At 72.1% G+C, this 55,969-nt stretch carries 49 protein-coding genes and 2 pseudogenes (1 of these 51 only partly in view); 26 read left to right on the top strand and 25 right to left on the bottom strand.

What is annotated here, in order from left to right; translation table 11 throughout:
* Positions 1–7, bottom strand: partial view of a dodecin gene (locus AQI94_RS14085; protein ID WP_031040916.1) — the 5' end (the start) only. 209 nt of this gene lie to the left of the window's left edge; the window shows 7 of its 216 coding nt (coding positions 1–7); its start codon is at positions 5–7; its stop codon lies off the left edge, out of view.
* Between the two features lie 91 nt (positions 8–98).
* Between AQI94_RS14085 and AQI94_RS14080 the strand changes: the two genes are divergently transcribed.
* Positions 99–1,280 carry a MalY/PatB family protein gene (locus tag AQI94_RS14080; protein ID WP_031040913.1) on the top strand — a complete coding sequence of 394 codons (1,182 nt, stop codon included), beginning with the start codon at positions 99–101 and terminating at the stop codon, positions 1,278–1,280.
* 39 nt (positions 1,281–1,319) lie between these two features.
* Here the strand turns inward: AQI94_RS14080 and egtD are convergent, their stop codons facing one another.
* From egtD to egtA, 4 genes are read right to left on the bottom strand one after another with little or no spacing between them, the layout of a single operon-like run.
* A complete protein-coding gene (gene egtD / locus AQI94_RS14075) occupies positions 1,320–2,282 on the bottom strand; it encodes an L-histidine N(alpha)-methyltransferase (protein WP_031040910.1) in 963 nt (320 codons plus the stop codon).
* A complete protein-coding gene (gene egtC, locus AQI94_RS14070; RefSeq protein WP_031040909.1) occupies positions 2,279–3,052 on the bottom strand; it encodes an ergothioneine biosynthesis protein EgtC in 774 nt (257 codons plus the stop codon). The genes egtD and egtC overlap by 4 nt, the downstream gene beginning before the upstream one ends.
* Positions 3,052–4,395, bottom strand: a complete 1,344-nt coding sequence (gene egtB / locus AQI94_RS14065; protein ID WP_031040906.1) for an ergothioneine biosynthesis protein EgtB — start codon at positions 4,393–4,395, stop codon at positions 3,052–3,054. The genes egtC and egtB overlap by 1 nt, the downstream gene beginning before the upstream one ends.
* Positions 4,392–5,696 (bottom strand): ergothioneine biosynthesis glutamate--cysteine ligase EgtA, encoded by a 1,305-nt coding sequence (gene egtA / locus AQI94_RS14060; protein WP_031040905.1) that lies wholly within the window; start codon positions 5,694–5,696, stop codon positions 4,392–4,394. The genes egtB and egtA overlap by 4 nt, the downstream gene beginning before the upstream one ends.
* A gap of 290 nt (positions 5,697–5,986) precedes the next feature.
* Here egtA and AQI94_RS14055 point away from each other — a divergent pair, with 290 nt between their 5' ends.
* Positions 5,987–6,817 (top strand): TIGR02452 family protein, encoded by an 831-nt coding sequence (locus tag AQI94_RS14055; protein ID WP_031040902.1) that lies wholly within the window; start codon positions 5,987–5,989, stop codon positions 6,815–6,817.
* Between the two features lie 189 nt (positions 6,818–7,006).
* Here AQI94_RS14055 and AQI94_RS14050 read toward each other — a convergent pair whose 3' ends face one another.
* A complete protein-coding gene (locus tag AQI94_RS14050; RefSeq protein WP_031058547.1) occupies positions 7,007–7,453 on the bottom strand; it encodes a type II toxin-antitoxin system PemK/MazF family toxin in 447 nt (148 codons plus the stop codon).
* Between the two features lie 50 nt (positions 7,454–7,503).
* On the opposite strand from AQI94_RS14050, the gene AQI94_RS14045 reads away from it, so the two are divergent.
* Positions 7,504–7,920 (top strand): hypothetical protein, encoded by a 417-nt coding sequence (locus AQI94_RS14045; protein WP_031058551.1) that lies wholly within the window; start codon positions 7,504–7,506, stop codon positions 7,918–7,920.
* A gap of 54 nt (positions 7,921–7,974) precedes the next feature.
* On the opposite strand, the gene AQI94_RS14040 is transcribed toward AQI94_RS14045, so the two are convergent.
* From AQI94_RS14040 to AQI94_RS14030, 3 genes are all read right to left on the bottom strand, one after another.
* Positions 7,975–9,453 carry an SPFH domain-containing protein gene (locus AQI94_RS14040; protein WP_031058553.1) on the bottom strand — a complete coding sequence of 493 codons (1,479 nt, stop codon included), beginning with the start codon at positions 9,451–9,453 and terminating at the stop codon, positions 7,975–7,977.
* Positions 9,454–9,586: 133 nt separating this feature from the next.
* The gene (locus AQI94_RS14035) at positions 9,587–9,805 is read right to left on the bottom strand and encodes a hypothetical protein (RefSeq protein WP_031058556.1); all 219 of its coding nucleotides are present in this window, start codon (positions 9,803–9,805) and stop codon (positions 9,587–9,589) included.
* A gap of 26 nt (positions 9,806–9,831) precedes the next feature.
* On the bottom strand, positions 9,832–11,256 hold the full coding sequence (locus AQI94_RS14030) for an amidase (RefSeq protein WP_031058559.1): 1,425 nt from the start codon (positions 11,254–11,256) through the stop codon (positions 9,832–9,834).
* Between the two features lie 273 nt (positions 11,257–11,529).
* On the opposite strand from AQI94_RS14030, the gene AQI94_RS14025 reads away from it, so the two are divergent.
* On the top strand, positions 11,530–12,909 hold the full coding sequence (locus AQI94_RS14025; protein ID WP_031058561.1) for a glycoside hydrolase family 43 protein: 1,380 nt from the start codon (positions 11,530–11,532) through the stop codon (positions 12,907–12,909).
* A 53-nt stretch (positions 12,910–12,962) separates the two neighbouring features.
* Here the strand turns inward: AQI94_RS14025 and AQI94_RS14020 are convergent, their stop codons facing one another.
* Positions 12,963–13,724, bottom strand: coding sequence for a ZIP family metal transporter (locus AQI94_RS14020; protein ID WP_031058565.1), 762 nt, complete (start codon positions 13,722–13,724; stop codon positions 12,963–12,965).
* A 159-nt stretch (positions 13,725–13,883) separates the two neighbouring features.
* Between AQI94_RS14020 and AQI94_RS14015 the strand changes: the two genes are divergently transcribed.
* Positions 13,884–15,062 (top strand): PP2C family protein-serine/threonine phosphatase, encoded by a 1,179-nt coding sequence (locus AQI94_RS14015; RefSeq protein ID WP_031058568.1) that lies wholly within the window; start codon positions 13,884–13,886, stop codon positions 15,060–15,062.
* A gap of 159 nt (positions 15,063–15,221) precedes the next feature.
* On the opposite strand, the gene AQI94_RS14010 is transcribed toward AQI94_RS14015, so the two are convergent.
* Positions 15,222–15,596, bottom strand: coding sequence for an STAS domain-containing protein (locus AQI94_RS14010; protein WP_031058571.1), 375 nt, complete (start codon positions 15,594–15,596; stop codon positions 15,222–15,224).
* Positions 15,597–15,760: 164 nt separating this feature from the next.
* On the opposite strand from AQI94_RS14010, the gene AQI94_RS14005 reads away from it, so the two are divergent.
* Positions 15,761–16,261 (top strand): ATP-binding protein, encoded by a 501-nt coding sequence (locus AQI94_RS14005; protein ID WP_031058574.1) that lies wholly within the window; start codon positions 15,761–15,763, stop codon positions 16,259–16,261.
* 78 nt (positions 16,262–16,339) lie between these two features.
* Here the strand turns inward: AQI94_RS14005 and AQI94_RS14000 are convergent, their stop codons facing one another.
* Positions 16,340–16,606 carry a hypothetical protein gene (locus AQI94_RS14000; protein ID WP_225890188.1) on the bottom strand — a complete coding sequence of 89 codons (267 nt, stop codon included), beginning with the start codon at positions 16,604–16,606 and terminating at the stop codon, positions 16,340–16,342.
* Positions 16,607–17,024: 418 nt separating this feature from the next.
* Between AQI94_RS14000 and pgm the strand changes: the two genes are divergently transcribed.
* From pgm to AQI94_RS13980, 4 genes are all read left to right on the top strand, one after another.
* Positions 17,025–18,665: a phosphoglucomutase (alpha-D-glucose-1,6-bisphosphate-dependent) gene (pgm, locus tag AQI94_RS13995; protein ID WP_031058580.1), complete on the top strand. Its 1,641-nt coding sequence runs from the start codon at positions 17,025–17,027 to the stop codon at positions 18,663–18,665.
* 196 nt (positions 18,666–18,861) lie between these two features.
* Positions 18,862–19,761: an amidohydrolase family protein gene (locus AQI94_RS13990; protein WP_031058583.1), complete on the top strand. Its 900-nt coding sequence runs from the start codon at positions 18,862–18,864 to the stop codon at positions 19,759–19,761.
* A gap of 28 nt (positions 19,762–19,789) precedes the next feature.
* Complete coding sequence (locus AQI94_RS13985) at positions 19,790–20,230, top strand: VOC family protein (protein ID WP_031058586.1); 441 nt, start codon at positions 19,790–19,792, stop codon at positions 20,228–20,230.
* 224 nt (positions 20,231–20,454) lie between these two features.
* Complete coding sequence (locus tag AQI94_RS13980) at positions 20,455–21,576, top strand: SGNH/GDSL hydrolase family protein (RefSeq protein WP_199814397.1); 1,122 nt, start codon at positions 20,455–20,457, stop codon at positions 21,574–21,576.
* A 20-nt stretch (positions 21,577–21,596) separates the two neighbouring features.
* Here the strand turns inward: AQI94_RS13980 and AQI94_RS44590 are convergent, their stop codons facing one another.
* Positions 21,597–22,469, bottom strand: a complete 873-nt coding sequence (locus tag AQI94_RS44590; RefSeq protein ID WP_031058590.1) for an SCO2400 family protein — start codon at positions 22,467–22,469, stop codon at positions 21,597–21,599.
* A gap of 319 nt (positions 22,470–22,788) precedes the next feature.
* Positions 22,789–23,511: a TetR/AcrR family transcriptional regulator gene (locus tag AQI94_RS13970; RefSeq protein ID WP_031058592.1), complete on the bottom strand. Its 723-nt coding sequence runs from the start codon at positions 23,509–23,511 to the stop codon at positions 22,789–22,791.
* Between the two features lie 150 nt (positions 23,512–23,661).
* Between AQI94_RS13970 and AQI94_RS13965 the strand changes: the two genes are divergently transcribed.
* The 9 genes from AQI94_RS13965 (at position 23,662) to AQI94_RS13925 (ending at position 35,298) form a co-directional block, all read left to right on the top strand.
* On the top strand, positions 23,662–25,176 hold the full coding sequence (locus AQI94_RS13965) for an APC family permease (protein ID WP_031058597.1): 1,515 nt from the start codon (positions 23,662–23,664) through the stop codon (positions 25,174–25,176).
* A gap of 21 nt (positions 25,177–25,197) precedes the next feature.
* The gene (locus AQI94_RS13960) at positions 25,198–26,850 is read left to right on the top strand and encodes an amidohydrolase (RefSeq protein ID WP_031058599.1); all 1,653 of its coding nucleotides are present in this window, start codon (positions 25,198–25,200) and stop codon (positions 26,848–26,850) included.
* 94 nt (positions 26,851–26,944) lie between these two features.
* A complete protein-coding gene (locus tag AQI94_RS13955) occupies positions 26,945–28,603 on the top strand; it encodes an NAD-dependent malic enzyme (RefSeq protein WP_031058602.1) in 1,659 nt (552 codons plus the stop codon).
* Between the two features lie 96 nt (positions 28,604–28,699).
* On the top strand, positions 28,700–29,716 hold the full coding sequence (locus AQI94_RS13950) for a LacI family DNA-binding transcriptional regulator (protein ID WP_031058606.1): 1,017 nt from the start codon (positions 28,700–28,702) through the stop codon (positions 29,714–29,716).
* A gap of 190 nt (positions 29,717–29,906) precedes the next feature.
* Entirely contained in the window at positions 29,907–31,340 is a 1,434-nt protein-coding gene (locus AQI94_RS13945) for a GH1 family beta-glucosidase (protein WP_031058609.1), read from the top strand.
* Between the two features lie 90 nt (positions 31,341–31,430).
* Positions 31,431–31,934 (top strand): MarR family winged helix-turn-helix transcriptional regulator, encoded by a 504-nt coding sequence (locus AQI94_RS13940; protein ID WP_051832900.1) that lies wholly within the window; start codon positions 31,431–31,433, stop codon positions 31,932–31,934.
* A 610-nt stretch (positions 31,935–32,544) separates the two neighbouring features.
* Entirely contained in the window at positions 32,545–33,654 is a 1,110-nt protein-coding gene (locus AQI94_RS13935) for an LLM class flavin-dependent oxidoreductase (protein WP_062229747.1), read from the top strand.
* A gap of 65 nt (positions 33,655–33,719) precedes the next feature.
* Entirely contained in the window at positions 33,720–34,151 is a 432-nt protein-coding gene (locus AQI94_RS13930) for a tetratricopeptide repeat protein (RefSeq protein ID WP_031046759.1), read from the top strand.
* Positions 34,152–34,206: 55 nt separating this feature from the next.
* Positions 34,207–35,298, top strand: coding sequence for an ABC transporter substrate-binding protein (locus AQI94_RS13925; RefSeq protein ID WP_031046761.1), 1,092 nt, complete (start codon positions 34,207–34,209; stop codon positions 35,296–35,298).
* Positions 35,299–35,355: 57 nt separating this feature from the next.
* Here AQI94_RS13925 and AQI94_RS13920 read toward each other — a convergent pair whose 3' ends face one another.
* The 7 genes from AQI94_RS13920 to AQI94_RS13890 all read right to left on the bottom strand — a co-directional run bounded on the left by AQI94_RS13920 (position 35,356) and on the right by AQI94_RS13890 (position 41,604).
* A complete protein-coding gene (locus AQI94_RS13920; protein WP_031046763.1) occupies positions 35,356–35,712 on the bottom strand; it encodes a VOC family protein in 357 nt (118 codons plus the stop codon).
* A 116-nt stretch (positions 35,713–35,828) separates the two neighbouring features.
* Positions 35,829–36,239 (bottom strand): nuclear transport factor 2 family protein, encoded by a 411-nt coding sequence (locus AQI94_RS13915; RefSeq protein WP_031046766.1) that lies wholly within the window; start codon positions 36,237–36,239, stop codon positions 35,829–35,831.
* Positions 36,240–36,241: 2 nt separating this feature from the next.
* A complete protein-coding gene (locus AQI94_RS13910) occupies positions 36,242–37,048 on the bottom strand; it encodes an MBL fold metallo-hydrolase (RefSeq protein WP_031046768.1) in 807 nt (268 codons plus the stop codon).
* A 49-nt stretch (positions 37,049–37,097) separates the two neighbouring features.
* Positions 37,098–37,709: a DsbA family protein gene (locus tag AQI94_RS13905; protein WP_031046771.1), complete on the bottom strand. Its 612-nt coding sequence runs from the start codon at positions 37,707–37,709 to the stop codon at positions 37,098–37,100.
* Between the two features lie 148 nt (positions 37,710–37,857).
* The gene (locus tag AQI94_RS13900) at positions 37,858–38,361 is read right to left on the bottom strand and encodes a MarR family winged helix-turn-helix transcriptional regulator (protein WP_031046774.1); all 504 of its coding nucleotides are present in this window, start codon (positions 38,359–38,361) and stop codon (positions 37,858–37,860) included.
* 64 nt (positions 38,362–38,425) lie between these two features.
* Complete coding sequence (locus tag AQI94_RS13895) at positions 38,426–39,406, bottom strand: aldo/keto reductase (protein WP_031046778.1); 981 nt, start codon at positions 39,404–39,406, stop codon at positions 38,426–38,428.
* 89 nt (positions 39,407–39,495) lie between these two features.
* A complete protein-coding gene (locus AQI94_RS13890) occupies positions 39,496–41,604 on the bottom strand; it encodes a sensor histidine kinase (protein ID WP_037942630.1) in 2,109 nt (702 codons plus the stop codon).
* Between the two features lie 178 nt (positions 41,605–41,782).
* Here AQI94_RS13890 and AQI94_RS13885 point away from each other — a divergent pair, with 178 nt between their 5' ends.
* Positions 41,783–42,523 (top strand): SDR family oxidoreductase, encoded by a 741-nt coding sequence (locus AQI94_RS13885; protein ID WP_031046785.1) that lies wholly within the window; start codon positions 41,783–41,785, stop codon positions 42,521–42,523.
* 140 nt (positions 42,524–42,663) lie between these two features.
* Here the strand turns inward: AQI94_RS13885 and sigJ are convergent, their stop codons facing one another.
* Positions 42,664–43,581: an RNA polymerase sigma factor SigJ gene (gene sigJ, locus AQI94_RS13880; protein WP_031046790.1), complete on the bottom strand. Its 918-nt coding sequence runs from the start codon at positions 43,579–43,581 to the stop codon at positions 42,664–42,666.
* A gap of 219 nt (positions 43,582–43,800) precedes the next feature.
* Here sigJ and AQI94_RS45575 point away from each other — a divergent pair.
* A pseudogene (locus AQI94_RS45575) lies at positions 43,801–44,251 on the top strand (LLM class flavin-dependent oxidoreductase); the annotation flags it as partial.
* 42 nt (positions 44,252–44,293) lie between these two features.
* On the opposite strand, the gene AQI94_RS13875 reads toward AQI94_RS45575, so the two are convergent.
* Positions 44,294–45,415, bottom strand: a complete 1,122-nt coding sequence (locus tag AQI94_RS13875) for a PP2C family protein-serine/threonine phosphatase (protein WP_031046792.1) — start codon at positions 45,413–45,415, stop codon at positions 44,294–44,296.
* Between the two features lie 310 nt (positions 45,416–45,725).
* Here AQI94_RS13875 and AQI94_RS13870 point away from each other — a divergent pair, with 310 nt between their 5' ends.
* Positions 45,726–46,628: a LysR family transcriptional regulator gene (locus tag AQI94_RS13870; protein WP_031046794.1), complete on the top strand. Its 903-nt coding sequence runs from the start codon at positions 45,726–45,728 to the stop codon at positions 46,626–46,628.
* A 61-nt stretch (positions 46,629–46,689) separates the two neighbouring features.
* On the opposite strand, the pseudogene AQI94_RS13865 reads toward AQI94_RS13870, so the two are convergent.
* Together AQI94_RS13865 and AQI94_RS13860 are read right to left on the bottom strand one after the other, a co-directional pair.
* Positions 46,690–47,948 (bottom strand): annotated as a pseudogene (locus tag AQI94_RS13865) (MFS transporter).
* Between the two features lie 169 nt (positions 47,949–48,117).
* Complete coding sequence (locus tag AQI94_RS13860) at positions 48,118–49,830, bottom strand: helix-turn-helix domain-containing protein (protein WP_079062541.1); 1,713 nt, start codon at positions 49,828–49,830, stop codon at positions 48,118–48,120.
* Between the two features lie 1,187 nt (positions 49,831–51,017).
* Between AQI94_RS13860 and AQI94_RS13855 the strand changes: the two genes are divergently transcribed.
* The 4 genes from AQI94_RS13855 to AQI94_RS13840 are packed head-to-tail and all read left to right on the top strand — an operon-like array spanning position 51,018 to position 55,700.
* Positions 51,018–52,760, top strand: coding sequence for an FAD-dependent oxidoreductase (locus tag AQI94_RS13855; RefSeq protein WP_031053412.1), 1,743 nt, complete (start codon positions 51,018–51,020; stop codon positions 52,758–52,760).
* A gap of 48 nt (positions 52,761–52,808) precedes the next feature.
* Positions 52,809–53,678, top strand: coding sequence for an intradiol ring-cleavage dioxygenase (locus tag AQI94_RS13850; RefSeq protein ID WP_031053410.1), 870 nt, complete (start codon positions 52,809–52,811; stop codon positions 53,676–53,678).
* Complete coding sequence (locus tag AQI94_RS13845) at positions 53,675–54,742, top strand: maleylacetate reductase (RefSeq protein ID WP_062229746.1); 1,068 nt, start codon at positions 53,675–53,677, stop codon at positions 54,740–54,742. The genes AQI94_RS13850 and AQI94_RS13845 overlap by 4 nt, the downstream gene beginning before the upstream one ends.
* A gap of 43 nt (positions 54,743–54,785) precedes the next feature.
* A complete protein-coding gene (locus AQI94_RS13840; protein WP_031049706.1) occupies positions 54,786–55,700 on the top strand; it encodes a YceI family protein in 915 nt (304 codons plus the stop codon).
* Positions 55,701–55,969: the final 269 nt, after the last annotated feature.

Below are 55,969 nucleotides of genomic sequence, written 5' to 3'. Positions count from 1 at the left end.
TCGTCATGGTTCCACCGTGCCCCAGGCGGCGGCGGAGCGCGAGTGGTCCGCCGGTTCATCGAGAGGCGAACGCCGCCTATCTTGGGCCCATGGACGGTATGCCGCGAGACATCCCAGCCCCCGCCACCGCCAATCCGCTGCGCGAGCTCACCCTGGAGCAGCTGCGACGACGGACCAGCATGAAATGGCGGACGTACCCGCGGGACGTGCTGCCGCTGTGGGTCGCCGAGATGGACGTCCCCCTGGCCGAACCGGTCGCGCGGGCCGTCCGGGACGCGGTGGCGCTGGGTGACACCGGGTATCCGCACGGGACGGCGTACGCCGAGGCGCTGGCCGACTTCGCGGGCAAGCGGTGGGGCTGGGACGGCCTCGCGGTGGAGCGGACGGCGATCGTCCCGGACGTGATGCTGGGCATCGTCGAGATGCTCAAGCTGGTCTCCGGGCCGGGGGACGCGGTGGTCGTCAACTCGCCCGTGTATCCGCCCTTCTACCAGTTCGTCGGGAACATGGACCGGAAGGTCGTCGAGGCCCCGCTCGGTGCGGACGGCCGGATCGACTTCGAGGTCCTGGAGGACGCCTTCGCGCGGGTCCGCAAGGGCGCGGCCCGGCCCGCGTATCTGCTGTGCAGCCCGCACAACCCGACCGGCACCGTGCACTCCGCTCAGGAGCTGGCGAGCGTGGCGGCGCTGGCGGAGAGGTACGGGGTACGGGTCGTGGCCGACGAGATCCACGCCCCGGTCGTGGCGGCGGGCGCGAGGTTCGTCCCCTACCTGAGCGTTCCCGGCGGGGGGAACGGGCTGTCGCTGCTGTCGGCGTCCAAGGCGTGGAACCTGGCCGGTATCAAGGCGGCGGTGGCCGTCGCCGGGCCCGACGCCGCCGACGACCTCGCGCGTCTTCCCGAGGAGGTCGGGCACGGGCCCAGTCATGTCGGCGTCCTCGCCCACACCGCCGCGCTGCGGGACGGCGGCGCCTGGCTCGACGCCCTGCTCGCCGGCCTCGACGACAACCGCCGGCTGCTGGCCGACCTCCTCGCCGAGTCGCTGCCCGCCGTGCCCTACGAACCGGCCGAAGCCACCTTTCTGGCCTGGCTGGACTGCCGAGCGCTGGAGCTGGGCGACGACCCGGCGGCCGTGTTCCTGGAGCGCGGCCGGGTCGCCCTGAACTCCGGCATCCCGTTCGGCACTGGCGGCGCCGGATTCGTCCGGCTGAACCTCGCGACCTCCCCCGAGCTGATCACCGAGGCGGTGCAGCGGATGGCCGCCGCCCTCGACCGGCACTGACCGGGGGGCCGGAACGAACCGGCCCCCCGTCGACGCGTGCTACCGCACCACGCTCAGCGACAGCGCGAACCTGCCCTCGCTGTCCGTCCACCAGTGCGCCAACTCAAGTCCGGCGGACGCCAGTTCGTGGCGGACACCCTCCTTGCGGAACTTCGCCGAGATCTCGGTGTGCAGTTCCTCGTCCGGCGCGAAGTCGACGGCCAGGTCCAGCGCCGGAACCTTCACGGTCTGGTCCGTGCGGGAACGCAGCCGCATCTCGATCCACTCGTTCTCGGCGTCCCACAGGGCCACGTGGTCGAAGGCACCCGGATCGAAGTCGGCGCCGAGTTCGCGGTTGACGACGGTCAGGACGTTCTTGTTGAACGCGGCCGTCACCCCGGCCGCGTCGTCGTAGGCCCTGACCAGGACGCTCTCCTCCTTGACCAGATCCGTGCCGAGCAGCAGCGCGTCACCGGGGGAGAGCAGGGAGCGGACGGAGGAGAGGAACGCGGCGCGCTCGACCGGCAGCAGATTGCCGATCGTGCCGCCGAGGAAGGCGACCAGGCGCGGGCCCGGCGTCCCCGGCAGGGACAGACCGCCGGTGAAGTCGGCGATCAGCGCGTGCACGCTCAGCTCCGGCCGCTGGGCGATGAGCGCGTGTCCGGCCTGGGTCAGCGCGCTCTCGCTGACGTCGACCGGGACGTACGTGTGCAGTCCGGTGAGCGCGTCGAGCAGGTACCGGGTCTTCTCCGACGAACCGGAGCCCAGCTCGACCAGGGTGCGGGCGCCGGTCGCCGCGGCGATCTCGCCGGAGCGGGCGACGAGGATCTCCCGTTCGGCGCGGGTGGGGTAGTACTCGGGCAACTCGGTGATCTGCTCGAAGAGTTCACTGCCGTGGGCGTCGTAGAACCACTTCGGCGGCAGTGTCTTGGGCGTGTGTGTCAGGCCCTTGAGGACGTCGGCGCGCAGGGCGGCCTCGGTGGCGTCCTCGGGCAGGGTGCGGGTCAGCAGGAACGGACTCACGTGCGGCTCTCCTTGAGTGGCTCCAGAGACTTCAGTGGCGTCAGCAGGACATCGGCGCGGCTCGCCGTGAGCAGCGTGCGGTCGGGGACCTCCCGCCAGTGCGGATCGTCGTCGTAGGGCTCGGAGGCCACGACCGTGCCGGTGCCGGGGCGCTGGAGGTACCAGAGGGTGTCGCCCCAGGCGGTCGCGGCGATGGACTCCCCGTTGGTCAGCAGGAGGTTGAGCCGGGAGTCGGGGGCCGCCTCGGCGACCTCCAGGACCGTGTCGGCCAGTGCCTGGCCCTGCTCGTCGCCGCCCCGCAGCCGGTTCAGGACCAGGGCCCACACGAACGCCGAGTCGTTGCGGGCCTCCATGGACAGCAGCTCCGCCGCGGGAAGCGAGGCGGTCAGGGGGGCAAGTGAGCTCGGCCAGCCCTTGACCGCGCCGTTGTGGCTGAACAGCCAGGGCCCGGAGGAGTACGGCGCCGCCGCGGCCTCGGCGTCGGCTCCAGCCAGGGTCGCGTCCCGTACGGCGGCCAGGACCGCGGTGCTCTTCACCACCCGGGTGAGATCCGTGAAGGACAGGTCGGCCCAGATGGGCCCGGCCCGTCGGTACCGCGCCGGCGCGGGGTCGCCCTCGGCGTACCAGCCGACCCCGAAACCATCGGCGTTGACGGTGCCGTGCCGCTGCCGGCGCGGTGCCCAGGACTGGCGGTACAGGCTGTGCTCGGGCTCCGTGAGGAGCCGGCCGAGCGGCTCCTCCGGGCCCAGGTAGGCGAGATGACGGCACATCAGACGGCCCCCGCGGAACGGGCCGTGCGGAAGCCGGAGAAGATCTGCCGCCGGATCGGATAGTCCCAGTTGCGGAACGTGCCCCGGCAGGCCACGGCGTCCACGGCGAACGAACCGCCGCGCAGCACCTTGTGGTCGGGGCCGAAGAACACCTCCGAGTACTCCTTGTACGGGAACGCCTGGAACCCGGGGTAGGGCTCGAAGTCGCTCGCCGTCCACTCCCACACGTCGCCGATCAACTGGCGTACGCCGAGCGGCGACTCGCCCTCCGGGTAGCTGCCGGCCGGGGCGGGCCGCAGGTGCCGCTGGCCCAGGTTGGCGTGTTCGGGTGCCGGGTCGGCGTCGCCCCACGGGTAGCGCATCGAGCGGTCGCCGGCCGGGTCGTGGCGGGCCGCCTTCTCCCACTCCGCCTCCGTCGGCAGCCGCCGTCCGGCCCAGCGGGCGTAGGCGTCGGCCTCGTACCAGCTCACGTGGACCACCGGCTCGTCGGGCGGGACGACCTCGGTGACGCCGAAGCGCCTGCGCAGCCACTGCCTGCCGTCACGGCTCCAGAACAGCGGGGCGTGGATGGAGTGCCCGCGGATGTGCGCCCAGCCGGCCGGGGCCCACCAGCGCTCGTCGTCGTAGCCGCCGTCCTCGATGAAGGCCTGGTACTCGGCGTTCGTCACCGGGGTGGTGTCGATGTAGAAGGCGTCCACCACACGCCGGTGTGCGGGGCGTTCGTTGTCCAGCGCCCACGGCTCGTCCGAGGTGCCCATGGTGAACGGGCCGCCGGGGACGAGGACTTCGGCCGGGCCGGTGAACAGCGGGGCCGGGTCCGGGTCGGGGGCGGTCAGGGCCTGGGGGCCCTTGCGGAGCTGATGGGTGATCAGCATCGTCTCGTCGTGCTGCTGTTCGTGCTGCGCGATCATCCCGAAGGCGAACCCGGCCTCGGTGAGCCGGGTCCCGTGGAGTGCGGATCCCTCCAGCACGTCGAGGACCCGCCCGCGTACCTCGGCCGCGTAGCGCCGGGACTCGCCGGGCGTCAGCAGGGGCAGTGTGGGGCGCTCGGAGCGCGGGTGCTCGAAGGCGTCGTAGATGCCGTCGATCTCGGGCCGTATCGCCTCCTGCCCGGCGACGGTCCGCAGCAGCCACTGCTCCTCCTGGTTGCCGATGTGGGCGAGGTCCCACACGAGCGGCGACATCAGCGGCGAGTGCTGGGCGGTCAGGTCGGGGTCCTCCACACAGCTGGTGAGGAGCGTCGTACGGTCCCGGGCGGTGACCAGGGTGGTCACGGCCCGCTCGCGGAAGGACTCGGGGTCGACGGAGGGGTCGACCGAGGGGTCGGCGGACGGGTTGGTCATGTGCGGATTTCCTTCCCGAGCGAACCGTGCGTCCGGTCCAGCAGATCGTCGGCGGGGCAGCGGCCCCGGATCACATAGCGGTGCAGATACGTTTCCACGGCGTCCGTGACCTCGGCCGTGGCGCCCAGCCGTGGCAGCGCCTCCAGGGCCGCCGCGAAGCACGCGATCGCGGCCTCGTGGAGCTCGGGGTCGGCCAGGCCGTGGCGGGCCGCGTCGATCCACAGCGGATTGTGCGGGGCGGGCATCGACTGCGTCCGCTCGGCCAGCGGCTTCACCACGCGGTAGGCGGTCTCGGCGGTCTCCGGGTCGTCGAAGAGCGCCGCCGTCACGGCGAGCGGGACGATCCAGCCGTCCTCGCCGGGCTGGGCGTCGATCATCCGCAGTTCCAGGTGGCCGCGTGGCCTGACCGGCGGGAACAGGGTCGAGACGTGGTAGTCGAGGTCCTCCCGCGTCGGCGGCCGGGGCTTCCCCGACCTGGCCCACTCGCGGAAGGAGAGCCCCTCCGGGACGTCCCAGGGGCCGCTGTCCCGCCGTATGCACATCACGGGCGCGTCCAGGACGTGCCGGGCCCACGCGCTGCGGGGGTCGGCGTCCAGGGACGGGCCGCCCGCCCGGCCCTTGCCGATCTCCGTCCACCGCAGCTGGCGGGTGGAGAGCCAGCCGGTGGGCTCGGAACCGGCGAGCGGGGAGTTGGCGAAGGCGGCCACCAGGACCGGCCCCAGCTGGTGCGCCAGCGACCAGCGGCGCCCCAGGCCCAGCGGGCCGGGCTCCTCGTGGCCGGCGTCCACGCAGACCTGTACGGAGGCCGAGGTGCACATCATGGCGCGCCCCGCCGGGCCGTTGCGGTCGAGGCAGGCCTCCATGGCGTCGTAGCGCGGCTCCCGCAGGTATCTGCGGGGCGGATGCCAGGGATCGTGGCCGAGGCCGACGAGGCCGAGACCGTGCTCGGCGAGGGCCGCGCGAACGGCGGCCAGATCGGCGGAGACGGAACCGATGCACTCCATCAGGGAGTCGGCGGGCTGCGAGCTCAGCTCCAGCTGGCCGCCCGGTTCGACGGTGAGCGCCGACGTCAGGGGCACGGTCCGCAGTGCGGCGTAGGCCGCCGCGAGTCGTTCGGGTGTCACGGGGAGCCGCGGGCTGCGCAGCTCGTGGACGAGCCATTCCACTTCCACCCCGATACGGCGGGGTGGACCGGTCTTGAAGCAGATGCCGCGGACCAGGGCCTCCAGCTCTGCTTCGGGGAGCGAGGTACGCGGCTTCGTACAGTCGGCCGGCGTACAGTCGCTGGGGGTGTCGGACATGTCGGGATCCTCCTGAGATTCCACCATGCCACCGGTCCGGGGATCAGGTGGGTCGGACCGGCAACGCTCGTCCCACCCAAGACCCTCGTGCCGTTCCGCACAAGGGGGCACATCCTCGCATTAGGGGCTGTGGATCTCCGTTCTCCCAGGATTTTCGAGGTGTTTTCCGGTTGTGCCGGGCGCCGGAAAACTCTGTTGCACCGCCGCACCGGTATCGCTCACGATTCCAGCATGAGCACGACGGGGGAAATCGCACGGCGAGCGGTCATGGCGTCCACGGGGGTGGCGCCATGAGCGCGCGTCTGCGCGGGATCGCGCAGGAGACCGAACAGATCGTCGCGGCGGGGCACTATCGCGCGCCGGCCGGTCACGAGGTCTCCGTGGCCGCCGGGATCGAGGCCGCCCGGGCGGGCACGCGGCTGTACGGACCGGAACCCGTCCAGGTGCCGGCCTTCACCGCTGTGGACACGTTCTTCGAGGTCACGGGGGAGAGCAGCCTGGAAGCGGCGCATCGGCTCGGCGGCCGGCCGGCCGTGCTGAACTTCGCCTCGGCCCGCAATCCGGGGGGCGGCTATCTGAACGGCGCCCAGGCCCAGGAAGAGGCCCTGTGCCGCGCCTCCGCGCTGTACACCTGCCAGCTCCGGGCCCGCGCGTTCTACGACCATCACCGGGCCCACCGCGACCCGTTCTACACGGACCGGGTCATCCACTCGCCGGCCGTACCGGTGTTCCGGGACGATCGGGGCGCTCTCCTGGACTCCGCGCACCTCGTGGGATTCCTGACGGCGGCCGCCCCGAACGCCGGGGTGGTGCGGCGCACGGCACCCGAGCGGGCCGCCGAGCTGCCGGAGGCCCTCGTGACGCGCGCCGGGCAGGTCCTGGCGGTGGCCGTGACGGAGGGCTACCGGCGACTGGTGCTGGGCGCCTGGGGCTGCGGGGTCTTCCAGAACGACCCCGCCCAGGTGGCGGGGGCGTTCCGGACGCTTCTCGGGCCCGGCGGACGGTTCGACGGGGCCTTCGAGCACGTGGTGTTCGGGGTGCTGGACCGGACACGGGGAGCGACGGTCCGCGAGGCGTTCGCCCGCGCGTTTCCCCCGCAGCGGCTGCTCCGAACGGGTTAGGGTCTGTCGTTTGGATCAGGCCGGCCGTGAGGTGCGGTGCTTTTCTGCCGACTCGAGCGGGGTCTGGTGCGTGCAGCTGCAAGGCGGAGGAGGGAGTCGACGCGGAGCGTCGGCGACCGACGACAACGCCGCAGATGGGCGTGCCGGACCCCGCGACGCCGGACTGATCCAAACGACAGACCCTAGCCGTCAGGTCCAGCCGTACCGCTCGTGCAGCCGCTGCCTGACCAGGTTGAACCGTCCCCGGTCCAGTGCGCACGCCTCCCGGCGCATGCCCTCCTCGTGCAGGCGCAGCACGCGGTCGACATCCACCCAGGAGTCCCGGCCGGTCCGGTCCCAGGGGCCGCTGCCGATCGGCACCCACTCCCGGTCCCCGTCGTGCCGCTTGCTCGACAACTGCACGGCGAGGAAGGAGCCGGCCGCCTCCCGGGCGACCACGAGCACGGGACGGTCCTTGCCACGGCCGTCGTTCTCCTCGAAGGGCACCCAGGTCCACACGATCTCGCCGGGGTCGGGGTCGCCGTCGTGCGCGGGGGAGTACTCGGTGCGCACCCGGCCGACCTCGCGCGGGTCGGCCTCGGTGGTGGCGGTGGCGCCGAAGCGGCCGGGGACGTTCTCATCGGTAAACGCAGTCACGGGGGCACCTTATGGCGTCCCCGGACCGGGGCAGTAGTACGGTCGGCCGGATGAACGAAGCGGCGGGTGCGGTCACCTTCACCTGGCTCGGAATGGTGCTGGCGATCTCCTTCCTGGAGGCGCCGCTGAAGTTCCGCGCGCCGGGGGTGACGATCCAAGTCGGCCTGGGCATCGGCCGCCTGGTCTTCCGCGCTCTGAACCGGGTGGAGTGCGTCCTGGCCGCCGCGCTGCTCGCGCTGGTCCCTTTCGGTGACGCACCGGCCCGGGTCATCGCGTGGACCGCGGCGGCGACGGTACCGCTCGCCGTTCAACTCGCCGTCGTACGGCCCCGGTTGAACCGCCGCTCCGACCGCGTCCTGGCCGGCGAGGACCTGCCCCGCTCGCGCGGTCACCTCGTCTACATCGCCTTCGAGATCGCGAAGGTCCTCGCCCTCGTCGGCCTGGGTGTCACGCTGCTCGCACGGTGAACGCGGGCGGTCCGGGACCCCTTTTCTCTCGCGGGGCCCCGGACCGCCTGCCCCCTATTCCTGGACCGGCACCTTCTGGACGGGCGGCGGTGCGGCGACCCCGTTCAGCGAAGTCCCGTTCGGTGTCTGCCCGTTCTGGTTCATCGACGCGAGCAGCTGACGGGCCAGACCCAGCCCGGTGCCGCCCATGGTGAGCGCCTTGGCGAGCATGTCCGCCATGCCGTCGGCACCGTTGAGCACCACCATGTTGTCGACGCTGCCGAACGCGGACGCGCCGGCCTTGACGATCTCCGGCCAGTTCTCGGCGAGTTGCTGGGCGACGACCGCCTCCTGGTTCTCGGCGAGGGCGGCGGCGCGGGCCTTGATGGCCTCCGCCTCCGCGAGCCCCTTCGCCTTGGCCGCCGCGGCCTCCGCGAGACCCTTGGCCTGAGCAGCCGCGGCCTCCGCCTCACCGGTGGCCCGGGTCGACGCCGCCAGGGCGGTACCGCGGGCCTTGGTCGCCTCGGCCTCGGCACTCGCGGCCGCCTTGACCCGGGTGGCCTCGGCCGCCGCGGCGAGCTCGGTCTCCTTCGCCTTCGCCTCGGCCCCGGAGATCCGCGCGTCGCGTTCGGCCTCGGCGAGCGTGCGCTTCTCGTAGGCCTTGGCGTCCGCCGGTTTGCGGACGTCCGCCTGGAGCTGCTGTTCGCGCCGGTGCGCCTCGAGTTCGGCGACCCTGGTCTCCTGGACCACGACCTCCTGCCGGGCGGCGGCGTCGGCGAGCGGACCGGCCTGGCGCGCCTTGGCGCCCGCCTTGTCGCGCTCGGCCTGGTAGCCGGCCTGGAGGATCTCGCTGTCCCGGGTGGCCTGTGCCATCCGCGCGAACGACTGCTGCTCGGCCTCGGTGGCCAGCCGGTTCGCCTCCGCCTGGGCGATGCGCGCGTCCCGCTGGACGGCGGCCGCGTGGGGCATCGCCAGGTTCTGGATGTACCCGGTCGGGTCCTCGATCTCGTGGATCTGCAGGGAGTCGACGATGAGCCCCAGCTTCTCCATCTCCGTGCCGCAGGCGGCCCGGGTCTGCCCGGTGAGCTTCTCCCGGTCGCGGATCATGTCCTCGACGGTCAACCCGCCGACGATGGACCGCAGATGACCCGCGAACACGTTGTGCACCCGCTCCGACATCAGCTTCTGCTGGTCGAGGAAGCGGCGCCCCGCGTTGGCGATCGACACGAAGTCGTCGCCCACCTTGAAGATGACCACGCCCCGCACCTTGAGCGGGATGCCCTGGTGGGTCACGCAGTCCACATGCAGTTCGGTCTCGTTCAGGTCGAGCGAGAGCTTGCGCACCGCCTGCACACCGGGCAGCACCAGAGTGCCCCGCCCGGTGACGATGCGGAATCCCATGCCCGCTTCGAGCCCCTCGGTCTTGTGGTTGGAGCCCGAGATGATCAGTGCCTCATTGGGTTCCGCGACACGCCACATCAGTTTGAACAGACCGATCAGAACGGCGACGGCAGCTACGGCCACCCCCGCAACGACGCCGATGATCATCGGCATACGCCCCCTTTGGATGGTGCCCTTTCGGCACCGAACGAAGGGAGTGTGCGCCTGTTCGAGGCGGGGGTGAAGACGCTGACGAATCCTTGTCGAAACCTTGATACACACGCCTCTCACCTGGGCGTGAGCAGGCTCAACTGTCGTACGCCGCCTGCACGTAGACCGTCCTCGGCGGCAGGTGCTCCACCACCATCACGACCGTGCCCCGCTCGATCCGGTCCGTGCCGGTGGCGGGGTAGGCGAGGAAGTGCTCGGCGCCGCCCCGGACCCGGACGATCACCTCGCCGACGAGCCCCGGCCCGATCGTCCCCGTGACCCGCCCCATGAGCCCGACCATCGACGCATCGTCCATGGTCACAGGGTACGGGCGGAACGCCGTCAGGCGGCGGGGGAATCCACGACGGCCTGCCCGGGCGGCCAGGCCTCGTGCCAGCGCAGCTCCGCCTCCAACTGGGCGGCCAGCGACAGGAGAAGCGGTTCGCTGTTCGCGGGTCCGAGCAACTGCGCCCCGACGGGCAGCCCTTCGCCCACGAACCCGGCGGGCACATTGACCCCCGGCCACCCCAGCACGTTCCACGGCCAGGCGTACGGACAGGCCGCGATCATCGCGCGGTCGGTCGCCGGCCCGCTCAGCTCCAGCATCGCCCCGATGCGCGGCGGGGGAGCGGCCGTCGTCGGGGCGAGGACGACGTCGTACGCGGTGAAGAACCCGCCGATACGGCGGTGCAGGACGGCCTCCGCGCGGCGCGCCGCCCTGAGCGGGACCCCGTCGAGCAGTCCGCCGAGCCGGGCCGCCTCCCGGGTGCGGCGGTCGAGGAGAGCGGGGAAGGGCGCTTCGCGGACCCGCTCGGCGATACCGGCCGTGGCGCGCGGAATGAAGGTGAGCCCGATCTGCCCGTACGGCGGATCCGCCTCCTCGACCGTGTGCCCCAAGGCGCTGAGCCGCTCGGCGAGTTCGACGACACGCGCCCGTACCTCCGGCTGGAGCCGGGCGGGCAACGCGGTGAACGGCGGCTTCAGAGCGAGCGCGACGCGCAGCCGGCCGGGATCGCGGCCGACCGCCGCGGAGGCGTCCACGGCGGGTGGCCGATGCGGGTCCAGGGGGTGGTTCCCGGCTGCCGCGTCGAGGAGGAGGGCCGCGTCGGCGACCGTGCGGGCGAGCGTGCCGTTGACGGTGATGCCCTGGAAGGACTCGCCGCGCGGCCAGGTGGAGATGCGGCCGCGCTGTGGCTTGATGCCGACGAGGTGGGTCCAGGAGGCGGGGATCCGTACCGAACCGGCGCCGTCCGAGCCTAGCGCGGCGGGCACGAGACCGGCGGCGACGGCCGCGGCGGACCCTCCGGACGAGCCGCCCGGTGTGTGGTCCGGGTTCCACGGGTTGCGGGTGGCGCCGAAGGCAGGCCCCTCGGTGAACGGCCACTGCCCGAACTCGCAGGTGTTGGTCTTGCCGACGATCACGGCCCCGGCCGCGCGCAGCCGCCGTACCGCCTCGCCGTCCCTGGCGACCGCCGGGAACTCTCCCCGGCAGCCGAACGCGGTGGGTTCACCGGCCACGTCCATGTCGTCCTTGACGGCGACGGGCACCCCGAGCAGCGGTGTGCGTACGCCGGCGGCCAGTTGGGCGTCCGCGGCGGCCGCCTCGGCGAGGGCGGCCCGCGCCCGCACGATGCGGAAGGCGTTGAGGGAGCCCTGGGACGCCTCGATCCGCGCGAGGGACTGTTCGACGAGGGCCCGGGCGGTGATCGTGCCGTCGGCCAGTGCGCGGGCGGTCTCCACCAGGCCTGCGGAGCGGTCGTACGTCATGCGGGGCACCTCCGGGACGCCGGGACGACGTTGCCTACCGAACGGTAACGTCGGAAAGCGCTTCGCCGGAACGGCGCCGGCGCGGAAGCGGCGGTTCCGCGGGGGATGCCACAGCCGTCGCACAGCCCTCACCAGGTCATGCGCAAAGCATTGACGTGCCCAAGTCACGGTTCTACCTTCTGATCGACTTTCCGAACCTCGTTCGGTATGTCGGACGTCTGCTCACTCGGACGTCGAGAGCCGCGTTGTGTCCTTGCCCCAGGGAGAGCCGCCGTGACCACACGACCCCCCACACCGTCCCGCCGCACCCTGCTGCGCGCGATGGCGGCCCTGCCCGCCTCCGCCGTCCTGCTGGGTGAACTGCCCGGCGTGGCCCTCGCCGCCGCCCCGCCCGGCGGCTCGGCCACCCGCTACACGATCGTGCCGTTCCTCAACAGCAACGACGGCACCGTGAACGTCTACCAGTCCGACGACGCCACGGACTTCCGGCTGCTGAAGTCCTCCGCGTACACGCCGCCCAGCAACAGGATCCGCGACGCGAGCGTCTTCAAGCACACCGACGGCTACTACTACCTCACCTACACCACCCACACCTGGCAGGACGTCAGCACCACGATCGGCTTCGCACGCAGCTCCGACCGGGCCAACTGGAGCTTCCTCTACGACTACACGGTCCCGATCGCCAACCTGTCCCGCGCGTGGGCGCCGGAGTGGTTCGTCGACAGCGACGGCAGTGTCAACGTCATCGTGTCCTGCTCGGTCACCAGCGACGAGTGGATCTTCACGCCGTACCGGCTGAAGGCGACCAACTCGGCCCTGACGGCGTGGAGTTCACCGGTCGCCCTGTCCGGGATCGGCGCGAACCACATCGACACGTACATCGTGCGGACCGGCTCGACCTACCACGCCTTCACGAAGAACGAGACGACGAAGTACATCGAGTACGCGACGGCGTCGTCCCTGACGGGTCCCTACACGATCTCCAGGACCGGCAACTGGGCCGGCTGGGGCAGCTACCGCGAGGGCCCGTCCGTGATCCAGCTCGACAACGGCGGCTGGCGGATCTTCTTCGACGGCTACGGCGACGGCACCTACTACTACAGCGACAGCTACGACACCTTCGCCACCTGGTCGGCGCCGAGCGCGCTGCCGGTGGTCTCCGGTACCGCACGCCACTTCACGGTCATCAAGGAGACGGTGTCCGGCGGTCCTTCGCTCGCCAAGAACGTCACGCGTTCCTTCCAGTCGGCCAACTACTCCACCCGGTACTGGCAGACGCAGTCCTCGCTGCTCAACCTCCCGGTGGTGACCGGCTCCAGCACGGCCGCCGAGAAGTCCGCGTCCACCTTCACGGTCGTCGCGGGCCTCGCCGACGCCAACGGCTTCTCCTTCCGCGACTCCGCCGGAAACTACCTGCGCCACTGGGACTTCCGCGGCCGCTTCGACGCCAACGACGGCACCTCGACCTTCGCCAAGGACGCGACCTTCATCGCCCGCACCGGCTCGTCCACGGGCGCGATCCGCTGGGAGTCGTACAACTATCCCGGGTACTACCTGCGCCACTACAACTACCAGCTGCGGGTGGAGCGGACGGCGGGGACGGATCTGTTCCGGCAGGACAGCTCATTCGTGCCGGTGACTGCCTGGGCCTGAGGCGCAGGGCGAGGAGCCGAGCGCGGGGGCCGCGCCGGCCAGGCAGGCGCCGGTCAGGCGTGAGACAGGGCGAAGGAGACCAGGAAGCCGCTCACCGTGATCAGCCCGATGGCCAGATGGGCGTCGTCGAACGCCTCGGGGATCATCGTGTCGGCGATCATGGCGAGGATCGCACCGGCCGCCACGGCGGTCACCGCGGCGATCACGGCGGGGGAGAAGGAGCCGACCACCGTGTAGCCGAGGACGGCCGACACGGTGCTCGCGGCCGCGATCGCGGCCCAGACCGTGAAGACGTACCCCTTGCCGCGTCCCGCCTTCTTCATCCCCGCCGAACTGGACAGCCCCTCCGGCACATTGCTGATGAACACCGCCGCGACGGTCACCAGGCTGACCGCCCCGCCGTCGAGCAGGCTGACGCCGATCACCGCGGACTCCGGTACGCCGTCGAGCAGCGCGCCGAGCGCGAGCGCCGTCCCGGAGCCGCCCTGCTGGGCCTCCGAGGGCTGCGCCGCGGACCGCGCGTGCCCGGAACGCTTGCGGTGCCGGGCACCCCGGCGGGCCAGCCACATGTTGCCGGCCGTGTAGGCCAGGGCGCCGATGAGGGTGCCGACGACCGCGGGAGTGAGCCCCGCCTGGTCGTACGCCTCCCCGACCAGCTCGAAGGAGACCGCGGACAACAGCACTCCGGCACCGAAGGCCATCACACTCGCGATGATCTTCTGCGGCACCCGTAGCCCGTAGCCGAGCGCGGCCCCGAGCAGCAGCGCCGAGCCCGCCACCAGCCCCCACAGTCCAGCCTGCAGCACTTCCGCCATGCCGTCGCGTGTACCCGCTCCGGAAGTGGATCAACAGGTTCCGCCCGCATTCGGGGCCGTGGGCGAGGGGCCGGGGGCCTGTGACCAGGCAGGACGGCCGCATGAGGTGAGCGCGCGGAGATGCGGGGAATAAGGTGCGTCAGCCGATGGGAGGTTGTTGTGGAGGGTGCAGATCTGGAACTGGGCGAGTTGTTGGCCGCCGCGGAAGCGGCCCCGCCCGGTGAGTCCGTCGACGTGGTGGCACGCGACCTGCAGAAGCGGTTCGGTGCGGAACGGGTGTCGTTCCTCTTCGTCGACCTCATCGGTCAGCGGCTGGTACGCCTCACCGCGGCCGGCGCCGACGTCACGGACGGTGCCGAGCCGATAGAGCTGAAGGGCAGCGTCTACGACAGCGTGCTGCAGAGCCAGCGCCAGCACGTCGAACCGGACGGTCAGGGCGGACGGCGCGTCATCACGCCGGTCAGCAACCGCGGCGACTGCCTGGGCGTCCTGGAGGTGACCCTGCAGAGCGCCGACGACACCGTGCTGGAGCAGGTCAGCGAAGCGGCGCACGCGCTGGCCTACATCATCGTCACGGACGGGCGTTTCACCGACCTCTACCACCTGGGCCGGCGCACCACTGAGATCAGCCTGGCCGCGGAGATCCAGCACCAATTGCTCCCCTCGGCGCCCTGCTGCGAGGCGGCCCAGTTCACCCTGGCCGCCGGGCTGGTGCCGGCCGACGACATCGGGGGTGACACCTACGACTACACCCTCGGCCGCGACACCCTGCACGTGTCCATCACGGACGCGATGGGGCACGACACGAACTCCGCTCTGCTGGCCACGCTGCTGGTCGGTGCGCTGCGGCAGGCGCGCCGCAGCGGCTGCGACGCCCTCAAGCAGGCCGACCACGCCCACCGGGCCCTGCTGAGCCACAGCCGCGGGCTGGCCACCGGGCAGTTGCTGTGCGTCGACCTGGCGACGGGACTGTGCGAACTGGTCAACGCCGGTCACCCCTGGCCGCTGCGGCTGCGGGACGGCGCCGTCGAGGAGGTCAAGCTCGACGTCAACCTGCCGTTCGGTGTGGTGGCACCCTCGTCGTACCGGCTCCAGCACCTGCAACTGCGTCCCGGCGACCGCCTGATCCTGCTCACCGACGGCATGCTGGAACGCGGTGCCGCGACAGCCGACCTGGCCTCGGTGATTCACGCCACCGGTGCGCTGCATCCGCGAGACGCGGTCAGGGCCCTGACCGCCGCGGTGCTCGACGCCTGTCACGGCAGTCTTCGGGACGACGCCACGGTGCTGGTCCTGGACTGGCACGGCGATCGAAGCGGACCGGTCGAACAAGTGTGAGCGGGGACAAGTGTGAGCGGGGAGATGGGGGCGACTCGGTTGGGGAGAGGTTGGGCACACAGCCTCCCGGTGGTTCTTCGCCGACTCCGGTCGGCGAAGAACCACCGCTGACCGAGGTCCTCGTGTCCCGCCGGGGTGCCCGGCACACCGACTCGGACGTCAGGGGTTCAGGGCCTGCTCGACCGTGGGGTGGCAGGCGATGACGGTGTCCAGGCCGACGAGCTCGACGACCCGTGTCACCGACTCCCGGGCCCCGGCCAGGCGCAGCCATCCCTGGGCCGCGCTGACCTGCTGGTGGACGTGGACGAAGACGTTGATGCCGGTGGAGTCCAGGAAGGTCACGCCGCTGAGGTCCGCCACCACCCGGGGCGCGCGACCGTCGTCAGCGCCGTCCGGCGGGAGCAGCGCCGTGGTCAGCGCGTCCTTGACATCGTGGTCGATGTCTCCACGCAGGGTCACCACGCGGATGCCGTCGGCAGTCGTGTGCGCGATGAACAGCCGCTCTGGTCGGTCTGTTGGTGATATGTCGGTCACCGTTCCTCACCTGGGCCCAGGCTGCCGGGGGGCAGCGTTCGCGGACGATTGTGCCGCACCGGCCCGGCCCTTCGCACCCGGCTGCCGTGCCGAACATCGCCCGGACGGGCATGCCGATGCGACCCGGTGGGCACTCGCGCGCGGAGACGGGAAGGAAAAGGCCGATGCCGAATGGTTCACGAGCCGAGGACGGGGACTGTACCGAGGGCTCCGGCCCCCTGACACAGGTCGGCTTCGCCTTGGCCGGCGACGACGGATGCATCGCCCGGGCCCGGCACCACGCGGCCGACTTCCTCGCCGGGCTCCATGACGAGCACGGCCGGGACGTCTCCGCGTCCACCGTGGGGACGACCCAGCTGGTCGTCACCGAGCTGGTCACCAACGCCCTCAAGTACGCCCCCGGACCCGTCGTCATGGAACTGCGCAGCACCGGCTCCCGGGTGGAGATCGTCGTCGGGGACAGCAACCCCACCCTGCCGTCGGTGCTGCCCGCCGACCCCGACCGGGTCGGCGGGCACGGTCTGGAGATCGTCCGGGCCGTCACCCAGGACCTCGACATCCGGCCGCTGGCCGTCGGCAAGCGCATCACCGCGCGCATCGCCCTGACCGGAGCCTGCGGTCCCCAGCCGCACCAGCAGGCCTGGCGGGGGCCACGGCACGCCTGACCGGATCGACACCCCGCACCGGGCGGCACGAGGGCCCCCGGCGCCGGTGAAGGAGGCGGTCACGCCCCGGGCCGTACGTCATCCGGCGGGTGCGATGCGCAGGACCGCGACCGAGCCGCGGACGTCGACCACCTTCAGGCTCATGGCGTCGTTGACGGTCGCGGCGGGGCCCTCCTCGCAGCTCAGTCCGACACCGCCGCCGCCCTCCGACGACACTCCGCCGCCACCGGAGCAGCCCGAGACGCTGTAGCCCGACCCGGTCAGTCCGGCGGCCATGTCGACCCTGCCGCCGGCGATCGCCGTCACCTTGATCGGTCCGAGGCCGTACGCCGTCGGCACGGTCACGATGTCTCCCACGGCGACCTCGATCTCGCAGGTCCCGTCGGCGCACGGCCCGGTCGGCGAGGGTGAGGGAGAGGGCGTGGACGACCGCGTGGGTGTGGGATCGGACGCCGGCGCGGACCCGCTCGACCGGCCCTTGTCCCCGGCGGCGGATCCGTCCGGGGACTCGGAGGAACACGCCGTGAGAACCGCGAACAGGCAAGCGGCGACAGTGGCGACGGCGGCCGTGGATGACGTGCCTCTACGCATCATGACGGCCATTGAACCCGCATCGCCCGCCTCCTCGGCGGGTTCGCGGACCGGGTCCCCCTTTCCGGGCACCCGTGAGAACGCAACCGCGCCCCCACGCGCGTCCTCGCCGCCCCGACAGGGGAGAATGAGGGCCGTACCCAACGGTCGACCCTTGCGGAGGAGCCGGGAAATGCAGAACGCGCGAGCGGGGCAGGTCGCAGGGCCCGAAGACCTCATCGATGTGGCCCGTCTGGTCACGGCGTACTACACGCTGCACCCCGACCCGGCCGAACCGGGACAGCGGGTGGCCTTCGGCACCTCGGGACACCGCGGTTCGTCCCTCAAGGCGGCCTTCAACGAGGACCACATCGCCGCCACCAGCCAGGCCATCTGCGAGTACCGCGCCGCCCAGGGCACCGACGGCCCCCTCTTCCTCGGCGCCGACACCCACGCGCTGTCCGAGCCCGCGCGGATCACGGCCCTGGAGGTGTTCGCCGCCAACGACGTGACCGTCCTCATCGACCAGGCCGACGGCTACACGCCCACCCCCGCCGTCTCGCACGCCATCCTCACCCACAACCGGCACAGGACCTCGGCGCTCGCCGACGGGGTCGTCGTCACCCCCTCGCACAACCCGCCCGCCGACGGCGGCTTCAAGTACAACCCGCCGAACGGCGGACCCGCCGGTTCCGAGGCGACCTCCTGGATCCAGGACCGCGCCAACGAGATCATCACCGGCGGCCTGAAGGACGTACGGCGCATCCCCTACGCCCGTGCCCTGGCCGCCCCCGGCACCGGCCGCCACGACTTCCTCGGCGCCTACGTGGCCGATCTGCCGAACGTGCTGGACCTGGAGGCCATCCGGTCCGCGGGCGTGCGCATCGGCGCCGACCCGCTGGGCGGCGCCTCGGTCGCCTACTGGGGCCGCATCGCCGAACAGCACCGGCTCGACCTGACGGTGGTCAATCCGCTCACCGATCCCACCTGGCGTTTCATGACGCTCGACTGGGACGGCAAGATCCGCATGGACTGCTCCTCGCCGTACGCCATGGCCTCGCTCATCGAGCGGCGCGACCGCTTCGACATCGCCACCGGCAACGACGCCGACGCCGACCGGCACGGCATCGTCACGCCGGACGCGGGTCTGATGAACCCCAACCACTACCTGGCCGTGGCGATCTCGTACCTGTACTCGCACCGGGAGCAGTGGCCCCAGGGGGCCGGCATCGGCAAGACCCTGGTGTCCTCCAGCATGATCGACCGGGTCGCGGCGGACCTCGGGCGGACGCTGGTCGAGGTCCCCGTCGGCTTCAAGTGGTTCGTGGACGGCCTGTCCGACGGCACGATCGGCTTCGGCGGCGAGGAGTCGGCCGGCGCGTCCTTCCTGCGCCGCGACGGCTCGGTGTGGACCACCGACAAGGACGGCATCATCCTGGCCCTGCTCGCCTCCGAGATCACGGCGGTCACCGGCAAGAGCCCCTCGCAGCACTACGCGGCGCTCACCGACCGCTTCGGCGCCCCCGCCTACGCACGCGTCGACGCCCCGGCCTCCCGCGAGGAGAAGGCCCTGCTCGCCAAGCTGTCCCCGCGCCAGGTCACCGCCGACACCCTCGCCGGCGAGCCGGTCACACAGGTCCTCACCGAGGCACCCGGCAACGGCGCCGCCCTCGGCGGCATCAAGGTGTCCACCGCCAGCGCCTGGTTCGCGGCCCGGCCCTCGGGCACCGAGGACGTCTACAAGATCTACGGGGAGTCGTTCCTCGGCCCGGACCACCTGAGCCGGGTCCAGGAGGAGGCCAGGTCCGTGGTGCTGGCGGCGCTGAACGCCTGACCCGGCGCGGATCGGCCACGTCCTCGCCGTACCTCTTCCCGACGTCTGCCCGCCCGGCCCGTTGCCGTGACCCGTCACGGCAACGGGCCGGAGTCCTTCCGGGCCCCGCCGCACGCGGTCCGGTGTGACGGATTCCTCACCGCGCCCCTCGCGGAACGGGTCGCCGCGTCCCCCACCGGGGACGATCGTGGGCGGCATGAACGATCGCGACGAGGCGACGCACGACGAGGCCGGCGAGGTCCGCCGTTTCTGGGGCCGGCTGGGTCTGCAGGGCCTGATCGACGTGCACACCCACTTCATGCCCGAGCGGGTCCTGCACAAGGTCTGGGAGTACTTCGACACCAACGGGCCGCTGATCGGCGGGCTGGGATGGCCGATCACCTACCGGAAGGCGGAGGCGGAGAGAACGGCCCTGCTGCGGGGGTTCGGGGTCAAGGCCTTCACCGCGATGCTCTACCCGCACAAGCCCGGTATGGCACGGTGGCTCAACGAGTGGGCGGTCGACTTCGCCCGCCGCACCCCCGACTGTCTGCACACCGCCACTTTCCATCCCGAGCCCGACGTCGAGAGCTACGTCCGCGAGGCCGTCGAAGCGGGGGCGCGGGTCTTCAAGGCACACGTCCAGGTGGGCGGTTACGACCCGGCCGACGACCTCCTGCGGGGGGCCTGGGGACTGCTGGCCGAGGCGGGCGTCCCCGTGGTGATCCACTGCGGCTCCGGGCCCGCGCCCGGCAAGCACACCGGGCCCGAGCCCATCGCGCGGGTGCTGGCGCGCAACCCGAAGCTGCGGCTGATCGTCGCGCACATGGGCATGCCCGAGTACGAGGAGTTCCTCGACCTCGCCGAGCGGTACGACGAGGTGCGGCTGGACACGACGATGGCGTTCACCGACTTCACCGAGGACTTCATGCCGTTCCCGCGCCGGGCCCTGCCCCGGCTCGCCGCACTCGGCGACCGCGTCCTGCTCGGCTCCGACTTCCCCAGCATCCCCTACCCCTACCTGCACCAGCTCCACGCACTGGAACGCCTGGACCTCGGACCGGAGTGGCTGCGGGCCGTGTGCCACGACAACGCGCAGCGTCTGTTCGGCGTGTGACACCGTCACGGACCCAAGGAGATCCCGTATGACGATCCAGCGGATGGACAACGTCCTCATCGTCGTCGACGACCTCGACGCCGTCGTCGCGTTCTTCGTCGAACTCGGCATGGAACTGGAGGGCCGGTCGCCGGTCGAGGGACGGTGGGTGGAGCGGATCATCGCCCTCGACGACGTCCGGCAGGACGTCGCCATGCTGCGCACCCCGGACGGCCACGGCCGCGTCGAGCTGGCGAAGTTCCACACGCCGAAGGCGGTCGGCGGGGCGCCGCAGGACGCGCCGACGAACACGCTGGGCATACGGCGCATCATGTTCGCCGTCGACGACATCGACGGCGTCGTCGCCCGCCTGCGCGCCCACGGCGCCGAACTCGTGGGCGAGATCGTGCAGTACGAGAACATCTACCGGCTCTGCTACGTCCGTGGCCCCGAGGGCATCGTCGTCGGACTGGCCGAGCAACTCGGCTGACCCCACCGGAGCCCGCGTGGGGCCGAGGGATGGAGGAAGGGCCGTCGCGACCTCCCCAGGTGTGACGGCCCTTCCTCCGGGTAAGCATCGAGTCTGCTACCCCGAAGATCCGCACTCATGCCCGACCTGCCGCGTCCCGCCCTCGCCGACCGCGTGAAGATCCTTCCGGGAGGGGGCGATCGCGTGTGCCGCCCCGACCGTCCCCACCACCGAAGGATGGCCAGATGCAGCCCGCTTCGAGCCGCCGCTTATCCCGCAGAACCCTGGTGAGCGCCACCGCCGCCGGTCTGGTCGCCGCCGTCGCCGCCCCCTCCCGCGCGGCCGGCGCCGCCTCGACCCGCTTCCACACGGCGGGCCGGGTCAAAGCCGCCGCCGACGGGTTCGTGCGCTACAGCTGGCCCGGCATCTACTTCGAGGCCCGGTTCCGCGGCACCGGCGTCGGCGTCCTCCTCGACGACTCCCTCAACGACTACGACGTCCAGGTGGACGGCAGCACCACGGCCACCCTCGTGACGCCGGGCCGGACCACGGCGTGGGTCACGGGACTCACCGACACCGAGCACCGCGTGCGGCTCGTCAAGCGCACCGAAAGCCCCGGCGGCGAGGGCAGGTTCGGCGGCTTCGTCGCCGCCGAGGGCGGCGCGATCCTCGCCAGGCCCGCGGCCCGGCGCCGCCAGATCGAGTTCATCGGGGACTCCTACACCGCGGGCTACGGCAACGTCTCCGGCACCCGTGACTGTTCGGGCAACGGGGGAGTCGACCGGAACACCGACTCCGACCTCTCCTTCGGCGCCCTCACCGCCCGCCGCCTCGGTGCCGACTACCAGATCAACGCGTTCTCCGGCCGTGGCATGGTCCGCAACTACAACGGCAGCAGCCCCGGCACCGACTTCCGCACCTACTACGACCGCGCGCTGCTGGGCGTGGAGGGCGACGTCTGGCGCAGGCCGGCCGACTGGCGGCCGCAGGCCGTCGTCATCGGGCTGGGGCTCAACGACTTCTCAACCCCCCTGAACCCGGGCGAGCGCTGGGGCACGCAGGCCGAACTGGTCGCCGCCTACGAGTCCGCCTACCACGGCTTCCTCGACAAGCTGCGCGCCCGCTACGGCCCCCGGCCGTACCTCGTCGTCAGCGCCACCGACCTGGGCTCCAGCCCCTTCGCGGAGACCGTCGAGAAGATCGCCCGGACCCGCAACGCGCGGGGCGACGAGCGGGTCGGCCACTGGTACTACGACGACCCCACCCTGGACCACCTGGGCTGCGACTGGCATCCCTCGGCGCGGGACCACCGCGTCATCTCCGGTCTGCTGGACGAGTACCTCGGCACGCTGCCGTTGTGCTGGTAGCGGGCCCGCGCGTCCCGTGTTCAGTTGATGCAGAGCAGATTGAGCACGCACAGGCCCGACGGATCGCTCGCGGATGACGACGTCGTCGTCTGCGAGGTCTGCGAACTGCCGCTGCTCGAGCTCGTGTTGCTTTCCGTGTTCGTGGTCGTCGTGCTGTCCGCGGCGGTGGACGAGGACGAGGTCTGACCCGTCGTCGTACCGTTCGAGCCCGACGTGGTGGTGGTCGTACCGGTCGTGCCCGTGTCCGTGCCCGCCGCGGCCGAGGTCGAGAGCGTCCCCCGGGACTGCGACCGCGAGGCCGTCGTCGCCGTGGGCGTGGGGGAGGCGGCGGAGTCCGTGTGGACCGACGAGCGGGTCGTCGTGGACGCCGAGTCGACCGTCCGCCGGTGCGAGCCGGCCCTCGTGGAGGGAGTCGTCGTGGACGCCTGCTGCGCCTTGGCGGGCGTCCCGGCCGGAAGGCCGTCGTCCGAGGTGGGCAGCTCCGCCACACCCATGGCCCGGTTGTCCGGCGAGGTGGAGGCCTGGGTCCGGGTGGCGGACTGCTGGTTCATCGCGGAGACGGTCAGGCCGCCACCGACGAGGGCGACCGCGGTCGCGACCACGGCCTTGCGCTGGTTCTTCTTCCAGCGGGCCCGCTGGCGTCGCCGTGCCGCCCGGCCCTCGGCCACCACCGGGGCGTCCGACACGTCCTCGGACGGGACGGCGGGGTCGGTCGCCGGCTCCTCGTGGAGGCCCGCGTCATGCCACTTGGGTGCTTCGTCCCACGCCGCTGACGCCGTGCCCGTCGTCGCGTAGAGGTGGGCGGGGGGAGCGATGTCCGGGGCGTAGGCGCCGCATCCGGGACACGCCAGGGCGCCGTTGAGATGCCGACGGCACGAGGAGCAGTAGTCCATCTGGTCTTCCTGAGTCGACTGCACCAGCGGCCCGATGGCCGTGGCCGGTCTCGTTCGCACGGAGGATCGAGCCGAGGCCAAGGTAGCGAGGCTTTCGAAAGGCAGTGTGCAGCCTGTGTGATGCTCCTGCGCAGATGTCACAGGGGTGCGGTGGGCGCGAGGGGCCTACGCCGTATTCGCGCCAGTTGTCCGCCATGCGGTCCTGGTCAGCGCCCCGATGGGCGCGGGCGCAGCCCAACGCGGGCCTTGTCGGCAGGAGTTGGCCGTGACCGGGGCGACGGTCCAGGACGTACGGCACGCACGGCACGTACGGAAGACCTCAGTCGGGTGACGAGCCCCCGGTGGACACCCGCTGCGCCGGTGCCCGTGCCGCCAGCGCCTCCAGCAGCAGCTCCACCGCCTCCTCGAACGAGCTCTCCGCCATCCCCGGCAGCTCGCGGCGCACCGCGGTGAGCGCCGGGTACGCCACCGGGTCCAGGTCCTGGTAGACCTCCCGCCACGCCCGGTGGTCGGCCTCGCGCTGCTGCCGGGGCAGTGCCTGGAACGCCGCGTCCGTGGCGGCGTGGCTGAGCACGGTGTCGATGAAGGCCAGGTACAGGCGGGCGGCGTCGGCCGGCCCGAAGCCCGCGGACAGCAGCAGGCCGATCCCCGTGTCCACCGCCTGGATCTCGCTCCTGCGCCGGGTCACCCGGTGCGCGGCCAGGGCGGCCGCGCGCGGATGCGCGAGGTAGCCGGCACGGACCCGCAGGGCCATCTCGCGCAGTGCGGCCACCCAGTCGTCCCCGGGCGTGAACCCGGCCATCGCGTCGCCGATGATCCGGTCCGCGATGGCGAGCACCAGGTCGTCGGTGTCGTGGAAGTAGCGGTAGAGGGCGGTCGGGTCGCAGCCCAGCGCAGCGCCGAGCCGGCGCACGCTCAGCGCCTCGGAACCGTGCTCGCCGATCAGCCGCAGGGCGGTACCGACGATCAGGTCCTCGGACAGCAGCACGCCGGTGCGGGTGGGCCGCCGGCGTCGGCGTTCCTCGGGGACACGGCTGGACATGACCGGATTCCTCTCGCCGGGAGCCCTCAGTGAACGGCCCCCGGCCGCCTTACGTCAACAGGGTTGACCCAATGTGGACGTCGGCTGTTCCATCTCCTCACCGCGCGGCTCACCTCCTCTTCCTCGTCCTCCGTCCCCGAGGAGCCCTCCATGTCGTCCAGACCGCCCCTCTCCTCCGCACCGAGCGCACCCGGTCCGGATCTGCGCCGTTCCCTCGGCGTCGTCGACGGTGTGGCCATCGCCGCGTCCAGTACGGCGGCCACCACCAGCATCGCCATCGGCATGGGCACGATCGCGACCATCGTGGGCCTCCAGGCCCCGGCCCTGCTCCTCCTGGCCTTCCTGCCGGTGCTGGGCATCGCCACCGCCTACGCCCGCCTGAACCGCTCCGAGCCGAACTGCGGCAACGGCTACGTCTGGGTCGGCAGGTCGCTCGGCCCCTGGCCCGGATTCCTGACCGGCTGGGTCACCCTGGTCGGCTCGGTCATCTTCTGCGCCTACACCAGCGCGATCATGGGCTCGGTCGTCCTGGCCTTCGCCAACAAGTCCGGGCTGCACAGCGTCGCCGGGATCGCCCTCGACCCGACGTCCACCGGCGTCACCACCGGCGTCGGACTGGTCATCCTCACCGCCCTCACCGCCCTGGCCGTCACCGGGGTGCGGTCCGCCACCCGCTTCCAGTTCGCCCTCCTGGTCTTCGAGTACACGGTCCTGCTGGCCTTCTGCGGCTGGGCCCTGATCACGGGCGACCACGCCGTGTCGCTGTCGTGGTTCAACCCCTTCGAGATCTCCAGCGGCACCGCCTTCGCCCAGGGCATGGTCCTCGCGGTCTTCTTCTTCTGGGGCTGGGACGCGGCCTTCAGCGTCAACGAGGAGACGAAGACCCCGGGTGACGCGGCCCGCGGCGGTCTCATCGCCCTCTTCGCGATGCTCGGTCTGTTCCTCTTCGCCTCGGTCGCCTTCCAGCGGGAGATGAGCCTGGCCGAACTCGTCAGGAACGGCCCCCAGGCCCTGCCGTACCTCGGCGAGAAGCTGGCGGCCGAACCCTGGGCCACCCTCCCCCTGGTCGCGCTGATGTTCTCCGCGGTCGCCTCCGTGCAGGCCACCCTGATCCCCACGGCACGCGGCCTGTTCGCGATGAGCCGCGACCGCACGATGGGACCGGTGTGGACCCGCGTCCACCCGCGCTGGGGCACCCCCGCCGCCGGCACGGTCGTCGTGATGGCCGTCGCCGCAGTGATCGCGGTGCTCGCCGTCGCGATCCCCAAGCTGAGCGACATGCTGCTGGCCGCCGTCAACGCCATCGGCCTGATCGTCGCCCTCTACTACGGCCTCACCGCGCTCGCCTGCGCCGTGCGTTTCCGCTCCGCGCGCCACGAGGGACCACGCGAGGCCCTGCTCGCCATCGGGGTGCCCGCCGTCTCCGGCCTGATCCTGCTCGGCCTCGGCGGGTACCTCGGATACTCCTACCTGACCATGAGCGACCACTTCGAACTCAGCCCGGACAACGGCTGGTTCATGTTCTCGCTGCCCGCCGCGATCGTCCTCGCCGGCCTGGGCATGGCCGCCGTGGCCAAGTACGTGCGGCACTCGCCGTACTTCACCACCGGGCACGGCACCGACGCCGAGTCCCTGACCCTCCCGATGGACCGCACGGCGGTCTGACCCCCTCTGGAGTTCACCCCCATGTCACACACCGCGGACCTCGTCCTCACCGGCGGTCCCGTGCACACCGTCGATCCCGCCCGCAGCCGCGCCACGTCAGTGGCCGTGCGCGACGGGCGGATCGCCGCCGTCGGCCACGACGAGGTGCGCGAGCTGATCGGCCCGCGCACCGAAGTCGTCGACCTGGCAGGGAAGTTGCTGCTCCCCGGCTTCCAGGACGCCCACGTCCACCCGCAGGGCGCGGGCCTCGAACTCGGCCTGTGCCACCTCGCCGACACCGTCGACCCCGCCGAGTACCTGCGCAGGATCAGGTCCTACGCCGACCAGCACCCTGACGCCGAGTGGATCACCGGCGGCGGCTGGTCCCTGGAGGCGTTCCCCGGCGGGGCCCCCACCGCCGCGGCCCTCGACGCGGTCGTCCCCGACCGGCCCGTCTTCCTGCCCAACCGCGACCACCACGGCGCCTGGGTCAACACCCGGGCCCTGGAACGCGCGGGCATCGACGTCCGTACCCCGGACCCCGCCGACGGCAGGATCGAACGCGACGCCGACGGCAACCCGACCGGCATGCTCCAGGAAGGAGCCGTCCACCTGGTGGGAAGGCTCGTACCGGACCCCACCCCGGAGGAGCAGCTCACGGCCCTGATCCGGGCGCAGGCCGTGCTGCACTCGTACGGCGTCACCGCCTGGCAGGACGCCATCGTCGGCGCCTACGCCAACATGACCGACCCGGCGCCCTCCTACCTCGCGGCCCTCGACCGGGGCCTGCTCACCGCCCGGGTCGTCGGCGCCCTGTGGTGGGACCGCGAGCGGGGCGCCGAGCAGATCCCCGAACTCGTGGCCCGCCGCGAGGAGTTGAACCGGGGCCGGTTCCGGGCGGGCACCGTGAAGGTCATGCAGGACGGCATCGCGGAGAACCACACCGCCGCGATGCTCGACCCCTATCTGACCGGCTGCGGCTGCTCCTCGGACAACAGCGGCATCAGCTTCGTCGAGCCGGGCGACCTCAGGAAGTACGTTACGGAGCTGGACGCGTCCGGCTTCCAGGTGCACTTCCACGCGCTCGGCGACCGCGCGGTGCGCGAGGCGCTGGACGCCGTGGAGTCCGCCCGCACGGCCAACGGCGTACGCGACACCCGGCACCACCTGGCACACCTCCAGGTCGTGCACCCGCACGACGTCCCCCGGTTCCGCGCCCTGGGCGCGAGCGCCAACCTCCAGATGCTGTGGGCCGCCCACGAGCCCCAGATGGACGAACTGACCCTGCCCTTCCTCGGCGACGAACGCGGGGCACGCCAGTACCCCTTCGGCGACCTGCTGCGGGCCGGAGTCACCCTGGCCGCCGGCAGCGACTGGCCGGTCAGCAGCCCCGACCCCTTCCAGGCCCTCCACGTCGCCGTCAACCGGATCGCCCCCGGCGCCCCGGAGGGCACCCCGGAGTTCCTCCCGGGACAGCGCCTCGACCTGGGCACCGCCCTCGCCGCCTACACGGCGGGCAGCGCCCATGTGAACCACCTCGACGACATCACCGGCAGCATCACCGTGGGCAAGTCGGCCGACCTCGTCGTCCTCGACCGCGACCCGTTCGCGGGCCCGCCCGAGGAGATCGCCGCCACGCGCGTCCTTGAGACCTTCGTCGAAGGACAGCGGGTCCACGCGGCCGACGACGCCTGAGCCCGCCGGTCGGCCGCGCGGGGCGGCTGATTCGGATGTCGGCCGACGGGGCACAGGAGTAGCTGGTCTGAAACCCGTCGACCCGAGGAACGTCATGGCACCACACAGCCCCGCTCAGGTCCGCGGCGCGGCCCTGCTCGCCGATCCCCTCCTCAACAAGGGCACCGCCTTCAGTTCCGAGGAGCGCGCCGAACTCGGACTGGAGGGGTTGCTGCCACCGGCGATCCAGACCCTGGGGGAACAGACCAGGCGGGCCTATGAGGCGTTCCTCGGCTACGACAAGCCCCTCAACCGGCACATCTACCTGCGCCAGCTCCAGGACACCAACGAGGTGCTCTTCTACGGCCTGCTCACCCGGCACCTGGAGGAGATGCTGCCGGTCGTCTACACCCCGACGGTCGGCGAGGCCTGCCGCCGTTTCAGCGAGATCTACCGCAGGCCGCGCGGACTGTTCCTGACCTACGAGGACCGGCACCGCTACCGGGAGATCCTGCGCAACCGGCCGGGCGGCGAGGTCGACGTCATCGTCGTCACCGACGGCCAGCGCATCCTCGGCCTCGGCGACCAGGGCGTCGGCGGCATGGGCATCCCGATCGGCAAGCTCAGCCTCTACACCGCCATCGGCGGCATCCACCCCGCCCGCACCCTCCCGATCCTCCTCGACGTCGGCACCGACAACGAGGAGCTGCTCGCGAACGAGCACTACCTCGGCCGCAGGCGGCACCGCGTCAGCGGGGAGGCCTACGACGAGATGATCGAGGCGTTCGTCTCCGCCGTGGAGGCCGAACTGCCCGGCACCCTGCTCCAGTGGGAGGACTTCGCGACCGCCCACGCCCGCCCGATCCTCAGCCGCTACCAGGACCGCCTGCTCACCTTCAACGACGACATCCAGGGCACGGCGGCCGTCGCGCTGGGCGCGCTGACCACCGCCACGAAGGTCGCCGGAACCTCCCTGACCGACCACCGGATCGTGGTCCTGGGCGCGGGCTCGGCGGCGATCGGGGTCGCCGACATGATCCGTACCGCGCTCGTCGAGGAAGGCCTCTCCGAAGAGCAGGCCGCCGGCCGTTTCTGGTTCGTCGACATCGACGGTCTGCTGGTGGACTCCCGCACCGACCTCACCCCCGAGCAGCGCGTCTACGCCCGCGACGAGGCCGAGGTACGGCAGTGGGGCGGGGACGCGCCCGATCTCGCCCGGGTCGTCGCCGAGGTGCAGCCGACGGTGCTGATCGGGCTGTCCACGGCCCACGGCGCCTTCACCGAGGAGATCGTGCGGACCATGGCCGCCTCCTGCGACCGGCCGGTGATCCTCCCGCTGTCCAACCCGACCTCGAACGCCGAGGCCGACCCCGCCGACCTGGCCCGCTGGACCGACGGCAGGGCCCTGATCGCCGCCGGATCGCCCTTCCCGCCGCTGACGGTGGACGGCCGTGAGGTCCCGGTCGCGCAGGCCAACAACGTCTACGTCTTCCCCGCCGTCGGGCTGGCGGTCACCGCCTGCCGGGCCGGCCGGGTGACCGACCGCATGATGGTGGCGGCGGCCCGGGCCGTGGGGGACTGCGCGGTACGGGCGGGCACCGACGGAGCCACTCCGCTGCTGCCCCCGCTGGCGAGCATGCGGGACGCGGCCCGCGAGATCGCGCTCGCGGTGGCGCTGGCCGCCGTCGAGGACGGCGTCGCCCCCGAGGCGACGGAGGCCGAGCTGCGGGAGGCGGTCACGAACGCCCAGTGGACGCCGCGGTACACGTCCTGAGCGCCGGGCAGGGGCGAGGAGGTGGCCCGGCGCCTGTGACAGTATCGGCGGTGGGCGCAGCCCGCCTGCTGGGGTCGAGGGCAGAGGACGAGTGACATGGACCGGCCGCCGGGCATGATGGACGTGGCCCGGGAGGCCGGCGTCTCCCACATCACCGTCTCCCGTGTCATCAACGGCCATCCGTCGGTCCGGCCGGAGACCCGGGCCCGGGTCGAGGCGGCGATCCAGAAGCTGGGATACCGCCGCAACAGCGTCGCCAGGGCCCTCAAGAGCCGGCGTTCCTCGACGATCGGCGTGGTGATCGTCGGCTCGGAACTCTTCGAGCTGCCGCGCATCCTCCTCGGCGTGGAGACCGCGGCCAAGCAGGCAGGTTACTGGGTGAGCCTGGCCAGCCGGCAGGGCGAAAGCAGCACCGGCGACCTCCTGGAGACGCTGCAACGGCTCACCGACCAGTCGGTGGAGGCGATCGCGGTCGTCGCCGACCGGCCCGGGACGGTGGAGGCCCTGTCCGGCCTCTCGCTCGGGGTGCCGGTGGCGGTGGTGATGTCCGGCAACGTGCCCAGCCCCGACCTGAGCTTCGTCGAGGTCGACCAGGAGCTCGGCGCCCGGCTCGCGGTGCGGCACCTCCTCGACCTCGGACACCGCAACATCGCCCATCTGACGGGTGCGCTGCGCACCTTCGACGCCCGGGCCCGCGTCGACGGCTGGCAGGCCGAACTCACCGCCTCGGCAGCCCAAGGAGCCCGGCTGGAGGGCGACTTCAGCGCGGAGAGCGGGTTCCGCCTGGCCCACGAACTCTGCGCCGCGGGCAGCGACCTGCCCACCGCGGTCTTCGCAGGGAACGACCAGATGGCCATGGGGGTGCTCGCCGCCCTCGCCGAACGGGGCGTGAAGGTGCCGCACGACGTGTCGGTCGTCGGCTTCGACGACATGAAGGGCGCCGGGTACCTGGTCCCCGCCCTGACCACCGTCCGCCAGGACTTCGCCCACCTCGGCAGGAGCGCCATCGAGCTGTTGGTGCGCATGGTGGGCGGGGAACCGGCGCAGCAGCAGAAGTTGACGCCGCGGCTCGTCGTACGGCACAGCACCGCCGGACCCCGCGCCGGCTCCTGAGGCCCACGAGCCGGTGGAAGGCGACCGGTGACGCGCACGACGACATGACCGGCAGCGGCGCACTCCGAGGCGGACCAGGGCGGCAGCGGGATTGATCGGGGCGAAGGCCTTGACAGCTTGTTAACGTTAACATCACCGTTGTCGCAGGACGCCGTCCTCGTCTTTTGGCCATCACCGGAAAGCGACCCGCATGTCGACAGCCCAGCCCCTGTCCTTCCCCGCGCACTTCCTCCTCGGCTCCGCGACCGCCGCCTACCAGATCGAGGGCGCCGCCGACGAGGACGGGCGCGGCCCCTCCATCTGGGACACCTACTCCCACACGCCGGGCAAGACGTGGAACGGCGACACCGGTGACGTGGCCGCCGACCACTACCACCGCCTCGACGAGGACCTCGACCTCATGGCGTCCCTGGGCCTGAAGGCCTACCGGTTCTCCCTCGCCTGGCCGCGCATCCAGCCCACCGGCCGGGGCCCGGTCAACCCCAAGGGCCTGGACTTCTACAGCCGCCTGGTCGACGGCCTGCTGCGGAGGAACATCGCCCCCGTCGCGACCCTGTACCACTGGGACCTGCCGCAGGCCCTGGAGGACGAGGGCGGCTGGACGAACCGCGAGACCGCCTTCGCCTTCGCCGACTACGCCCGTGTCGTGGGCGAAGCCCTCGGCGACCGTGTCGCCATCTGGACCACGCTGAACGAGCCGTGGTGCTCCGCCTACCTCGGCTACGGCGCCGGAGCCCACGCCCCCGGCCGCAGTGACGGCGCCGCCGCGCTGACCGCGGTCCACCACCTCAACCTCGCCCACGGGCTGGCGGTCCAGCAGCTCAGGGAGGTCACCACCAACGATCCGCAGTACTCGGTCACCCTCAACTTCCACGTCCTGCGCGGTGAGGGCGCCGGCGCCGACGAGGCCGTACGCCGGATCGACGCGCTGGCCAACCGCGCCTTCACCGAACCGCTGTTGCGCGGCCACTACCCGCAGGACCTCCTGGAGGACACCGCGGGGGTCACGGACTGGTCGTTCGTCGAGGACGGTGACCTCGCCCGGATCCACCAGCCCCTGGACCTGCTCGGCGTCAACTACTACGCCACCACCAGGGTCCGACTGTGGGACGGCACGACGGCGCGGCAGAACAACGACGGGCACAAGGACATGGGCGGCTCGCCCTGGCCCGGCTCGCCCCAGGTCGAGTTCGTCGCGCAGGAGGGCCCGCACACCGCGATGGGCTGGAACATCGACCCCGACGGACTCGAAGAGCTCCTCCTGGACCTGCACGAGCGGTTCCCGGACCTGCCGCTGGTCGTCACCGAGAACGGGGCGGCCTTCGAGGACCACCTCGTCACCCGGCCCGACGGCAGCCACGCCGTGCACGACCCGGAGCGCGTCGACTACCTCCACCGGCACTTCCTCGCCGCCCACCGGGCGCTCGCCGCGGGTGTCGATCTGCGGGGGTACTTCGTGTGGTCGCTGATGGACAACTTCGAGTGGGGCTACGGCTATTCGAAGCGCTTCGGCATCGTCCACGTCGACTACGAGACCCAGCGCCGCACCCTGAAGGACAGTGCCCTGTGGTACCGGGAACTGGCGACGACGGGCACCATCCCGGCACCGGGCACCGGGGAGTAGTCGGACGCGGCGGAAGTTGTCGTGCCAGCGGCGGCGTGCTTCAGTTGATGCGTCAACCGCTATCCGCTCTCCGGGACAGGGGCAGCTGCCATGAGCGACGAGAAGGTCATCGCGGTCGCCGAGGCCACGGGCGCACAGGTGCGATGGCTGACGCCGGAGGAGCAGCGCGCGTGGCGCGGCTTCGTGCGGCTGCACGAGCGGCTCGGCGGCCGTCTCGGACGCATGCTGCAGTCCGAGTCCAACGTGTCGCCCGCGGACTTCGCGGTGCTGGTCCATCTCACGGACACCCCGGAGGGGCGGCAGCGGTACCAGGACCTGGCGCGGGCGCTGGAGTGGGAGAAGAGCCGGATGTCCCACCACATCGCGCGGATGACCGGCCGGGGCCTGGTGGTCCGGGAGGAGTGCGCCGAGGACGCGCGCGGCGCCTTCGTCGTCATCACCGACGCCGGCCGGGCGGCCATCGAGGCGGCCGCCCCCCGTCATGTCCAGGCGGTACGCGAACTGTTCGTGGACCATGTCACCCCGGCCGAACTCCGCGTCCTGGCCGAGCTCTCCGAGCGCGTCATCGCGAGGATGGACGAGAACCCGTCCTGACGGCACGGGAGGGCCCCGTCACGCGTGGTGGTGGCTTCGGTCGGGTTTCGCGGGGTGCGTGGTCCTGCGGTCCGATATGAAGGTCCGGGCGCGGGTTGATCTGGCCGTTCGCCCGGAAACCCTGCCGTGGGTCGCCGAGCGTCGCCGGTGGGTGGTGGGGTCTGCGTGCGCCTGGAAGCCCACCGTGGCCCCCCGGTCCGCGACCCCGTCACGCGTGGTGGTGGCCTTCGGCCGGGTTTCGCGGGGTGCGTGGTCCTGCTGCCCGACGTGAAGGTCCGGGAGCTGGTTGATCTCGCCGATCGCCCGGAATCCCTGGCGTGGGTCGCCGAGCGTCGCCGGTGGGTGGGGGGCGTGCGCCGTCACTGTCCTTGGCGGGGAAGCCCGCCGTGGCGTCCCCCGGGTCCAGCTCCACCTGCCATAGGTCGCCAAGCCTCGCCCCCGGGTGGTGGGCCGCCGTGCGTAGTCACTGTTCTCGGCGTGGGAGCGCGGCGCTCCCGGGACGGGCGGAGCGGCTCGGTGTCGGGTGGTTCGGGCGGTGTGGAATAGCCGGGGGAGGGGGTGTGTTGGAGCGGCATAGTTGATGTATCAACCGACAGAGGGGCTGAGGGCGATGCAGTTCGGCATCTTCACCGTCGGGGACGTGACCACCGACCCGCACACGGGTCGTACCCCGACCGAGCGCGAGCGGATCAAGGCGATGACCGCGATCGCGCAGAAGGCCGAGGAGGTCGGGCTCGACGTCTTCGCGACCGGTGAGCACCACAACCGGCCGTTCGTGCCCTCGTCGCCGACCACCCTGCTCGGCTACGTCGCCGCCCGCACCGAGCGCATCATCCTCTCGACGTCCACCACGCTGATCACCACCAACGACCCGGTGAAGATCGCCGAGGACTACGCGATGCTCCAGCACCTGGCCGACGGCCGCGTCGACCTCATGATGGGCCGCGGCAACACCGGCCCGGTGTATCCGTGGTTCGGCAAGGACATCCGCGACGGGATCAGCCTCGCCGTCGAGAACTACGCCCTGCTGCGCCGGCTGTGGCGCGAGGACGTCGTCGACTGGGAGGGCAAGTTCCGTACGCCGCTCCAGGGCTTCACCTCAACGCCCCGGCCGCTGGACGGGGTCGCGCCGTTCGTCTGGCACGGCTCCATCCGCTCCCCGGAGATCGCCGAGCAGGCCGCCTACTACGGCGACGGCTTCTTCCACAACAACATCTTCTGGCCCAAGGAGCACACCGGGAAGCTGATCGACCTGTACCGGGAGCGGTACGCGCACTACGGCCACGGCACCCCCGAGCAGGCGATCGTCGGCCTCGGCGGCCAGGTCTACATGCGCCGCAACTCCCAGGACGCCGTCCGGGAGTTCCGCCCGGTCTTCGACCACTCGCCGGTGATGGGAGGCGGGATCTCGATGGAGGAGTACATGCGGCAGACCCCGCTCACCGTCGGCACACCGGACCAGGTCGTCGAGAAGACCCTGTCCTTCCGCGCGTACGCGGGTGACTACCAGCGCCAGCTGTTCATCGTGGACGGCGGTGGCATCCCGCTGAAGACCGCGCTGGAGCAGATCGACCTGCTGGGCGAGGAGGTCGTACCCGTGCTGCGCGAGGAGTTCGCCAGGAACCGGCCCGCCGGCGTGCCGGACGCCCCCACCCACGCCTCCCTGCTCGCCGCCCGCGAGGCGGCGGAGCCCGCCGAGACCGCCGAACCGGCCGTCTGACCGTTCGAACAGCCACTGACCGCACTCCGGCCCGCGTGAGGACGCGTCCGGGAGACGGAGGGATCATGACCGACCAGTTCAACACGTACCCGGCGACCGGCGGGGTGGCGCCCGACCGCTGGGCCAGCGCGCTGCACCTCTTCGACAACGGCGTCGGCGTGCCGCACGAGGAGACCACCGCCGAGCGCTGGGAGCGGGCCGGGCTGCTGTTCGAGGCCCGGGACTACAGCGGTGCCGCGAAGCTCCTCGCCGAGGTCGTCGAGGAGGCCCCGGAGCAGACCGGTCCCCGGCTGCTGCTGGCCCGTGCCTACTACCACTCCGCACAACTGCGCCGTGCGGAGGACCAGCTGCGGGTGATCGTCGAACGCGATCCGGTGGAGCACTACGCCCACCTGATGCTGGGACGCACCCTGCAGCGACTGGGCCGTCCCGAGGAGGCGGAGCCCTGGCTGCGGATGGCCGGCGCGTTCGCGGGGGAGTTCCCCGACGACGAGTGAGCCCGTCGCCTCAACGGGTTGCCCGCGGGCGGCAGCGATGGATGCAATAGCCGGCATGAGCATCCAGCCGCGTACGGCCCGGCCGGTTCGGATCGGCGTTCTCGTTCCGCTGACACGACCCGGTTGGGTCGAGGCGGGCCGGCACCTGCTCGCCGGCCTGGAGCTGGGCGTCGGTGAGGTCAACGAGGCCGGCGGGATCGGCGGACGACCGCTTGAGCTGCTGGTCCGGGACACCGCGGCCGATCCGCGGCGGGCCGCGGCCGCCGTGGACGAACTGGCTCGGCTGGGCGTGGCCGCGGTGGCGGGCGAGTACCACAGTGTGGTCGCCCGCGCCGCTGCCACCAGGGCCGACGCCCTCGGCCTGCCCTTCCTCTGCTCGTCGGCCGTGCTCGACGCGCTGACCGAGCAGCCGACGCACCGGGTGGCGCGGCTCCCCCCGCCGCAGTCCCACGGCTGGCGGGTCTACGCGGACTTCCTCCTCGGAGCGGGCCACACCCGAGTCGCCGTGGCGGCCGAAGCGAGCGCCTACTGGGCGGCGGGGGCCCGGATTCTGCGGGACCACTTCGCTCCACGCGGTGGCACCGTCATCGAACTCGATGCCCGGGCGCTCACCCCCGCGGCCGTGTACGAACAGCTCGTCGAACAGCGCGCGACGGCCCTGCTGCTCCTGGCCGGCTTTCCCGAGCCGGCCGTGCCGCTCGTCAGGTCCGTCCGCCGCGACCAGCGCCTCGCCGAGATCATGGTCGGGGCCCCGGCCGGTCAGCCCGAGTTCGCCGAGTGGGCGAGGTCGCTGGGCGACGACGGCACCGCGATCCCGTTCCTGCGCTATCTGCCCGAGCGCCTGGGCCCTCTCGGCGCGCGGGTCGAGGCCGTCCTCCGCGAGCGGCTGGCCGAGACGCCGTCCTTCGTGGCCTTCGAGGGCTACGACACGATCGCCGTCCTCGCCGACGTGCTGCGCGCACACGGGACGGAGCGGGCGGGCATCGCCGCCGCCTGGCCGCACGTGACCGTCGAGGGCACCCGCGGGCAGATCCGGTTCTCCCGCGGGCCCGGCACCGGGGTGTGGCAGTGGGACCGGGCGCCGGTCCAGATCGTCGACCGGGATCCGGCGGAACCCGGCCGCTTCCGGATCCGGCACACCGGCTGAGAGCCGTGCCAGGGGTTCATCCGTCCGGCCCGCCGAGAGCCGGATTCCTTCGGTGGGTCAGTCGGCGGGCTGCCACAGCTCGATGCGATGGCCCTCCGGATCGGTGACCCAGCCGAATCGACCGACCCCTTCCATGTCCTGCGTCTCCTCGGCCACGTCCGCCCCGCCGGCGCGCAACTGCGCGAGCATCGCCTCCAGGTCGCGGACCCGGAAGTTGAGCATGGTCTGCTGGGCGCGGGACCCGAAGTAGTCGGTCGAGGCCTCGAACGTCGCGAACACCGTGGGCCCGGCTTCCTGCCGCCACAAGCCGTTCTCGTCGGCCTCCAGGCCCAGGTGGTCGCGGTACCACGCGCTCAGGGCCACGGGGTCTGCGGCCCTGAGGAAGTATCCGCCGATTCCCAGCACACGTTCCATACGAGCCATCCTGCCAGGAGGACGGACCGACGGCCCGGCATCACCGGAACCGTGGGCGAACCGTCCTCCAGGGGCAGGCGTGCGCCCTCCTTGTGCCCGGCTGCCGCCGCGGCGTCTCAGGCCGTCATGGCCTGGCGGACGAGCGCGGTGTCGACGAACTGTTCGAAGCGGACGATGAGTCCGCCGCGTACGACGAAGTGGTGCGCGACGCGGACGTCGATCCGTTTGCCGGTGGCCTTGTTGGCCGCGGTGTAGCGGGCCAGGACGACGACGTTCTCGCCGTCGACGACGTAGGTGTCGTCGTGAGCGGTCCAGCCGTCCCAGTCCTTGCCGAGCTGTTCCATGACGTTGGAGGTGACCCCGTCGGGAGTGCGGTAGGTCCCGGCCAGCGGGAAGCCGGCCATCTCGGTCCACTCCACGTCGGGGGCGAGGGTGGCGCGCAGGGCTTCCAGGTCCCCGGCGGCGGAGGCGAGGTACTGGCGGCGGACGACGTCGGCGGGGGCCGTCGACAAGGCGAACTGGCTCATGGTCAGCCCCACTTCATCTCGCCCTTGGCGACCTTCGCACCGATCTGGGCGGCGATCAGCATGCCGTTGTCCGGGTACCGCTTGACGAGTGCCTCGGTGAGCGCGGCGCCGTCGGCGGCCTTGCCGAGCTCTTCCTCGAAGGCGATCAGGTATTCGCGGGTGGCGGTGATCGCGGAGGCGTCGGCGGCGGTGCCGGGCAGGCGGTGGCCGGGCACGACCAACTCCGGTGCCAGGGCGGCCATTTCGTCGAGCAGGTCGATCCAGGCGGCGCGGTCGTCGGGGGTGGGGGTGTCGGCGACCCAGACGTGCTCCTGCTGGAAGAGCAGGACGCCGCCGAGCAGCGCGCGGGACTCGGCCTGCCACAGGTAGTGGCGGTCGGGCAGGCCGGCCGGGCCGCCCTTGAGGTCGAAGGTGTGGCCCTCCAGGCTGAGGTCGCCGGTGAGGGGTTCGAGGTCGACCAGGCGGGTGGGGAGGTTGGCGCCGAGCGCGGCCCAGGCCTTGAGCTTGCCCTCGTAGGAGTGGGCGATGTGCTCGATGACGATCGGGGTCGCGACGAACTTCGCCTCCGGGAAGGCGTCGGCGATCACCTCGGCGCCGAAGTAGAAGTCCGGGTCGGCGTGGGAGACGAAGACGGTGGTCAGCGTCTTGCCGGAGTCGATGATCTCGGCGGCCAGGCGGTGGCCGTCGGCGCGAGTGAACGCGGCGTCCACCAGCAGCGCCTCGCTCTCACCAGTGACGAGGGTCGCCGTCTTGTTCTTGCTGCCGGCCGGGAAATCGAGGTCGAGGACCTTGAAAGAGAGAGTGCTCATGCTCTTGCTCCTTGCGGGGTGGGTGGGGAGGCGGGGGTGCGGGGTGCGGTCAGGAAAGGCTCGCGAGCAGCCGCTCGATCTCGTCGGCGCGGGCGCTGCCCTGGGCCAGCCGGACGACACGCTCGCCGTCGACGGCGAGCAGGGTGGGGAAACCGGTGACGCCCAGTTCGGCGCTGCGGCGGAAGTCCGCCCGGGCCTCCGCCGCCGCCTCGGGAGCCTCGAAGGCGGCGACCACGGCCTCGGCGTCCAGCCCTGCGTCCGCGGCGAGCTTCCGGTAGGTCGCCGGGTCGGACAGGCTCAGGCCGTCGACGTAGAAGGCCTTCTGGAGGTCCGTGGCCAGTTCCGCGGCCCGCTCCGGTGCGGCCCGGCGCAGGGCGGCGACACCGCGGGCGGCGGCCTCGGAGTCCATGACGAAGGAACCGTCGGCGATCAGCCGCTCGTAGCCCTCGCCGAACCGGGCACCGGTCAGCTCGGCGATCTGGGCGTTGGCCCCCTGGACGTAGCCGAACTCCCGGATCGGGACCCGCCTGGCGCCGGTGAACAGCCCGCCGGAGACGACCTCGACCGGCAGTTCGGGGTGACGTGCGACGAGTTCGCGCAAGGGGGCGGAGAAACCGTGGGACCAGCCGCAGTAGGCGTCGAAGACGTAGACGAGCTTCATCGAGGACCTCGGGGGACGTGGGGTCCGCCTGGTGCGGACACTCACCCCCGCCAACATTATCTGACGCGTCAGATATTTCAACGCGGGAAGGCCCGGTCGAGTGATCTGCGTCGCAGCGGACCGCTCGGCGCGGCCGGGCCGCCGGGGGTCAGGGCAGCTGGGGCAGGGAGTCCCGGGCCGCGTGGCTGAGGATGCGCAGGTCCTCGGCGAAGCGTTCGCGGTGGGCGGCCGGGAGGGGATCCAGGAAGTACCGCTTTATGTTCTCCACGTGGAGCCGGGAAGCGCGTACGACGGTCTCCTCGCCCAGAGGGGTCAGACGCACCAGGCGTCCCCGCCGGTCGTCCGGGTCCGTGACGCGGCGCACGAGACCCGCCGCCTCCATGCGGTCGACCAGCCGCGTCGCCCCGCCCGTGCTGAGCACCTGCTCCTGACCGATCGCCCGCATCGACAGGCCCGGCTCGCCCGCCCGTCCCAGGATCAGCAGCACCTCGTACATCAGATGGCTGATCCCGCACTCCTCCTCGATCCGCCGACCGAGGATGTACTCCAGCCGGTTCGCCGCGCCCTGGAGCCGCCCGAACGCCAGGACCAGCGCGTCGTCCGCCGCCTCCTTGGCGTTCGTGATCTCCCTCTGCGCGTCCTGCTCGCCCACGGCACCTCCGTATGTCTCCGGAGAGGGAACCTATCGCGCCCGATCGCCCGGGTGCGCGTGCACGTCACGGCACGGGCGCCCGTTCGTCCAGGAGTCCCTCGCCGCGCAGGTCGTCCCACAGCCGGGCCGGGATCTCCACGCCGAACGCCGCCGTGTTGCTGCGCACCTCCTCCGCCGACCGCATGCCGACGACGATGCCCGCGACCGCCGGGTGCCGGAGCGGGAACGCCATCGCCAGCTGCGGGAGGGTCACGCCGTGCGCCTCGCAGACGTCGGCGATCCGGTGCGCGCGCCGTACGAGCCCCGGCGCGGCGGGGGCGTAGTCGAAGGTGCTGCCCTCGGTGGGGCGGGCGGTGGCGAGCAGACCGGAGTTGAAGACCGACGCCGCGAGGACCGAGACCCCGCGATCCGTGCAGGCGGGCAGGAGTTCGTCCAGGGCACTGTGGTCCAGGAGCGTGTACCGGCCGGACAGCATCACGACGTCGACGTCCGACTCCCTGACCAGCCGGCTCAGTTTGCCGGGGTGGTACATCCCCGCGCCGATCGCGCCCACCACGCCCTGGGCGCGGAGTTCGGCGAGAGCCGGGTAGCCCTCGCGCAACGCGTCCTCGAAACGCTCCTCCGCGTCGTGCAGGAACAGCACGTCGATGCGGTCCACGCCCATCCGCTCCAGCGAGTCCGCCACACTGCGCAGCACACCGTCGCGCGTGAAGTCCCACACCCTGCGGTGGGTGGCGGGCACCGCGAAGCTCTCGTCCGTACGGCCCGCCGGGTCCTGCGGCACCAGCAGCCGGCCGACCTTCGTCGAGAGGGTGAACTCCTCGCGCGGCCGGTCCCGGAGCAGGGCGCCGGTGCGGCGTTCGGAGTGGCCGATGCCGTAGTGCGGGGAGGTGTCGAAGTAGCGGATCCCGCTGTCCCAGGCCGCCTCCAGGGCGCCCGCGGCCGTCTCGTCGTCCAGCGGTGCGAAGAGTCCGCCGAGCGGACCGCCACCGAAGCCCAGCTCCGTGACGTGCACATCGGTCGTTCCGAGCCGGTTCCGCCTCATCCACCGTTCCCCTCGTAGGGTCGGACCCCCAACGATCATCCTGCCGTGACACGGGCCCCGGGACCAAGGCGATTTACCGTGCCGGCCGCCTACCGGTCGTTCCAGGCCTCGTAACCGCGGGCGGCCCCCTCGGGGAAGCCGGTGTCCGCGTAGGCCGCCAGGGCCATGGTGTCGACGTCGGACTCCGTACCCGCGCCTCGGTAGGTGATCGTGTCCGGGAGCATCGCCAGAGCCGTCGTGCCCTGGCCCCCCTCCGAGGGGCGCAGCTGGACGCGGATGCCGTGCCGGTCCGCGAGCCGGCCGACCACGTACAGGCCCATGCGCTGGGAGATCGCCACGTCCACGGTGGGCGGCTCGGCCAGGTGGTGGTTGATGTCGGCCAGCTCCTCCGGCGGCAGCCCGATGCCCCGGTCGTGGATCTCGACCATGATCCGGCCGTCGGGCAGCCGCGCCGCCGTGACGTGGACCCGGGACTGCGGCGGCGAGAACGTCGTCGCGTTCTCCAGGAGTTCGGCCAGCAGGTGCACCAGGTCGGTCACCGCGCGGCCGTGGATCTCGGCCTCCGGGACCCCCGACAGCTCGACCCGCTCGTACTGCTCGACCTCCGAGGCGGCGGCGCGGATCACGTCGACCAGGGGCAGGGGCTGGTCCCACTGCTGGGCGGGGGTCTCGCCGCCGAGCACGAGGAGGTTCTCGCCGTTGCGGCGCACACGGGTGGCGAGATGGTCCAGCTTGAAGAGGTTCTCCAACTGGTCGGGGTCGGCCTCCTTGCCCTCCAGACTGGTGATCAGGGCGAGTTGACGCTCGATCAGCGACTGGTTGCGGCGCGCCAGGTTGCTGAAGATCGTGTTGATGTTGGCGCGCAGCAGCGCCTGTTCGGCGGCGAGCCGGACGGCCTCGCGGTGCACGTGGTCGAAGGCGCGGGCCACCTCGCCGATCTCGTCCGTGGTGGTGATCGGGATCGTCGCCACCCGGGCGTCCACCCGCCCGGGGATGGCCCGGGTGAGCTGGGTGAGCAGCGCGGGAAGACGCTGCTCGGCGATCTCGTGGGCCGAGGCGCTGAGCCGGCGCATGCTGCTGCTCATCGTCCGGGCTACCCAGGCGGCGAGCAGGAACGCGGCGAGGACCGCGGCCAGGACCAGGGCGGCGTTCAGGATGGCGTCGTTGCGGGCGTCGTCGGCGATGCTGTGGGCGTCCGCCAGCGCGCTGTCGGTGAGGTACACCTCGACACCGCGGTACGCGTCGAAGCTGAGGGTGGAGGCGGCGAAGAACGTCTCGGGTGTGATGCCCTGCGCGGCGAGCTGAGCCGCCGACTTGCCCGTGGCGATCTCGGCGGCCATCTTCTCCAGGCTCGGCGGGGCCACGAAGGTCCGCCCCGCCGCCTCGGCCTGTGTCCGGGCCTTGGCGGCCTGTTCCCGGCCCAGCTTCTCCGCGTCGGACAGCGCCTTGCGCAGCCGGGTCATGTCACCGGCGGTGCCGGCGCCGGCGTACTCCTGGAGCGCGACCTGTTCGAGATAGACGTAGGAGCTGAACGAGCCGAGCTGGGCCTGGAGTTCACCCGGGGCGAGCTTGTCGCGGTCCTCGACCAGGAGGTGGGTGCCGATCGCCCGGATGAGGGACTCGGCGGCCTGGGTGAGGGAGACGGCGTAGAGGGTGCGGCCGAAGCTCGCCTGGTTGTTGCTGCCGAAGCCGAGTTCGTTGGAGATCTCCATCAGCGGGTGCTGGACGGCGTGGTAGCTCTCCTCGGTCTGGACGCCGGTCAGCCGGGAGGTGAAGGCGTTCGCGCGCACGGTCGCGAGCTGCTTCTCGCCGATGCGGACGAGTTCGACCCGGCGTTGCAGTCCGGCGGTCTGCGGCATCCGCTGCACCGCCTCGTCGAACCTCCTCGCGTCCGCGTCCGTGACCGCCCGGGCCTTCGCGACCACACTCGCCGTCCGGTCGCCCTTGACCAGGGGAATGACCGACACATCACGCTCGTCGATGGCGTCGCTGGCGTACTTGTTCGCGGCCTGGACGAGCTCGGCCACGCGGACCGCGTCGTCGGCGTTCTGCCAGGTGTCCACGGAACGCTTGACCCGTATGCCGCCGAGGACAAGCGCGACGATCACCGGGATGAGAAGGATGGCCTGGAGCTTTCTGGCCACGCGCCAGTTGCGCGTTCCCCAGCCCCGGCGGATGGCGGTCGGTGTGTTCGACAAGATGGCCTCACGGTTCTGGTTCGCCTCGCGTCCACTTCTAAGAACGCGGCGCACCGGGGTGGTTGTTCAGATCATCCGCCCCGCCGCCGTTCCGCCGCAGTCGGATGCCCCGACTGTCACAGATCCCGCCGCTGCCTTGTCCTGCTTGGGAAACCCCGAACACGAACAGGAGACACAGATGAAGATCGTCGTCGTCGGAGGTACGGGCCGCATCGGGTCGCAGGTGGTGACCCTGCTCCAGGACCGCGGTCACGAGGCCGTGGCGGCCGCGCCCAGCACGGGCGTCGACACCCTCACCGGGGAGGGCCTGACCGAGGTCCTCAAGGGCGCGGACGTGGTCGTGGACGTGGCGAACTCCCCGTCCTTCGAGAAGGAGGCCGCCCTCGACTTCTTCACCCGCGCGATGCGCAATCTCACCGCGGCGGAGCGTGAGGCCGGGGTACGCCATCACGTGGCGCTGTCCATCATCGGCGTCGACGAGGTGCCCGGGCTCGGCTACTACCTGGCCAAGGTCGCCCAGGAGGAGGCCGTGCGCGGGAGCGGTGTGCCCTTCAGCATCGTGCGGGTCGGACAGTTCTTCGAGTTCGTCGCGCCGGTGATGGACCTGACCACCCAGGGCCAGGAGGTGCGCCTGCCCTCCACGCAGCTGCGCCCGATCGCCGCCGCGGACGTCGCCGCCGTCGTCGCCGAGACGGCCCTGGGCGAGCCCGTGAACGGCCTGCGCCTCAAGGCGGGCCCCGAGGTCCACCGCCTGGACCGGCTCGCGGAGCTCACCCTGGCGGCGAGGCCGGACGGCCGCACCGTCGTCACCGACGAGAGCGCCGGGATGTTCGCGGGCATCCCGGACGGTGTCCTGACCGGCGACGACGCCGTGGACACGGCGGCCACCCGCTACGAGGACTGGCTCCGGCGGAACTGACCCCCGGCGGGCGGGCGGGCGGGCTCGGCCTGGCGGGTGGGCGGGCGGACCGGACCGGTTCCGGGCCACCGCTGCGGACCGGACCGGTTCCGGGGGCCACTGCTGCGGACCGGGCCGGCCCCCGGCACCGCCGCAAGGGGCTACGGCTTCCGGCGTGCGAGCCGGTCCGACGACCGCTCGTACGCCCGGAGCTTCTCCGGCGCCAGCACCCAGTACAGGGCCTCGATGCCGTCCGCCCCGACCGTGGCGCTCACCAGACCGACGGTCTCGCCGCCCTTGCGGATGAGCAGGACGGGCAGACCGTTGGCCTCGGCGAAGGCGAACTCGGCCCCCGGGATGAGCTTGTCGACGAAGGCGCTGATCCTGGCCACCCGGCCCGCGCCCACCACCTCCAGGCGCGCCACGCCGCGCAGCCCGTTGCCGTCCGCGTAGGCCACCACGTCGGCCGACAGCACGCTCTCCAGGGCCGCCACGTCACCGTGCTGCGCCGCCGCGACGAAGGCGTCCAGCAGCCGGCGGTGCTCCACCGTGTCGACCGGACCACGGTGCTCGGCGGACAGCCGCTTGCGTGCCCGGCTGACGATCTGCCGCACATTGGCCTGGGTCAGCTGCACGATGCCCGCGATCTCGTCGTACGGGTAGTCGAACGCCTCCCGCAGCACATAGGCCGCCCGCTCCACGGGATTCAGCTTCTCCAGGACCAGCAGCACGGCCAGCTCCAGCGCCTCGCCGCGCTCCGCGCCGACCTGCGGATCCACACTGGTGTCCACGGGCTCCGGCAGCCACGGCCCGACGTACGCCTCCCGGCGCACCCGCGCCGACTGGGCCACGTTGATCGCCAGCCGCGTGGTGATCTTCGCCAGGAACGCCCCGGGAATGAGCACCGCGCTGCGGTCGGTGTCCTGCCACCGCAGCCACACGTCCTGCACCACGTCCTCGGCCTCGGACACACTGCCCAGGATCCGGTAGGCGATCCCGAACAGCCGGGGCCGCAGGCGCTGGAACGCGTCCGCCTCCTCGTCGAGAGAGCCGTCGGTCAGCGGCGGAAGCTTGTCCATGGAGCCGATGCTACGGCGGCCGCGCACCCCGCCGCGCACCCCGCCGGGACCACCGGCCCACGCCGCGACGTCCGGCCCGTCTCTCGGCTCCCCTGCCCCGGAGCGGTCGTCAAGTCGCCCCGCCAGGGCAGGAATTCCCGCGCACCGTAAGGCCGTTGAGCCGCACACACTCCGGGTGTTTCGGGCAGACCTCCGGGCGCGATCCTCCCTCGCCGGCCGCGGCTCCGGGAGTTCCTCACCGCACTGCGCCACGTGGTGGAGACGGGCGGCGCCGCCTTCAACGGCGAGCTGCTGACTGCCACCCACGGTGCCAGGTGCCGAACCGCCGGTGCCGGTCCTGGGCGCCGCCATGGCGCCGCAGACCCCGCGTGTCTCCGCGGAACTCGCCGACGGCATCCTGCCGTTGCCGACCGGACCACGCGCCCCGCCCCCCGCCCACACATCGAGTCGGCCGCCACCGCCGCGGCCGAGTCCGCGGGCCGCCCGCACCCCGGACCGCGGTCTTCGTGCCCGGCGTGGTCAACGTCGATGCCGAGGCCGTACAGCGGACCGCCGCCGTGACGCTCGCCTTCTACGAGCAGTGCTCTCTTACCGGCGTGTCCTCGGTCTCTCCGGTGTCACCCGGGCCGCTGGCCTCGCCGTCATCCGAGACGAGGACACCGTCGCCGCACCCGGCAGCCGCTCGGTGCAACCGGCGGACGGCTGGGCGGCATCAAAGGCGTGGGGAGCGGCGGACCGTCAGGACGGCGACGTCGTCGTGCGGGCCGCCGCGTCCGGCGAACGCGCGGGCGTCCTCGTGCAGGGCCTGCGGCAGCTCGGTGGGGGAGAGCCCGACGTACTTCGACAGGCGCTCGTCGACGGGGTAGAAGGTGCCGTCGGCGGAGCGCGTCTCCGTCAGGCCGTCGGTGCTCAGCAGCAGCGTCGCGCCCTCGGGGAAGTCGAACCAGCCCACGGTGGTGGGCTCGTGCGCGAGCTCGGCCAGGCCCAGCGGGACGCCGGGATCGAGGTCGGGGGTGGTGACCGTCCCGTGGTCCAGCACATGCGGCAGGACATGTCCGCAGTTGACGGCCTGCACCTCGGTCTCCGCGTCGACGCAGATGATGAGGGCGGTGACGAAGCGTTCGTCGTCGCCGGTGTGGGTGGCATAGGAGTTGTGCCGTACGACGGCCGCGTCCAGGGCGTCCACGAGCGCGGTGAGGGTGGGTTCGCGGTGGGCCGCCTCCCGGAAGGCGCCGATGACGGCGAACGCGGAGCCCACCGCGGCGAGCCCCTTGCCCTGCACGTCCCCGATCAGCACCCGGGTCCCGAAGGGCGAGTCGACGACGTCGTAGATGTCACCGCCGACGAGCCGCTCCTCCTGCAGGGGTTCGTACACGCCGTTGACCAGGACGTCGTCGGTGAGCAGGGGGAGGGGATGCAGGATGTGCCGCTGCATGGCCGCTGCGGTGGAACGCAGGCGCAGCATCGCGTGCTCGCGTCGGATCCGGCGGTGGCATCCGTAGACCGAGGTCGCGGCCAGGACGACGGTGAACAGGATCAGCAGGAGCCGGTCGAACCAGTGGCCCCCGTCGCGGTCCCGCAGCAGCACGCTGGCGGTGACGACGACGGTCGTCCACACGGCGACGAACGTGGTCTGCCGGACCGTGCCCAGCGCCGAGGCGGCGCCCGGCAGGAACACCAGGAGCCCGAGGAGCCACACCTCGGACCCGGACAGCACGCCCAGGGCCTCGACCAGGGCGGTCACGCCCACCACTCCGGCGACCAGTTCGGCGTCGCCCGGAGGTTCGATGGCGTCGAAGGTGTCGCCGGGTCTCTGGCGGCGGCTACCGGTCATGCGCGCTCCCGGGCAGGTGATGATCTGCCTCTACGGTATGCAGGCCCGCTCCGGCCCGGAGCGGCGCCCCGCCGATCGGGGGAGCGGCCGGACGCCCGCTGAACGCCTTTCGCGGGTACGACGGCGGGCGGCCGGTACCGGAGCGGTGCCGTCCGCACATCCTCGCGCAGGTGATCATTCCGGAGGCTGATGTCGTCCTCCGCCGGGTTGACGTCTACTCTGACCTCGCTGTGACAATCACGGTGATAAATCTCATGGATATGTCAGATCCACGATGTGGATGCTCGCTTCTAGCTGCTAGGTGGTGCCGGTGAACCTGTCCCGACTCGACCTCAACCTGGTCGTAGCCCTGCGCGCCCTCCTGGAGGAGCGCAACGTCACCCGGGCCGGCGAGCGGGTCGGGCTGAGCCAGCCCGCGATGAGCGCGGCCCTTTCCCGGCTGCGCCGCCATTTCGACGACGACCTGCTCGCCCGCACCGGCAACGCCTACGAACTCACCCCGCTCGGCGTGGCCCTGCGGGACCGCAGCGCCACCGCGTGCGATCTGCTGGAGCGGGTCTTCTCCAGCCAGCCCGACTTCGATCCGGCCGCCGAGACCCGCGAGTTCACCCTGCTGGCCTCCGACTACGGGGCGGCGGTCTTCGGATCGGCACTCGCCCGGTTACTGCACCGGGAGGCACCCGGCATCCGCCTCGCCTTCCAGCACCCGGCGCCCTCGGTCGTGGAGAACACGGGCACGGTACTGAGCACGGTCGACGGGCTGTTGATGCCGCACGGCATCATCGACGGCTTCCCCGCGGTGGACGTCCACCAGGACCGATGGCTGTGCATGGTCGCCGACGACAACCCCGAGGTGGGCGACGCCCTCACCCTCGACCAGCTCTCGAAGCTGCCCTGGGCGGTCTACCAGCGTCCCTACGACGCTCCCGCCGCGCGCCAGCTCAGCATGATCGGCGTCAGTCCCCGGGTCGAGGTGTCCGTGCAGACGTTCCAGCTGCTGCCCCTCATGGTCGAGGGCACCCGGCGGGTCGCGATGATCCAGGAACGGCTGGCCCGGCGGGCGGTGCGTTCCGCGGCGGTGCGGGTCCTGCCCTGTCCCTTCGAGGCGGTGCCGGTGCAGGAGGCGATGTGGTGGCATCCGGTGCACGCGCAGGACGCGGCGCACATCTGGCTGCGCCAGAAGGCGGCGGAGGTGGGGGCGACCTTGGAGTGAGGGCCCGCACGGCGGAGCCGCACAGGGCAGCGGCCCCGCGCCGCCCCCGAGGGGGCCGCCGTCAGATCACCTCATCCGGAACAGGACGTGCGCCCGGTGTCCCCACCCGTCGTCGTACGCCCATGAGCCCGGCGGCGACCAGCAGCGAGACCACGCCCAGAACCCCCACCGCACCCGCGAGGCTGCCCACGGCCGACTCCCCGGCCAGCAGCACCAGCGGGCACACGAACTCGCCGCCGAAGAACGCGGCCGTCCACAGTCCGGTCCCGCGCCCCCGGTCCTCGAAGGCCAACCGGGACATGGCACTCGTGAGAAGCGCCGGCAGCAGCATCCCCGTACCCACGCAGTTGATCACCGCGCCGGCCACCAGCAGGGGAGCGTTCCCCGCGAGGGACATCACTCCGAAACCGGCCGCGCACACCGCGAGCACGGCGGGCAGCATCGCCTCGGGCGAGCGCCTGCGGCTGGCGAAGGTGATCGCCCCGCCCACCGTGGCCGCACTGGCGATCGCCGTGGCCAGACCGATCACCCCCGAGTTCTCCACCCCGAGGTCGTCGAGCAGGTACGACATCTCGACCGGCACGGTTAGAACACCATCGCCCCGAAGAAGGTCAGCGCGCAGACCCCGCCCAACTGCCGCCAGGGAAAGCCCCGTCGAACACCGGCCGGGCTCACCTCCGCGGCCGGTCGCCCGGTGGGGCCGCGCAGGGCCGAGACCATCAGCGGCGCCAGCACCAGGCTCACGGCGTACACCCAGAACGGCACCCGCCAGCCTGCCGACCCCGCCGCGCCACCGAGCACGAAGAACACGGTCGCCGAGGCGGAGGCGCACATCGTCTGGAGCGCGAGGTACTTCACCCGCTGCCGCCCCGAGTAGTAGTCCCCGATCAGGGTCGTGCAGCACGTCATGATCGCGGCCTCGGTGACCCCGACCAGCGCCCGGCTCGCGATGATCGCGCCCAGGGACTCCAGCCAGAGCGGCGCGGCACCGAACACGGCGTACAACAGGGTCGACACGATCAGCAGGCACCTGCGCCCGAGCCGGTCCACGAGCACCCCGGCGAACGGCGCGAGCAACGCCAGGGCCAGTGCGGGAACGGTCAGCGCGAGCGGCACGAGGGCCTTGGCCCCCGGTACGGACGCGAAGTGGTCCTGCATCTTCGGCAGCACCGGGGCGATCAGCACCGCGCCCAGGATCGGTAGACAGCTGCCGGCCATCAGCAGGGTCACCCGCAGCAGATGAGCCGGGCCCGACACGGCGACGGGAGAAGCGGCGGTGTCGTCCACCGGGGCGGGGGACAGGGGCACGGATCCGGGCATGACGACTCCAGGGAACGGTGTACGGGGATCCGGCATGCCGCGAGCGGTACGCCCCCGGGGGCGCTCGGCAGTCCGGTGAGGTCCGCACTCCGGCGGCTGGTCCGGACAGCGGCGTGCGGGCTGGCACGACTATGGGCGGTCCGGGCGGTCCACCGCCATCCTCAACTTCTCAGCCCTCGTACTCCCGCAGTTTGCGATACAGCGTCGCCCGTCCGATGCCGAGGGCCGCCGCCGCGCGGGACTTGTTGCCGCCGTGGCGGTGCAGGGTCTCCAGGATCGCGGCGCGCTCGGCGTGCTCCATCGGGCTGAGCGGACGGGCGGCGGGGCCCTCCCGCACGGTGTCCGGCAGTTCGGCCCGGCGGACCGGCCCCGAGGCCCGCCGGTGTTCCGCCAGCGCCTGGACCACGTGGGCGAGTTCGGTGACGTTCCCGGGCCACGGATGCTGTTCGAGGGCGCGCAGGGCGTCCAGCGTCCAGGTCAGCGGAGGAGTCCCCGGCGCCGGGCGCGGCGCGAGGGCCGACAGCAACTCCCTCATGTCCTCGGTGCGTTCACGCAGCGGTGGCAGTACGACCGTGCGGGCGGCCAGCTTGTCGAGGAGCCGCTGGAGGCAGGGGCCGGGCGGAGTTCCCGGGGTGTGGGTGATCAGCAGCCGGGTGTCCGGGTGGGTGTCGAGCAGGGAGTTGAGCGTGGCCACGGCGGGCTGCGTCAGCCGCTCGGCGTGCCGGAGGACGAGGGGGACTCCGGCGGTCCGTTCCGCCAAGTCCCTTTCGAGTCGGCCCTCTTCGGCCGCGTCGACGAGCCGGACGTCGCCCGGCCCCAGCAACTCCCGGGCCAGCGCGGTCTTTCCCGTCCCCCGTTCACCGGTCAGCAGCACGGGTTCGGGGGAGCGGGCCAGTTCGGCGGCGCGCTCCACGGCGTACCGCCACGGGAGGGAGGACCCGGCCAGCCGGGGCAGTGGGCGCGGCCGGGGCCTCGGGGCGTCCTCGTCCCGTGGCTCCAGGACGGCCACGATCCCCACGACCGCGTCCTCCTGACGCACCAGGTCGATCCGGGCAGCGCAGCCTGCTCCTTCGGGCAACTCGGCGATCGCCGGCGCGTTGGAGTGCCGTGCCGTCGTCGCCGTACGCTCAAGGGCCCGCAGCACCTCCGGAGTCGCCAGCCGCTCCGCCGCCGCGCTGATCAGGCGGTTGCGGCCGTCCAGTGCGGCCACCGCACGGCTCTCTCCCCGCGTGGCGCGCAAGTAGGCGTCCAGCAGGACCTGTTCGGGCCGTCCCGCGCGGGCCAGCAGGGCGGCCTCGACCGCGGCGGCGGCGGCCTCGGCGAGCGCGGCCTGCGGGTGGGGCGGGCGTCCACCGCGCAGGTGGGAGGCGACGGTGAGGGTGCCGAGTGCCTGACCGCTCTTCGGCGCGAGCACCGGGACGCTGACCGCCGACACCTCCTGCCACAGGTCGAGGAAGTGCTCGGGGCCGTGCACCTCGGCCCGGCGCCGGCCGCGCAGGGCGAGGGCCGCGCTGTTGTGACCGACCTCCTGCTCCGACAGTCCCGGGCACGGGGCGATCCCGGGCGTGCTCCCGGACGTCCACAGCACCCGCAGCCGCGCGTCGGTGAGCAGGAGGACGGAGTTGCCGGTGCCCAGAGCGGGGGCGATCCGTTCGAGCACCGGACGGGCGGCGCCGAGCAGCGCCGACTCCACCGGCCGGGGCGGGCCGGCGACGGGTTCCTTCAAGTCGTGCGGCACACCGAAGAAGCGGGCCCGCCGCCATGCCGCGAGGACCTCTTCCGGCACACCGTCGGGCAGCGGGCGCCCGGCCAGGAAGCGCTCGCGCGCCACTCGCAGCGGTGGGCGGGCGTGGACTGCGGGGGAGGGCTCTGTGGTGGTCACGACCCACCCACCGTAGCGGGTTCGGTTGAACAGACAACGACCGCCCTGGGTGCCGGCGGTACCGGGTGCCCGGCATCCACCACGACGACCACGCGGGGCGGCCGTCCCGCACTCTGGCCAACTCCCGGGGCACTCCCCATACGGAACACACGGCACCCCGGCCGTCGTCGGACCGTCAACCGAGCTGCGCCCCCGCCGACATCCAGCGTGCCAACAAACCTGCACAGCCCCGTCCGGCCAGCACCTCTCCGGACCCGGCCCGCTGCCCACCCCGGGGGCGCCGGTTTCCGGTCTGCGGACCACTTCGCGCGGGCGCCGGGTTCCGTATGGCGCGCCGCTCTGCGGGTCTTCGCCTCGCCGTGAACCCCGCGGGGAGCCGATTCCCGGCGCTCGCGCGGGCGCGGGGTTCTGCACGGCGCGCTACTCCGCTCCGCGCAGCGATCGTCGCCTCCCTCGTCGCTCACTTCGCGCGGATGCCGGGTTCCGTATGGCGCGCCGCTCTGCTCCGCGCACCTGCCGCTGTCAGGTACTGCTTCTGCTCTTCGGCGCGCTGCGGGCTTGGCCTCGCCGCCGCCCCGCGCGGGCGCCGGTTCCCGGTCTGCGGATCATCTCGCGCGGGCGCGGGGTTCCGTATGGTGCGCCACTCCGCGCTGCGCAGCTGCCGTGGTCCGGTACTGCTTCTACTCCTCGGCGCGCAGCAGGTCTTCGCCTCGTCGCTCACCTCGCGCGGGCGCCGATCCCCGGCGTGGGGACCCTTCGCGCGGATGCCGGGGTCCTCCGGGTCCTGGCCTCGCCGCCGCCCCGCGCGGGCGCCGGTTCCCGGTCTGCGGATCATCTCGCGCGGGCGCGGGGTTCCGTATGGCGCGCCACTCCGCTCCGGGCAGTGGTCGCCACCTCCCTCGTCGCTCACCTCGCTCGCGCGGGCGCCGATCCCGGCGTGTGGACCACTTCGCGCGGATGCCGGGTTCCGTATGGCGCGCCTCTCCACTCCGCGCAGTGGTCGTCACCTCGCCGCCCACCCCCCCGGCAGCCGCCCCCCGTCCGGCAAGTCACCCCGACACCCTCGCCCCCGCCGCCCGGCGCCCCCCGCCCAGCCCCAGATGTCTCGTATTGAGACACCCGCGCACCGTCTCGTCCCAGCATGATCAAGACTGTCCGCCATCCGTGAGCCCCCGCCTGGAGCGCCCGTGTCCACCGTCGTTGAGACCGACGTCCTGATCGTAGGCAGCGGACCGGCCGGAGCCTCCGCCGCGCTCGCGCTGAGCAGCTACGGCGTGCCCAACATCGTCGTGACCCGCTACGCGAGCCTCGCCGACACCCCCCGTGCGCACATCACCAACCAGCGGACCATGGAGGTGCTGCGCGACCTCGGGGTCGAACAGGACGTCATCGCGCAGGCGACCCCGCAGCACCTGATGGGCAACACCACCTTCTGCACCAGCCTCGCCGGCGAGGAACTGGGCCGGGTGCGCTCATGGGGCAACGACCCGCTCGTCCAGGCCGCCCACGAACTCGCCAGCCCCACCCGCATGTGCGACATGCCGCAGCACCTCATGGAGCCCGTCCTCGTCGACGCCGCCGTCGCCCGCGGCACCAGCCTGCGCTTCCAGACCGAGTACCTCTCCCACACCCAGGACGCCGACGGCGTGACGGCCACCGTGCGGGACCGGCTGCGCGGGGACACGTACGAGATCCGCGCGAAGTATCTGATCGGCGCGGACGGCGGCCGTTCGAAGGTGGCCGAGGACGCCGGGCTCCCGATGAGCGGCCAGATGGGCGTGGCCGGCAGCATCAACATCGTCTTCGAGGCGGATCTCGGCAAGTACACCGCCCACCGGCCCTCCACCCTCTACTGGGTCCTCGCCCCGGGCGCGACCGTCGGCGGCATCGGCGCGGGTCTGGTGCGCTGTGTGCGGCCGTGGAACGAGTGGATGATCGTGTGGGGGTACGACGTCACGGCGGGCGCCCCCGATCTGACCACCGAGTACGCCGAGTCCGTCGTACGGCAGCTGATCGGCGACGACGAGAGCCCGGTGACCATCAAGTCGTCCTCGGCCTGGACCGTCAACGAGATGTACGCCGAGACCTACTCCCAGGGCCGGGTTTTCTGCGCCGGTGATGCCACCCACCGCCACCCGCCGTCCAACGGCCTCGGCTCCAACACCTCCATCCAGGACTCCTACAACCTCGCCTGGAAGCTGAAGCTCGTCCTCGACGGCACCGCCTCGCCGAAGCTCCTCGACACCTACACCGCAGAACGCGCCCCCGTGGGCAAGCAGGTCGTCACCCGGGCCAACCGGTCCATCGGCGAGACCGCCCCGATCTTCGAGGCCCTCGACGGACTCTCCCCGCAGACCCCCGAACAGCTGTGGGCCAACATCGCCGCCCGCAAGGACGCCGGCGAGGCCGCCGAGAAGCAGCGGGCCAGGCTCCGCGAGGCCATCGCCTTCAAGGTGTACGAGTTCAACGCGCACGGCGTCGACCTCAACCAGCGGTACGTCTCGGACGCGGTCGTCCCGGACGGGTCCGGCGAGGAGACCTTCGCGCGCGACCCCGAACTCCACCACCAACCCACCTCCCGCCCCGGCGCCCGCGTCCCGCACGCCTGGCTCACCTCCGGCACCCGCACCCTCTCCACCCTCGACACCGTCGGAAAGGGTCGCTTCACCCTGCTGACCGGCATCGGCGGCGAGGGCTGGATCCGGGCCGCGAAGGCGCAGGACGTCGAGATCGCCACCGTGGTCATCGGTCCCGGACAGCGGTACGAGGACCCGTACGGCGACTGGGCGCGCCTAAGCGAGATCTCCGACGCCGGCGCCCTGCTCGTACGGCCCGACGGGTTCGTCGCCTTCCGGCACCCGACCGCGGCCCCGGACGCCGAGGCGCTGCTCTCGGACGCGCTGCGGCGGATCCTCGGTCACGCCCGATAACGCGCGACCATGGCAGAAGCGGAACGCCGTCGAGCACGAGGAGCCGGGATGACCAGCGACGCGACCGGAAGCAGCGTCACCGAGGAGGCCGTCGCGAGCCTCCACGCGACCGCCGATCCACGGCTGCGCGAACTGCTCGCCCATCTGATCGGTCATCTGCACGACTTCGTGCGCGAGACCCGGCTCACCCAGGAGGAGTGGGAGAAGGCGATCGCCTTCCTGACGGCGACCGGGCAGACGTGCACGGACACCCGGCAGGAGTTCATCCTCCTGTCGGACGTCCTCGGTCTCTCCATGCTCGTCGAGACCGTCAACGGCGACCGTGTGCAGGGCGCCACCGAGTCCACCGTGCTAGGTCCCTTCCACATGACCGAGTCGCCCGTCCGGGAACTCGGCGACGACATCGACCTGGTGGGCGGCAGCGAGCCCTGCGTGGTCAGCGGCCGGGTGCTCTCCGCGGACGGCACCCCGCTGCCCGGCGCCCTCCTCGACGTCTGGCAGGCCGACGACCGTGGCTTCTACGACGTCCAGCAGCCCGACGTACAGCCCGCGGGCAACGGACGCGGACTGTTCACCGCCGACGCCGAGGGCCGCTTCTGGTTCCGCACCTGTGTCCCGGCGCCCTACCCGATCCCCACCGACGGCCCGGTCGGCGACCTGCTCCGTGCGACCGGCCGGCACCCCTACCGGCCCGCGCACATCCACTTCATCGTGGGTGCCGACGGCCACACCCCGGTCACCACCCACATCTTCGTCGCGGGCAGCGACTACCTCGACTCCGACGCCGTCTTCGCCGTGAAGCGGAGTCTGGTGCAGGACTTCGCGAGGACCGACGATCCGTCCCTGGCCGCGGAGTTCGGCATCCCGAACCCCTTCCGGCACGCCCGCTTCGATCTCGTACTGGAGCCGAACGCATGACGTTCATGGGCGACTTCACCTACGAGAGCCGTCCCGGGCGGGTCGTGTTCCGGCCGGGCGCCGCCCTGACCGCGACCCCCGGCGAGGTCGAACACCTCGGCCTGCGACGGGCCCTGGTGGTGTGCGGAAGCCGGGGCGAGGCCGTCGCGCGGGCGGTGGCGGAGGCGCTCGGCGACTCCTGTGCGGGGCTGCACGCCGAGGCCCGGATGCACGTGCCCGTCGAGGACGCCGACCGGGCCGAGGCGGTGGCCCGCGCGGCCGGGGCCGACGGTGTCGTCGCGGTCGGCGGCGGCTCCTCCATCGGCCTCGGCAAGGCGATCGCCCTGCGTACCGGACTGCCGCTGATCGCCGTGCCGTCGACCTACGCGGGCTCGGAGATGACCCCCGTCTGGGGCCTGACCGAGGGCGCGGCCAAGCGCACCGGCCGCGACCCGAGGGTCCAGCCCCGCAGTGTCGTCTACGACCCCGAACTGACCCTCTCCCTGCCCGTACCGCTCACCGTGGCCAGCGGCATCAACGCCCTCGCACACGCGGTCGAGGCGCTCTACGCCCCGGACACCTCGCCGCTGATCGCGCTGATGGCCGAGGACGGCGTACGGGCGATGACCGAGGCGCTGCCCCTGCTGGCCGTCGACCCCGCGGACCTGGAGGCGCGCAGCCGGGCGCTGTACGGGGCGTGGCTGTGCGGGGCCTGCCTCGGGGCGACGACGATGGGCCTGCACCACAAGCTCTGCCACGTCCTGGGCGGCACCTTCGGACTGCCGCACGCCGAGACGCACACGGTCGTGCTGCCCTACGCGCTCGCGTACAACGCCCCCGCCGCCCCCGACGCGTCGACCGCGCTGAGCCGGGCACTCGTCGCCGACGACCCGCCAGGAGCCCTGTGGGACCTGGCCGGACGCCTGGGCGCCCCGCGCTCCCTCGCCGAACTCGGCCTCAAGGAGACCGACCTGGCACAGGCGGCCGTACAGGTGGCGGGACAGCCGTACGCCAATCCGCGTCCCGTGACCGCGGACGGCGTGCGGGAGGTACTCCAGGCGGCCTACGAGGGCCGTCGACCGTGAGGACCGCAGCACCACAGCAAGTCCCCTAAGAAAGGTGAACATCATGGCCCTCGCACTCCTCCGGCGCCGGCGGTCCAAGGCTGCCCTTGCCGAGGCGGCGGGCCTCTCCGTCCCCCTCCCCGAAGGCGCGGGCGCCGTGGCCCGCGAGATCGTCGACCCGATGGGCTCGCCCATGCCGGGCGCGGACGTCACCGTCACCGCCCTGGACACCCACCGGGTCGCGGCCCGCGGCACGACCGACCCCTACGGCTACTTCGTCGCCGTACTGCCTCCCGGCCGCTACAGCCTGATGGCCGCGGCCGAGGGACTCCAGCCGCACCGTGAGACGGTCGAGGTCGGGCCGAGCGGCTCGGCCCCCGCCGAGCGGGTCTGGCTACAGCCGGCCCAGGCGCTCCAACTGCCCACGCCCGGCGTCTGGTTGTTCGATCCGCCGCACACCGCGATCCGCTTCATCGCCAAGCACGTCGGGATGGCGCACGTCCACGGGCGCTTCGAGCGTTTCGAGGGGGGCATCCAGGTCGCGCAGGACATGTCCCAGTCCCGGGTCCAGGTCCGCATCGACGCCTCCAGCATCACGACGGGCAACACCACCCGCGACAACCACCTGCGCTCCGGTGACTTCCTCGACGTGGAACGCTTCCCCCACATCGACTTCGTCAGCAGCCGCTTCGCCTACCGGGGCGGCAGCAAGTGGACCCTGCAGGGCAGCCTGACGATGCACGGCGTGAGCCGTTCGGTCGCCCTCGACACGACCTATCTGGGCACGGTCAACGGCGGCTACGGCGAGGAACTGCGCTGCGCGGCCCTCGCCACGGCGGAGCTGCACCGCGAGGACTACACCCTCAACTGGCGGTCGATGCTGGCCCGGGGCATCGCGGTGGTCGGCCCCACGGTCCAGCTGGAACTGGACGTCCAGGCGATGTACCGCACCCACGACACGCCGACCCCGCCGGAGTAGCGGCCTGACCTGAATGTTTCTTGGCTGCGGCGGGCGCCGGTGAGCTTCCGAGGCCGCCCCCCAGCCGTGGTCACCCGCTGCCGGCTCAGACTGGGGAGCGCCTGGGGACCAGGGCTCGGTGGGCGGCCGGTCCGGCGCCTTCAACTTCGACCACCTCCGGGCCGTGGTCGGCCACCGGTGTTCTCCACGGAAAACTCACACGACCCAACCGAAACTTTATGTTTCAAGCGTTACGCTCGCCGTCATCCGAGTGCTCGGGGGAGCGGCTC

The organism is Streptomyces pseudovenezuelae (genome assembly GCF_001513955.1).
In the GTDB taxonomy this organism is placed as follows: domain Bacteria; phylum Actinomycetota; class Actinomycetes; order Streptomycetales; family Streptomycetaceae; genus Streptomyces; species Streptomyces pseudovenezuelae.
This window is presented reverse-complemented; position numbering and strand designations above follow the sequence as displayed.

Bases quoted from the DNA above. Each gene is read 5' to 3' on its own strand.
- AQI94_RS14080 (WP_031040913.1), top strand. From the start codon at position 99: ATGCCGCGAGACATCCCAGCCCCCGCCACCGCCAATCCGCTGCGCGAG.
- egtC (WP_031040909.1), bottom strand. From the start codon at position 3,052: ATGTGCCGTCATCTCGCCTACCTGGGCCCGGAGGAGCCGCTCGGCCGG.
- egtB (WP_031040906.1), bottom strand. From the start codon at position 4,395: ATGACCAACCCGTCCGCCGACCCCTCGGTCGACCCCTCCGTCGACCCC.
- egtA (WP_031040905.1), bottom strand. From the start codon at position 5,696: ATGTCCGACACCCCCAGCGACTGTACGCCGGCCGACTGTACGAAGCCG.
- AQI94_RS14055 (WP_031040902.1), top strand. From the start codon at position 5,987: ATGAGCGCGCGTCTGCGCGGGATCGCGCAGGAGACCGAACAGATCGTC.
- AQI94_RS14045 (WP_031058551.1), top strand. From the start codon at position 7,504: ATGAACGAAGCGGCGGGTGCGGTCACCTTCACCTGGCTCGGAATGGTG.
- AQI94_RS14040 (WP_031058553.1), bottom strand. From the start codon at position 9,453: ATGCCGATGATCATCGGCGTCGTTGCGGGGGTGGCCGTAGCTGCCGTC.
- AQI94_RS14035 (WP_031058556.1), bottom strand. From the start codon at position 9,805: ATGGACGATGCGTCGATGGTCGGGCTCATGGGGCGGGTCACGGGGACG.
- AQI94_RS14030 (WP_031058559.1), bottom strand. From the start codon at position 11,256: ATGACGTACGACCGCTCCGCAGGCCTGGTGGAGACCGCCCGCGCACTG.
- AQI94_RS14020 (WP_031058565.1), bottom strand. From the start codon at position 13,724: ATGGCGGAAGTGCTGCAGGCTGGACTGTGGGGGCTGGTGGCGGGCTCG.
- AQI94_RS14005 (WP_031058574.1), top strand. From the start codon at position 15,761: ATGCCGAATGGTTCACGAGCCGAGGACGGGGACTGTACCGAGGGCTCC.
- pgm (WP_031058580.1), top strand. From the start codon at position 17,025: ATGCAGAACGCGCGAGCGGGGCAGGTCGCAGGGCCCGAAGACCTCATC.
- AQI94_RS13990 (WP_031058583.1), top strand. From the start codon at position 18,862: ATGAACGATCGCGACGAGGCGACGCACGACGAGGCCGGCGAGGTCCGC.
- AQI94_RS13985 (WP_031058586.1), top strand. From the start codon at position 19,790: ATGACGATCCAGCGGATGGACAACGTCCTCATCGTCGTCGACGACCTC.
- AQI94_RS13980 (WP_199814397.1), top strand. From the start codon at position 20,455: ATGCAGCCCGCTTCGAGCCGCCGCTTATCCCGCAGAACCCTGGTGAGC.
- AQI94_RS44590 (WP_031058590.1), bottom strand. From the start codon at position 22,469: ATGGACTACTGCTCCTCGTGCCGTCGGCATCTCAACGGCGCCCTGGCG.
- AQI94_RS13970 (WP_031058592.1), bottom strand. From the start codon at position 23,511: ATGTCCAGCCGTGTCCCCGAGGAACGCCGACGCCGGCGGCCCACCCGC.
- AQI94_RS13965 (WP_031058597.1), top strand. From the start codon at position 23,662: ATGTCGTCCAGACCGCCCCTCTCCTCCGCACCGAGCGCACCCGGTCCG.
- AQI94_RS13960 (WP_031058599.1), top strand. From the start codon at position 25,198: ATGTCACACACCGCGGACCTCGTCCTCACCGGCGGTCCCGTGCACACC.
- AQI94_RS13955 (WP_031058602.1), top strand. From the start codon at position 26,945: ATGGCACCACACAGCCCCGCTCAGGTCCGCGGCGCGGCCCTGCTCGCC.
- AQI94_RS13950 (WP_031058606.1), top strand. From the start codon at position 28,700: ATGGACCGGCCGCCGGGCATGATGGACGTGGCCCGGGAGGCCGGCGTC.
- AQI94_RS13945 (WP_031058609.1), top strand. From the start codon at position 29,907: ATGTCGACAGCCCAGCCCCTGTCCTTCCCCGCGCACTTCCTCCTCGGC.
- AQI94_RS13940 (WP_051832900.1), top strand. From the start codon at position 31,431: ATGAGCGACGAGAAGGTCATCGCGGTCGCCGAGGCCACGGGCGCACAG.
- AQI94_RS13935 (WP_062229747.1), top strand. From the start codon at position 32,545: ATGCAGTTCGGCATCTTCACCGTCGGGGACGTGACCACCGACCCGCAC.
- AQI94_RS13930 (WP_031046759.1), top strand. From the start codon at position 33,720: ATGACCGACCAGTTCAACACGTACCCGGCGACCGGCGGGGTGGCGCCC.
- AQI94_RS13925 (WP_031046761.1), top strand. From the start codon at position 34,207: ATGAGCATCCAGCCGCGTACGGCCCGGCCGGTTCGGATCGGCGTTCTC.
- AQI94_RS13920 (WP_031046763.1), bottom strand. From the start codon at position 35,712: ATGGAACGTGTGCTGGGAATCGGCGGATACTTCCTCAGGGCCGCAGAC.
- AQI94_RS13915 (WP_031046766.1), bottom strand. From the start codon at position 36,239: ATGAGCCAGTTCGCCTTGTCGACGGCCCCCGCCGACGTCGTCCGCCGC.
- AQI94_RS13910 (WP_031046768.1), bottom strand. From the start codon at position 37,048: ATGAGCACTCTCTCTTTCAAGGTCCTCGACCTCGATTTCCCGGCCGGC.
- AQI94_RS13905 (WP_031046771.1), bottom strand. From the start codon at position 37,709: ATGAAGCTCGTCTACGTCTTCGACGCCTACTGCGGCTGGTCCCACGGT.
- AQI94_RS13895 (WP_031046778.1), bottom strand. From the start codon at position 39,406: ATGAGGCGGAACCGGCTCGGAACGACCGATGTGCACGTCACGGAGCTG.
- AQI94_RS13885 (WP_031046785.1), top strand. From the start codon at position 41,783: ATGAAGATCGTCGTCGTCGGAGGTACGGGCCGCATCGGGTCGCAGGTG.
- sigJ (WP_031046790.1), bottom strand. From the start codon at position 43,581: ATGGACAAGCTTCCGCCGCTGACCGACGGCTCTCTCGACGAGGAGGCG.
- AQI94_RS13875 (WP_031046792.1), bottom strand. From the start codon at position 45,415: ATGACCGGTAGCCGCCGCCAGAGACCCGGCGACACCTTCGACGCCATC.
- AQI94_RS13850 (WP_031053410.1), top strand. From the start codon at position 52,809: ATGACCAGCGACGCGACCGGAAGCAGCGTCACCGAGGAGGCCGTCGCG.
- AQI94_RS13845 (WP_062229746.1), top strand. From the start codon at position 53,675: ATGACGTTCATGGGCGACTTCACCTACGAGAGCCGTCCCGGGCGGGTC.
- AQI94_RS13840 (WP_031049706.1), top strand. From the start codon at position 54,786: ATGGCCCTCGCACTCCTCCGGCGCCGGCGGTCCAAGGCTGCCCTTGCC.